54 protein-coding genes (2 of these 54 cut by a window edge) are annotated in these 57,671 nt (G+C 54.0%); 35 read left to right on the top strand and 19 right to left on the bottom strand.

Translation table 11 applies throughout. From position 1 onward, the window contains the following. From CPA50_RS17170 to CPA50_RS17145, 6 genes are all read left to right on the top strand, one after another. Positions 1-35: the final stretch of an HlyD family secretion protein gene (locus tag CPA50_RS17170; protein ID WP_096783749.1), read on the top strand. The gene continues 1,078 nt to the left of window position 1, outside the view; only the last 35 of its 1,113 coding nucleotides appear in the window; its start codon lies beyond the left edge, outside the window; it ends in the stop codon at positions 33-35. After that, on the top strand, positions 22-1,563 hold the full coding sequence (locus tag CPA50_RS17165) for a DHA2 family efflux MFS transporter permease subunit (RefSeq protein ID WP_202971782.1): 1,542 nt from the start codon (positions 22-24) through the stop codon (positions 1,561-1,563). Before CPA50_RS17170 ends, CPA50_RS17165 begins: the two co-directional genes overlap by 14 nt. A 150-nt stretch (positions 1,564-1,713) precedes the next feature. Continuing rightward, positions 1,714-2,862: an acyl-CoA dehydrogenase family protein gene (locus CPA50_RS17160; RefSeq protein WP_096783748.1), complete on the top strand. Its 1,149-nt coding sequence runs from the start codon at positions 1,714-1,716 to the stop codon at positions 2,860-2,862. A gap of 48 nt (positions 2,863-2,910) precedes the next feature. Further along, entirely contained in the window at positions 2,911-4,587 is a 1,677-nt protein-coding gene (locus tag CPA50_RS17155) for a long-chain fatty acid--CoA ligase (protein WP_096783747.1), read from the top strand. After that, on the top strand, positions 4,580-5,629 hold the full coding sequence (locus CPA50_RS17150; protein ID WP_179397258.1) for an MBL fold metallo-hydrolase: 1,050 nt from the start codon (positions 4,580-4,582) through the stop codon (positions 5,627-5,629). The genes CPA50_RS17155 and CPA50_RS17150 overlap by 8 nt, the downstream gene beginning before the upstream one ends. Positions 5,630-5,747: 118 nt before the next feature. Beyond that, complete coding sequence (locus tag CPA50_RS17145) at positions 5,748-6,794, top strand: AraC family transcriptional regulator (protein WP_096783745.1); 1,047 nt, start codon at positions 5,748-5,750, stop codon at positions 6,792-6,794. Between the two features lie 10 nt (positions 6,795-6,804). Here the strand turns inward: CPA50_RS17145 and CPA50_RS17140 are convergent, their stop codons facing one another. From CPA50_RS17140 to CPA50_RS17100, 9 genes are all read right to left on the bottom strand, one after another. Continuing rightward, on the bottom strand, positions 6,805-8,361 hold the full coding sequence (locus CPA50_RS17140; RefSeq protein WP_096783744.1) for a long-chain-fatty-acid--CoA ligase: 1,557 nt from the start codon (positions 8,359-8,361) through the stop codon (positions 6,805-6,807). 50 nt (positions 8,362-8,411) lie between these two features. After that, on the bottom strand, positions 8,412-9,746 hold the full coding sequence (locus CPA50_RS17135) for a TRAP transporter large permease (RefSeq protein ID WP_096783743.1): 1,335 nt from the start codon (positions 9,744-9,746) through the stop codon (positions 8,412-8,414). A 42-nt stretch (positions 9,747-9,788) separates the two neighbouring features. Next, entirely contained in the window at positions 9,789-10,334 is a 546-nt protein-coding gene (locus CPA50_RS17130; protein ID WP_096783742.1) for a TRAP transporter small permease, read from the bottom strand. 73 nt (positions 10,335-10,407) lie between these two features. Continuing rightward, a complete protein-coding gene (locus tag CPA50_RS17125) occupies positions 10,408-11,505 on the bottom strand; it encodes a TRAP transporter substrate-binding protein (protein ID WP_096783741.1) in 1,098 nt (365 codons plus the stop codon). Between the two features lie 317 nt (positions 11,506-11,822). Beyond that, positions 11,823-13,016: a lipid-transfer protein gene (locus tag CPA50_RS17120; protein WP_096783740.1), complete on the bottom strand. Its 1,194-nt coding sequence runs from the start codon at positions 13,014-13,016 to the stop codon at positions 11,823-11,825. Between the two features lie 93 nt (positions 13,017-13,109). Then, positions 13,110-14,390: an acyl-CoA dehydrogenase family protein gene (locus CPA50_RS17115; protein WP_096783739.1), complete on the bottom strand. Its 1,281-nt coding sequence runs from the start codon at positions 14,388-14,390 to the stop codon at positions 13,110-13,112. Then, positions 14,387-14,776 carry a DUF6285 domain-containing protein gene (locus tag CPA50_RS17110; protein ID WP_202971781.1) on the bottom strand — a complete coding sequence of 130 codons (390 nt, stop codon included), beginning with the start codon at positions 14,774-14,776 and terminating at the stop codon, positions 14,387-14,389. Before CPA50_RS17110 ends, CPA50_RS17115 begins: the two co-directional genes overlap by 4 nt. Continuing rightward, on the bottom strand, positions 14,773-15,810 hold the full coding sequence (locus CPA50_RS17105; protein ID WP_096783737.1) for a phosphotransferase family protein: 1,038 nt from the start codon (positions 15,808-15,810) through the stop codon (positions 14,773-14,775). The genes CPA50_RS17110 and CPA50_RS17105 overlap by 4 nt, the downstream gene beginning before the upstream one ends. Positions 15,811-15,977: 167 nt before the next feature. After that, positions 15,978-16,892 carry a LysR family transcriptional regulator gene (locus tag CPA50_RS17100; RefSeq protein WP_096783736.1) on the bottom strand — a complete coding sequence of 305 codons (915 nt, stop codon included), beginning with the start codon at positions 16,890-16,892 and terminating at the stop codon, positions 15,978-15,980. A gap of 176 nt (positions 16,893-17,068) precedes the next feature. Here CPA50_RS17100 and CPA50_RS17095 point away from each other — a divergent pair, with 176 nt between their 5' ends. The 18 genes from CPA50_RS17095 (at position 17,069) to CPA50_RS17010 (ending at position 35,615) form a co-directional block, all read left to right on the top strand. Then, positions 17,069-18,067, top strand: a complete 999-nt coding sequence (locus CPA50_RS17095) for an ABC transporter substrate-binding protein (protein WP_096783735.1) — start codon at positions 17,069-17,071, stop codon at positions 18,065-18,067. Further along, entirely contained in the window at positions 18,067-18,900 is an 834-nt protein-coding gene (locus CPA50_RS17090) for an ABC transporter ATP-binding protein (RefSeq protein WP_096783734.1), read from the top strand. Before CPA50_RS17095 ends, CPA50_RS17090 begins: the two co-directional genes overlap by 1 nt. Further along, on the top strand, positions 18,893-19,678 hold the full coding sequence (locus CPA50_RS17085; protein WP_096783733.1) for an ABC transporter permease: 786 nt from the start codon (positions 18,893-18,895) through the stop codon (positions 19,676-19,678). Before CPA50_RS17090 ends, CPA50_RS17085 begins: the two co-directional genes overlap by 8 nt. Beyond that, a complete protein-coding gene (locus CPA50_RS17080) occupies positions 19,678-20,769 on the top strand; it encodes a ring-opening amidohydrolase (protein ID WP_096783732.1) in 1,092 nt (363 codons plus the stop codon). Before CPA50_RS17085 ends, CPA50_RS17080 begins: the two co-directional genes overlap by 1 nt. A 300-nt stretch (positions 20,770-21,069) precedes the next feature. After that, complete coding sequence (locus CPA50_RS17075) at positions 21,070-22,215, top strand: amine dehydrogenase large subunit (protein ID WP_179397257.1); 1,146 nt, start codon at positions 21,070-21,072, stop codon at positions 22,213-22,215. A gap of 2 nt (positions 22,216-22,217) precedes the next feature. Further along, a complete protein-coding gene (locus CPA50_RS17070) occupies positions 22,218-22,754 on the top strand; it encodes a MauE/DoxX family redox-associated membrane protein (RefSeq protein ID WP_096783730.1) in 537 nt (178 codons plus the stop codon). Positions 22,755-22,772: 18 nt separating this feature from the next. Beyond that, entirely contained in the window at positions 22,773-23,366 is a 594-nt protein-coding gene (gene mauD, locus CPA50_RS17065) for a methylamine dehydrogenase accessory protein MauD (protein WP_202971780.1), read from the top strand. Between the two features lie 17 nt (positions 23,367-23,383). Next, entirely contained in the window at positions 23,384-23,920 is a 537-nt protein-coding gene (locus CPA50_RS17060) for a methylamine dehydrogenase light chain (protein WP_096783729.1), read from the top strand. A gap of 47 nt (positions 23,921-23,967) precedes the next feature. Then, a complete protein-coding gene (locus tag CPA50_RS17055) occupies positions 23,968-24,423 on the top strand; it encodes a c-type cytochrome (RefSeq protein WP_096783728.1) in 456 nt (151 codons plus the stop codon). Between the two features lie 124 nt (positions 24,424-24,547). Continuing rightward, the gene (locus CPA50_RS17050; protein WP_096783727.1) at positions 24,548-26,368 is read left to right on the top strand and encodes a diguanylate cyclase; all 1,821 of its coding nucleotides are present in this window, start codon (positions 24,548-24,550) and stop codon (positions 26,366-26,368) included. Between the two features lie 167 nt (positions 26,369-26,535). Continuing rightward, positions 26,536-27,264 (top strand): UTRA domain-containing protein, encoded by a 729-nt coding sequence (locus tag CPA50_RS17045; RefSeq protein ID WP_096783726.1) that lies wholly within the window; start codon positions 26,536-26,538, stop codon positions 27,262-27,264. 97 nt (positions 27,265-27,361) lie between these two features. Beyond that, positions 27,362-28,594: an NAD(P)/FAD-dependent oxidoreductase gene (locus CPA50_RS17040; RefSeq protein WP_096783725.1), complete on the top strand. Its 1,233-nt coding sequence runs from the start codon at positions 27,362-27,364 to the stop codon at positions 28,592-28,594. A gap of 17 nt (positions 28,595-28,611) precedes the next feature. Next, on the top strand, positions 28,612-29,763 hold the full coding sequence (locus tag CPA50_RS17035; protein ID WP_096783724.1) for a 2-aminoethylphosphonate--pyruvate transaminase: 1,152 nt from the start codon (positions 28,612-28,614) through the stop codon (positions 29,761-29,763). A gap of 19 nt (positions 29,764-29,782) precedes the next feature. Continuing rightward, positions 29,783-30,610 carry a phosphonoacetaldehyde hydrolase gene (phnX, locus tag CPA50_RS17030; RefSeq protein ID WP_096783723.1) on the top strand — a complete coding sequence of 276 codons (828 nt, stop codon included), beginning with the start codon at positions 29,783-29,785 and terminating at the stop codon, positions 30,608-30,610. A 140-nt stretch (positions 30,611-30,750) separates the two neighbouring features. Next, on the top strand, positions 30,751-31,755 hold the full coding sequence (locus tag CPA50_RS17025) for a putative 2-aminoethylphosphonate ABC transporter substrate-binding protein (protein WP_413772177.1): 1,005 nt from the start codon (positions 30,751-30,753) through the stop codon (positions 31,753-31,755). 86 nt (positions 31,756-31,841) lie between these two features. Then, positions 31,842-32,912, top strand: coding sequence for a putative 2-aminoethylphosphonate ABC transporter ATP-binding protein (locus CPA50_RS17020; protein ID WP_096783721.1), 1,071 nt, complete (start codon positions 31,842-31,844; stop codon positions 32,910-32,912). A gap of 17 nt (positions 32,913-32,929) precedes the next feature. Continuing rightward, positions 32,930-34,690, top strand: coding sequence for a putative 2-aminoethylphosphonate ABC transporter permease subunit (locus CPA50_RS17015; protein ID WP_227519705.1), 1,761 nt, complete (start codon positions 32,930-32,932; stop codon positions 34,688-34,690). 19 nt (positions 34,691-34,709) lie between these two features. Next, positions 34,710-35,615, top strand: coding sequence for an EamA family transporter (locus tag CPA50_RS17010; protein WP_096783720.1), 906 nt, complete (start codon positions 34,710-34,712; stop codon positions 35,613-35,615). A 66-nt stretch (positions 35,616-35,681) separates the two neighbouring features. Here CPA50_RS17010 and CPA50_RS17005 read toward each other — a convergent pair whose 3' ends face one another. From CPA50_RS17005 to prpR, 6 genes are all read right to left on the bottom strand, one after another. Beyond that, positions 35,682-36,344, bottom strand: coding sequence for an HAD family hydrolase (locus CPA50_RS17005; protein ID WP_096783719.1), 663 nt, complete (start codon positions 36,342-36,344; stop codon positions 35,682-35,684). Between the two features lie 345 nt (positions 36,345-36,689). Next, the gene (gene dctP, locus CPA50_RS16995; RefSeq protein WP_096783717.1) at positions 36,690-37,754 is read right to left on the bottom strand and encodes a TRAP transporter substrate-binding protein DctP; all 1,065 of its coding nucleotides are present in this window, start codon (positions 37,752-37,754) and stop codon (positions 36,690-36,692) included. A 29-nt stretch (positions 37,755-37,783) separates the two neighbouring features. Further along, positions 37,784-39,148, bottom strand: a complete 1,365-nt coding sequence (locus CPA50_RS16990; protein ID WP_202971779.1) for a TRAP transporter large permease — start codon at positions 39,146-39,148, stop codon at positions 37,784-37,786. Further along, the gene (locus CPA50_RS16985) at positions 39,096-39,602 is read right to left on the bottom strand and encodes a TRAP transporter small permease subunit (protein WP_096783715.1); all 507 of its coding nucleotides are present in this window, start codon (positions 39,600-39,602) and stop codon (positions 39,096-39,098) included. Before CPA50_RS16985 ends, CPA50_RS16990 begins: the two co-directional genes overlap by 53 nt. A 51-nt stretch (positions 39,603-39,653) precedes the next feature. Beyond that, positions 39,654-41,264, bottom strand: coding sequence for a long-chain fatty acid--CoA ligase (locus tag CPA50_RS16980; protein WP_227519704.1), 1,611 nt, complete (start codon positions 41,262-41,264; stop codon positions 39,654-39,656). Between the two features lie 216 nt (positions 41,265-41,480). Further along, positions 41,481-43,445, bottom strand: coding sequence for a propionate catabolism operon regulatory protein PrpR (gene prpR / locus CPA50_RS16975; protein ID WP_096783714.1), 1,965 nt, complete (start codon positions 43,443-43,445; stop codon positions 41,481-41,483). A gap of 234 nt (positions 43,446-43,679) precedes the next feature. On the opposite strand from prpR, the gene CPA50_RS16970 reads away from it, so the two are divergent. The 5 genes from CPA50_RS16970 to CPA50_RS16950 are packed head-to-tail and all read left to right on the top strand — an operon-like array spanning position 43,680 to position 47,865. Continuing rightward, positions 43,680-44,744, top strand: coding sequence for a phosphotransferase family protein (locus CPA50_RS16970; protein ID WP_096783713.1), 1,065 nt, complete (start codon positions 43,680-43,682; stop codon positions 44,742-44,744). Beyond that, positions 44,741-45,130 (top strand): DUF6285 domain-containing protein, encoded by a 390-nt coding sequence (locus tag CPA50_RS16965; protein ID WP_096783712.1) that lies wholly within the window; start codon positions 44,741-44,743, stop codon positions 45,128-45,130. Before CPA50_RS16970 ends, CPA50_RS16965 begins: the two co-directional genes overlap by 4 nt. After that, complete coding sequence (locus CPA50_RS16960; RefSeq protein WP_096783711.1) at positions 45,130-45,852, top strand: histidine phosphatase family protein; 723 nt, start codon at positions 45,130-45,132, stop codon at positions 45,850-45,852. Before CPA50_RS16965 ends, CPA50_RS16960 begins: the two co-directional genes overlap by 1 nt. Positions 45,853-45,910: 58 nt before the next feature. Next, the gene (locus CPA50_RS16955; RefSeq protein WP_096783710.1) at positions 45,911-47,089 is read left to right on the top strand and encodes an acyl-CoA dehydrogenase family protein; all 1,179 of its coding nucleotides are present in this window, start codon (positions 45,911-45,913) and stop codon (positions 47,087-47,089) included. Next, a complete protein-coding gene (locus CPA50_RS16950; protein WP_413772176.1) occupies positions 47,089-47,865 on the top strand; it encodes an SDR family NAD(P)-dependent oxidoreductase in 777 nt (258 codons plus the stop codon). Before CPA50_RS16955 ends, CPA50_RS16950 begins: the two co-directional genes overlap by 1 nt. Positions 47,866-48,907: 1,042 nt before the next feature. Here the strand turns inward: CPA50_RS16950 and CPA50_RS16935 are convergent. Together CPA50_RS16935 and CPA50_RS19730 are read right to left on the bottom strand one after the other, a co-directional pair. Next, positions 48,908-49,567 (bottom strand): hypothetical protein, encoded by a 660-nt coding sequence (locus tag CPA50_RS16935; RefSeq protein ID WP_096783706.1) that lies wholly within the window; start codon positions 49,565-49,567, stop codon positions 48,908-48,910. Between the two features lie 230 nt (positions 49,568-49,797). Then, a complete protein-coding gene (locus tag CPA50_RS19730) occupies positions 49,798-50,790 on the bottom strand; it encodes a restriction endonuclease subunit S (protein ID WP_413772171.1) in 993 nt (330 codons plus the stop codon). Between the two features lie 570 nt (positions 50,791-51,360). Between CPA50_RS19730 and CPA50_RS16920 the strand changes: the two genes are divergently transcribed. Next, a complete protein-coding gene (locus CPA50_RS16920; protein ID WP_096783704.1) occupies positions 51,361-52,116 on the top strand; it encodes a HipA domain-containing protein in 756 nt (251 codons plus the stop codon). After that, positions 52,109-52,396 carry a helix-turn-helix domain-containing protein gene (locus CPA50_RS16915; protein WP_179397256.1) on the top strand — a complete coding sequence of 96 codons (288 nt, stop codon included), beginning with the start codon at positions 52,109-52,111 and terminating at the stop codon, positions 52,394-52,396. The genes CPA50_RS16920 and CPA50_RS16915 overlap by 8 nt, the downstream gene beginning before the upstream one ends. A 127-nt stretch (positions 52,397-52,523) precedes the next feature. Here CPA50_RS16915 and CPA50_RS19975 read toward each other — a convergent pair whose 3' ends face one another. Further along, a complete protein-coding gene (locus tag CPA50_RS19975; protein ID WP_413772170.1) occupies positions 52,524-52,991 on the bottom strand; it encodes a tyrosine-type recombinase/integrase in 468 nt (155 codons plus the stop codon). A gap of 3 nt (positions 52,992-52,994) precedes the next feature. Further along, positions 52,995-53,456, bottom strand: a complete 462-nt coding sequence (locus tag CPA50_RS19970; RefSeq protein ID WP_413772169.1) for a phage integrase N-terminal SAM-like domain-containing protein — start codon at positions 53,454-53,456, stop codon at positions 52,995-52,997. 363 nt (positions 53,457-53,819) lie between these two features. Here CPA50_RS19970 and CPA50_RS16905 point away from each other — a divergent pair, with 363 nt between their 5' ends. From CPA50_RS16905 to CPA50_RS16890, 4 genes are all read left to right on the top strand, one after another. Further along, complete coding sequence (locus tag CPA50_RS16905; protein WP_096783702.1) at positions 53,820-54,341, top strand: hypothetical protein; 522 nt, start codon at positions 53,820-53,822, stop codon at positions 54,339-54,341. Between the two features lie 370 nt (positions 54,342-54,711). Next, complete coding sequence (locus CPA50_RS16900; RefSeq protein WP_227519703.1) at positions 54,712-55,296, top strand: hypothetical protein; 585 nt, start codon at positions 54,712-54,714, stop codon at positions 55,294-55,296. A 113-nt stretch (positions 55,297-55,409) separates the two neighbouring features. Then, on the top strand, positions 55,410-55,880 hold the full coding sequence (locus tag CPA50_RS16895; protein ID WP_143750761.1) for a hypothetical protein: 471 nt from the start codon (positions 55,410-55,412) through the stop codon (positions 55,878-55,880). 275 nt (positions 55,881-56,155) lie between these two features. Continuing rightward, positions 56,156-57,671, top strand: the 5' portion of a protein-coding gene (locus tag CPA50_RS16890; protein ID WP_096783700.1) for a transposase. The gene runs 56 nt beyond the window's last position; the window shows 1,516 of its 1,572 coding nt (coding positions 1-1,516); its start codon is at positions 56,156-56,158; its stop codon lies off the right edge, out of view.

Here is a 57,671-nt window from a genome sequence, read left to right as displayed (position 1 = left end):
TGATGGTAGAGGCGGGCATCCGTGTCGGAAACTGAAGCCCTGTTTGCGCGTTATGGGCCGCGATACAAGTGGTTCATTACCGTAACAGTGATGCTCGGTACCCTGTCCATGACGATGGCCGCAACCATTGTCAACGTGGCCATTCCGGACATCATGGGCAATTTCGGAATCGCCCAGACCAAGGCCCAGTGGCTGTCAACGGGCTTTCTGGCAGCAATGGCAGCGTTTATGTTGCTGAGCTCCTGGGTGTTGCAGACCTTCGGTATGAAAGGTGCGTACATCGGGGCCATGGTGCTGTTCATGATCGCAGCAGTGCTGGGTGGCGTCAGCCTTCATGAAGACATGGTTATCCTGTCCAGAGTTCTGCAGGGAGCCATGGCGGGGATCATCCAGCCTCTGGCTATGACAGTGATCTTCCGGGTGTTTCCACCGGAGCAGCGTGGTTTGGGTATGGGGGTTTATGGGCTGGGGGTTGTTCTCGGTCCTGCAGTAGGGCCGGCACTGGGTGGCTTCATGGTCGACTGGATGAGCTGGCGGGCGGTGTTTTTCCTGCCGCTACCGGCATGTCTGGCGGGTATTGTCTTTGCCCTGTTCTTCGCACCTGCCCGGGAGGCAGAGGATCGGGTTCAGCCATTCGACTGGACCGGCTTCACCTTGCTTTGTGCCGCTCTTGGCCTGTTGTTGTGGACTCTGTCCAATGGTCAGAGGCTGGGCTGGGGGGCAGCAGAGATTCTGTCCAGCGGCATTGGGGCGCTGGTGACATCAGTGGTGTTTGTGGTCTGGGAATGGCACAGCCCAAGGGCCTTGCTGGCAGTCAGGATATTTGCCCATCCTGGTTTTGCCGCCAGTTGTCTGGTGGCCTTTTGCTATGGAGCGGGATTGTTTGGGTCAACCTATCTGGTGCCGCTTTTTGTGCAGGAAATCCAGGGATTTTCGGCCAGTGCTTCCGGATTACTGCTCGTTCCGGCTGGACTGGCAATGGGATTGATGTTCCCGGTCGCCGGGAGGCTCAGTGACCTTTACCCCGCACCATTGCTGATCGGTCTGGGCGCTACGTTGTTTGCCTGGTCGTGCTGGTCGTTGGCGGTCATTGACGTTTATACCTTGCCTTGGGTAATCGTGGGCTGGGTTGCGTTGGGCCGGATTGGGTTGGGCTTGGGCATGCCGGCCCTGAGTACGGGGTCGCTTAAAATTCTACCGTCCCACTTGCTCAGCCAGGGAGCAGGTGCCAACAATTTCTCGCGCCAGCTGGGTGGTGCCATGGGTGTGAATGCTCTGGCAGTGATACTGGAGTGGCGCAGTGCAGGACATGCTGCGGTGATTGCTGAGACCCAGACCGCAGGTAATGAGCTTACCCGGGGCTGGCTGTCGACTATGTACGACAGCTACGCGGCGGCCGGCACGAGTACAGATCAGGTCCACGGCCTTGCATTGCGTCAGCTCGGTGAGATGGTTTGGTTTCAGGGGTACAGTCGCGGATTTCAGGACAGCTTTCTGGTACTCGCACTAGCGTTTGCCTTCGCTCTGATACCGGCCTGGCTGATGAGGCGAGCGGGAGCTTGAGGCAAAAAATTACCAATAAAAGCATCCGGTTTTGCCATTGGTATGCCCTGGTCGGGTGAGTACTCTGATGGAAGGCCTTTGCCGAGGGCTTCCGGATCGAGCCCTGAAGGGGTGTCCGGGCTACCATCAGGCATAATTGGGAGAATAATAATGGAGCATTACAAAACACCCTGGATGACTGAAGACCTGGAGATTTTTCGGGACTCGGTACGTAAGTTTGTGGATAAAGAGTTCGTGCCTCATCAGGAGCGCTGGGGCAAACAAGGCTATGTGGACCGCGAAGCCTGGCTGCGGGCTGGAGAAATGGGACTGCTGTGCGCCAGTATTCCGGAACAGTACCATGGTGGTGGTGGCAGCTTTGCTCATGAGGCCGTCATCAATATTGAGCTGACCCGCGCTTTGGTGAACTTTGGCATCGGCGTTCACAACGGTATTCTCGCCCATTACATTCTGGCTTACGGGAGTGAAGAGCAGAAACAGCGTTGGTTGCCACGTATGGCTACCGGTGAGCTTGTCGGCGCAATTGCGATGTCCGAGCCAGGGGTTGGCTCCGACCTTAAGAGTGTGAAAACCCGCGCTGTTCATGATGGTGATGATTATCTTATCAGTGGCTCCAAGACCTTCATTACCAACGGCTTTCATGCCAATTTGATTTGTGTGGTTACAAAGACCAATCCGGAGCTTGGTGCCAAGGGAATATCTCTGATCATGGTGGAAACCGAGGGTCAGACTGGCTTCCGTCGAGGCAAGCTGCTGGAGAAAATTGGCCAGAAGGCCCAGGACACTTCCGAGCTTTTTTTCGACGACGTGCGAGTAGACCGCAACAATCTTCTGGGTGCTGAGGAGGGTCGGGGGTTTGGCCAACTGATGCAACAGTTGCCCCAAGAGCGCATGATTATCGCCCTTTCGGCCCAGGCCAGCATGCACAGGGCCATAGAGTTTACCGCTGAATACGTTCGACAGCGGGAAGTGTTTGGCCAGCAATTGAGTGAGCTGCAGAACACCCGTTTCAAACTGGCCGAATGCAAAACCGTCGCCACCATTGCTACCACCTTCGTTGATCAGTGCATGATGCAGTTGCTTGCCGGTGAACTGGATAGCACAACAGCGGCCATGGCCAAGTGGTGGACCACTCAAAAGAATTGTGAAGTGATCGATGAGTGTTTGCAGCTTCATGGCGGCTACGGCTATATCCTCGAATACCCTATCGCGCGTATGTATGCCAATGCCCGGGTCAGCAAGATATACGGGGGGTCTAACGAAATCATGAAAGAACTGATCGCTCGCAAGATCGCCTGATCACAATATTCCAATAACACCTCAGGCGTGGAGCCAGGAGAACAAAAAATGAAAACGGAACAAGGTAGGTATTGGGCCAAGGGGTTGCCACGGACGCTGGAATTGCCGAAAACCAGCCTTTATTACAACCTGGAAGTGGCAGCAACCCGCTATCCGGACAAGCCGGCGCTTGTCTTCTATGATTCGGTGCTCAGTTACTCCGAGCTATGTCAGAAGGTTCAGGCTCTGGCCGGATACCTGCAACAAGAATGTGGCGTGCGTCCCGGCGACCGGGTTGCCCTGTATTCCCAGAACAGCCCGCAGTATGTAATTGGCTATTACGCTATCCTCCGAGCGCAGGGGGTCGTGGTTCCCGTTAACCCGATGAATTTGGCTGATGAATTGCAGTATTGTGTGTCTGATAGCGGAGCGCGTACCGCCCTGGTCGCTCAGGAGTTATATGTCCACGCGCAGGCTTTGGTGGGATCGGGAGATGTTGATCACCTGATCGTCCATGCCTATTCTGATTACCTGACCAAGCCGACGGATCTTGCAGTGCCGGCAGCGGTCACCGAACCAAGGCATGAGTTCAGTGGTGCTGGCGTCGCACTATGGCAGGATGTGCTCGATTGCAACTTTGTGCCGGCAGCCTTTTCCGGAAAGCATGACGACTTGTGTGTGATTGGCTACACCTCCGGCACTACAGGTCATCCCAAGGGCTGCGTGCATTCCCACAGCACCGTCATTGCATCAGTCGCCGCGTCGACTGTCTGGCGTGGTGGTTCGCCGGCGTTTACGGCACTAGCCATTGCGCCTTTGTTCCATTTTCTGGGTATGCAGGGCGGGATGAATGGTCCCATTTTTAATGGAGCAACCTCGGTACTGATGCAGCGCTGGGATCGTGATGTAGCGCTGAAGCTGATCGAACGTCATGGTGTCAGCCTGTGGAGTGCACCTCCTTCGATGATCGTCGATTTCTTTTCCAATCCGGCACTGAAAAACCACGACATTTCCTGTCTGAGCAAGTTAATGGGCGGTGGTGCTGCAATGCCAGAAGCCATCTCCCGAAAGCTGGCAGAGGAATTCAATATTGTCTACAACGAAGCCTATGGCCTGACCGAGACCGCGGCCTTCATTCTTGGCAACCCCATTGAGCGGGGCAAGCGACAGTGTTTGGGTATCGCTACATTCGGAGTTGATGCCCGTATTATTGACCCGGCTACCCTGAAAGAGTTGCCTCAGGGGGGAACCGGCGAGATTATCCTGAAAGGCCCGCAGGTGATGCTGGAGTACTGGAAAGATCCGGCGGCCACGGCTAAAAGCTTCATTGAACTTGATGGAGGGCGCTTTCTTCGCACCGGCGATCTGGGTTACGTGGACGAAGAAGGCTACTTCTTTATGGTTGACCGGCTGAAGAGGATGATCAATGCCTCCGGTTTCAAGGTCTGGCCGGCGGAAGTGGAAAGTATCATGTACGGCCACCCGGATATTCATGAAGCCTGCATTATTGCAGCGCCTGATGCTAAGCGGGGCGAAACCGCTAAAGCACTGGTCGTGTTGAAGCCGACTGCGCCAGAAAACCTCAGTGAAGACGATATTATTGCCTGGTGCAAGCAGCATATGGCCGCCTATAAAGTACCCACTGCGGTGGCTATTCTCGATGAACTGCCGAAGTCAGGCACCGGCAAAATTATGTGGCGCCAGCTCCAGGAAGATGCTCGCAAAGAAGGTATTAACTGTGCTTGATATTGAAACGAAACCGCCAGGCGTGCCCCGGGCGCCGGAAGCGGCCGAGTTGGTCGAGGTGGCGCAGGATGTATTCTGGACCCGTATCCCGTTGCCCGGGAAATTGAACCACATCAATATCTGGCTGCTCCGTGAAGAAGATGGCTTTTCGGTGGTCGATACCGGGATGCACACTCCCGAGGCCAAAGCTGCCTGGGAATTGTTGTTCTCGTCACTTCCAGAGGATATGCCCGTGCGGCGGGTGTTCGTGACCCATTTGCACCCAGATCACGTCGGCATGGCCGGCTGGCTGATGGAGCGGGGAGCGGAGGAGTTCTGGATGACCCGATTGGAGTACCTGACCTCTCGGGTTTTGGTGGCACAGTCACATGACAGCACCGTGCCGGGCGATATTACGGCGTTTTTTCGTGCAGCGGGCTGGCCCGAGACTGTGCTCGAGAGTTATCACGACCATTACCATAATTATGGACGACTGGTTTCCCCTTTGCCTCGCAGCTTCTCGCGCCTGCAGGAAGGACAGCGCCATATTATCGGTGGTCGGAGTTGGCGCGTGGTTATCGGAAATGGCCACTCGCCTGAGCACGCATGCCTGTACTGCGAAGACGACAAACTGTTGATCTCCGGTGACCAGGTGTTGCCGGGCATTTCATCCAATGTTTCGGTAACACCGTTGGAGCCGGCAGCCAACCCGATGGCGGATTGGCTGGCATCACTGCGTAAGCTTAAGTCTGAAATCCCGGATGATGTTCTGGTCCTGCCAGCTCATCAACGCTGTTTTACCGGCTTGCATGAGCGTATCGACAGTTTGCTGGCGGACCAGGAAAAGGCACTGAATGAGTTGCGAAGAGCGTTGGAAAGCGGGCCGAAGCGGGTGGTTGATGTGTTCGCTGTTCTCTTCGGGCGTGTCATAACCGAGGAGAGCTTCATGATTTACAGCCTTGCCACAGGCGAAGCCCTGGCTTGTCTGAATTATTTGGCTGAACTGGGTGAAGTGGGCTCTTCAATCGACACCCAACGTGTGCGGTGGTATCACCTGAGATAAAAAGGAGAGGGGGCTTCAGGGATTGTAAAGATGGCTTTCAGGATTGTTTGATGGTGCCAGAGATGAGAACTGTGGATTATATGGATTTCCGGACATCAAATAATTAAAAAGTTCGCTTATGAAAACGATATTGCCCAGACACACCATACCGATTTCCCAGGTTCATAGTGTTCTTGGGGGGTGCCACAGACAGGGACTGGATGTCGACGCGCTGTTGGGGCAGGCGGGTATTTCCCCTTCACTGCTCAGTTCGCCCTTATCCAGAGTCTCACAGTTGCATTTTGCCAAGCTGTTGCGGGTTGTTCAGCGCAGAACGGGCGATGAATACTGGGGGCTCTGCTCTCACCCCGTCAGGCCAGGTACCTTTGCTCAATGCTGTGAGCTGATGGTACATGCGCCGACGTTGGGTGATGCTCTTCGTGCGGGCAGCCACTTCTACCATCTGGTGTTGCAGGACTTCACGGTGCGAATTCAACAAAAAGATGGGGTGGCGTGGGTTCGTCTGCAAAGTCATGTACCGGTCGGCGAATGCTCGGACTTTGCTGAGCGGGTATTCATGCTTTTCAGTTACGGGGTGATGTGCTGGATGGTTGAGGAGCGGATACCGATAAGTCAGGTGTTGATGCGTGGTAAAGCGCTTTCTGATCAGGCAACCACCAGTTTACTGTTCAACGGACCTGTCCTTTACGAGCAGTCTTGCAGTGGGTTCAGCTTTGATGTGAGTTGGCTGGACTGCGCTTTGCGTCAGGATCGCAGCAGTTTGCACGGTTTCCTTCGTCGATCCCTGGGCAATCTTCTGGTGCGTTATCGCGACCGCTCTCACATTGTTGAACGGGTGCGTTGCTACCTGCGACAAAATCTGACCCACGGCTCCGTTCCCCTTGAGCAGGTTGCCGATGCGCTTGCCATGCCTGCTTATACATTGCGTCGACGACTGCGTATGGAGCAGGAACGCTTTCAGGATCTCAAGGATGATTTGAGAAGAGATGCCGCTATTGATTACCTGGCTTGTCCAAACTTGTCCCTGACCGAGGTGGCGGAACGGCTGGGTTTCTCCGAGCCCAGCACATTTCACCGTGCCTTCAAGAAGTGGACAGGTTTGCCTCCGGGGGAATACCGCGAGGCAGTACTCGCGGATGATCCTCCCTTGGTCGTTGGCCAATAGGGGACTGATGTCAGCCAACACGACGGTCCTGATTTTTCCAGTAAGGATCGCGCATTTTGAATTTGAGCAGTTTTCCGGCACTGGAGATAGGCATCTCGTCGACGAATTCAATACTGCGAGGGCATTTATAGCCCGCTATATGGTCTTTGCAATGATCTGTTAGCTGTTGCTCATTCAGGTCGCTGCCCGGGCGCAGTTTGATGACCGCATGAACCCGCTCTCCCCAGCGATCATCCGGCACTCCGAACACGGCGCACAGTTCGACTTGTGGTAGTTTCAGGATGGTATTTTCGACCTCTGCAGAGTAAACGTTCTCGCCGCCAGACACGATCATGTCCTTGATGCGGTCTACCACATACAGAAAGCCATCCTCATCCATATAGCCTGCATCCCCGGTATGCATCCATCCACCCCGAAGAGCCTCTGCGGTTTGCTCGGGTTTGTTCCAGTAGCCCTGCATAACCATAGGACCGCGAACAACAATTTCCCCCACCGTGTTGTTGGGTACTTCGTTGTCCGTGGGGTCAACAATCTGGATTTCGGCAAGCGGGGTTGGAATGCCTGCAGAGCGCAGCTTGCCGGCCTTGCGCCCTTCTTCCGTATGGTAATGGGGGGGCAGGACCGCAACGGTCGGTGCCAGCTCCGTCATGCCATAGGCCTGGGAGAAGTCCACGCCAGGTAACTCTTTCATGGCACGCTCCAGCAAGGTAACGTCCATAGGTGATGCACCATAACGAACGGATCCCAGGCTGCTCAAGTTGCGTATCCGGAAATCCGGGTGGTCCAGAAGCATCCGTAGCATGGTTGGCACGAGGAAAATTTCCGCAACGCGATACTGCTCTATGGCGTGCAGTACCAGAGCGGGTTCGAAGCCGGTGAGGACCACATGAGTGCCAAGACGGATGGAGAGACCAAACATCGATTGCATACCTGCGACATGAAAAAATGGGGCTGCATGCAGGGCTACCTGTCTGGGGGGGCGCGGCGCACCAAGAGAGGCTCCAATAGCACCCAGGTAACAGTTGTTGTGGCTGAGCATGACCCCTTTGGGCTGCCCGGTGGTGCCACCCGTATAGAGAATGGCGGCCAGGTCATCGCTATGGCGCTTGGCATCCGGCACTTCGGCTGATGTATTGATCAAACGCTCCAAACCGATCGTGCCTTCCGGGGCTGTATCTTCGCCGACAAAGATGATGGTTTTAAGCGCGGAGGAATGTTCGCGGATGGCTGGAAGGAGCGCTATAAAGGTGTCGTCAATCAGCAGAATGCGAGTGTCGCTGTCGTCCAGGGAGTAGGCTATTTCCCGGGCACTCCAGCGAATGTTGACTGGATTGACTACGCCTCCGCCCCATAGTACCCCATAGAGATACTCCACGTAGTGATCGGAGTTGCGCGCCAGCATGCCAACGCGATCACCATGTCGCATGCCCAAACTTTGCAGGCCCCCGGCCAGGCCGGCAATTCGGCTGACCAGCTGACGCCAGGTCTGGCGCCGCTCACCATCAACAATGGCGAGCGCGCCGGGGCATTCCCTGAGCGCTTTGTGAAGGGGTTGCGTGATATTCATGGCTGGCCTCTGTTGGTTCTATGAGTCATAGATATTTGTATTGCCCAGCACTACATCAGGCTGGGCAGGAACGTGACGATTTCCGGGAATGCTACCAGTAGCGCAATTGTGACGATGTCCATGGCGATGAACCAGGAGACCCCTTTGAAGATATCCCCCAGGCGCACACTGTCATCGACGACGGTTTTGAGGATGAAGCAGTTTATGCCTACCGGTGGCGATACCAGACCTATCTCCAGGTATTTGATCATGATGATGCCGAACCAGATCAGGTCGTATTCCAGGCCCTGGACGATCGGGATGACAATGGGCAGCGTCAGTAACATGATCTCGATAGAGCCCATGAAAGTGCCAAGGAAAATGTACAGGACAGAGAGCGAGGCGATCACTACAACCGGATGTACGTCAAAGCCGCCGGCCCAGCTGGTCAGGTCGGCAGCGATGCCGGTCAGGGCGGTGAACGATGTGACCATATAGGCACCGATCACCGCAGCGAATAACATGGAGGTGCTTTTCAGGGTTTCCAGCAATGCCGTGGAGGTTTTCTTGCGATCCAGGCGACGGGCTACCAGGCTGATGATAAACGCGATGGAGGCACCGATAGCCCCGGCTTCAGATGGCGTAAACAGCCCGGAATAGAGTCCGGATACCACAACGACAATAAGAAGCAGCATGCCCCAGGTGCTTTTCAGAGACCCGAATTTTTCCTGCCAGCTGACTTTTGGCGTGGGAGGTGCCAGGTCCGGATTGAGCTTGGCGCGGATCATCACCATGGCGACATAAATCAGCAGTGAAAGCAGGCCCGGGATGACACCGGCCACAAACATTGCGGCGATGGACTGGTCGGTAAAAACCGCATAGAGAATCATCAGGATACTGGGGGGGATCAGCGAGCCCAGCGTGCCCGATGCCGCTACCACCCCTGTCGCCAGCCCTTTGTCATAACCTCGGGCAAGCATCTCCGGGACCGCCATGCGCCCCATTGCCGCTGCAGTGGCGAGGCTGCTTCCGCTGATGGCTGCAAACAGGGCACAGCCAACGGACGAGGCAACCGCCAGGCCGCCAGGCATGCGACCGAGCCACATCCGTGCGGTGTGGTAAATGTCTTTGGTGAACCCAGCCTCAGTTGCAACGTAGCCCATCAGCAGAAACATCGGGATGGTGGTAAAGGTATATTCCGCGGTGGAAGAATAGGGTAACTCCCCCAGGAAACTGTTCGCCGTTATAAAGCCCTGTTCAAGATCAAAGCTGTCACCCCGGCTGGCCATGACAAGGATCAGACCGGTATATCCAGTGGCAATCAATACAACAGCGATCGGAATACGCAGTAGTAGCATGGTCACCATGCCGGCCGTCGCCCAGATTCCAATGGTAGTTGGATCCATTGTTCACACACCTGTTCTGTTTGTTATAAAAAAGGGGTTGGATCAGTAGCCGTCGGTCTCATCTAGAGCTTGAGTGAGCTCCGACTCATGGTCGGGCCGGCTGGATGGAAAAATCAGTTGGACACACATGCGGACGCACCACCAGGACAAGCCCAGGGGGATCAGAGCACGGATTGGCCACTCGGGCAGATCCAGTGCGCTGCCGAAGGCGATTACGCCGAACTCCCATGACTCCCAGGCCGCGCGAGCACTGAGCCAGGTCATCAAGCCAAAGAAGATGACGCCGAGTATCAAGCCCAAGGTAACCAGTACTGACTGGATCTTCCGGGATAAATGGTCGGTTACAACCGTGACTTCCAGGTGGGCCCCGACGGATTGCACGTAACCCATGGGCAAAAACACGATAGCAACCATGAGCATTTCGGAAATCAACAGGTCGTCAGGCACGGACTGGGAGAAGAACGTTCTTCCGACCACAGACACAAACGTCACGATGACCATCAGCGCCAGCAATAGCTGACTGAAGCGGACAATTTGGCGGTCCACCGAGCTTATCGCCCGGGGAATCGACTGGCTGAGTCTGGTCATAGACATACCCTCCGGTTATTCAGTGCTCTGTTGAAGTACCAGGGCAGCGGTGTTGCCGCCCCGGTGACTGTCATCAGTTGCTCTGCCAGGGGTAGCCCTGTTCGCGTACTTCTTCCTCAACCTTGTACAGCTCTGAGAGAAAGCGCTCGTGCAGTTCCGTTGCTGCGGAGTTGCGTTTGGTAAGGTCCGCGATGTATTCATCGACGGCAGGACGCATTTGTTCCTCCCATACCTTGCGCTGCTCATCCGTAAGACTGTAGTACTCAACAGGGTAATCAGGGTTGTTTTTGAGAGTGTCTATAGCGTTTTCGGCCTCCTGAAGTCCTGCTTGGGCCATTTTCTCACTGAAAATTGGTGCAAGCTCTTCAAACACCTGTTTTTCCGTATCTGACAAACTGTCCCAGGCTCGGTTGTTCATCACAACCACGACCATGGATTGTCCGCTGTTGGGCACTACAACGTATTTGGCTACTTCGTTCTGTTTGTAGGGTGGCATCAGGTAAAGATAACCCTGGGCGCCATCGATAGTGCCCCGCTCCATGGCGGAATAGAAGTCGGCGAATGTGATGTTGACTGGGGTGACTTTCCAGTCATTTGCTTGCGCCGCATTAATCGAGCGTGGGGTGAGGCGTACTTTGTCGCCTTTAAAATCGTCTGGTGTGATGTAAGGGCGGGTTGTGCTCATATTCACGCGAACGCCACTGGAATAGTAGCCTATGGGGCGAATACCGATACGGGCTGACTCTTTGTCGAAGGCTTCGAAACCGTTGACAGCTCTAAGCCAGGCCTGGACTGCTATATAGTTATCCCCGGGGCCGAGATCTGTTTGAGATACTGCCATCAGCGGGTTCATCGCCAAAGTATATTCCGGGGATATTGGCCCCATGTCTGCGATGCCGGACTGGATGCCGCGTGCGGAATCCTTGTACTTCAGCAAGCTTTGCGCCCAATGAACTTTGATTTCAACAGAGCCGTTGGTGCGTTTTGCGACTTCATCGGCCCACCAGAGGATAGCCTGATTGGTCGGGCGGTCGGCGTTAGGAGCGGCCGGTGTAGCGTAGTTCAGAGTGCGGGCGCTGGCTAAGGCGGCGCCCAGTCCCATCGAGACTGAAAAAATAAGGGCGAAGGCATAGGTTGCCTTTCGTAGGTAGGGATGCTTGAGCTGTTTCATTTGAAGACCTCTTGTTTTGTTTTTGTCTTTGTCTTGCAGCTATTTGGTTTGTATGACTCGGGCTGTTGCAATCAGTGTATGGGTTGGATTAAAGCCGACCAATGGCGGATGCGCGGAAGACGATTGGCAAATTTGTGCAGCGGCGGGAATTGGTAAACTTGGAACTATTAAGGCGTTGATACTGGCATTCCCAAGGGTCGTCGGCCCCGGGAATGCAACTTAATACAGACTATGGCCAGCCTGTTGCCGTCAGGGTTTGCCGCCGCAGCCCAGTGGGATGTTTGTTCGATGAACTTTCGATCAATCGTGGTGAGCCGTCAGATTCCCTGGTAGAGGGTTACGACGCAGGCTCCGCCCAGGCCAAGATTGTGTTGTAGCGCAAACCGTGCGCCTTCAACTTGCCGTTGATCGGCTGTACCTCTTAGCTGGGATACCAGCTCATAACACTGGGCAAGGCCGGTTGCTCCAAGCGGGTGACCTTTAGAGAGCAAGCCGCCTGAAGGATTAGTGACGACGCGACCGCCGTAGGTATTGTCTCCGTCAAGGATGAATTTCTCTGCGGTGCCTTCTGGTGTCAGTCCCAGCCCTTCGTAAGTGATGAGCTCATTAGCAGTGAAGCAATCATGCAGTTCCACCACGCTGACGTCTTCGGGGCCGATGCCTGCTTTCTCGTAGACCTGGCTGGCTGCGGATGCAGTCATGTCGTAGCCAACGACTTTGCGCATATCATCGCTTTCAAAGGTAGCGGCGGTATCTGTCGTCATGGCTTGCGCGGCAATGACAACGCTGGCGTCAAGGTTGTGCTTGCGGGCGAATTCACTGGAGCAGATGATGGCCGCCGCAGCGCCGCAGGTAGGTGGGCAGCACTGGTACCGGGTGAGCGGGCCAAAGATAGTCGGCGACGCCATGACCTCTTCTAACGTAAGGGGCTGACGGAATACTGCAAGCGGGTTACGCGCAGCATGCTGACGAGCCTTTACGGAGATTCGCCCTAATGTGTCCGGGCTGATGCCATACTGGTTGATATAATCCAAACCGGCGCCGCCAAAAAATTGGGCAGCCCGGGGTTTATTGGGGTCAATTCCCTGGTGGGCTTTCATTGCTTCGACAAAACGGTCCATTGGAGAGGGACGATCGTCGTACGCACCTTTGAGAGCACCTGGTACCATTTGCTCGAAGCCGACGGCGATTGCGCACTCTACAGAGCCGCTTTCAACTGCCTGGCGAGCCAGAAACAGCGCGCTGGAGCCTGTTGAGCAGTTGTTGTTGACATTGATTACCGGGATGCCGCTCAGGCCTACGCCATAAATGGCGGCCTGGCCGGAAGTGGAGTCGCCATAAACGTAACCTACGTAAGCCTGTTGCACGAGGTTGTAATCAACACCGGCGTCTTCAAGAGCCTGTTTGGCAGCGCGAGCTCCCATAATATGGTAAGGGTCGCTGGCACCAGGCTTGGTGAATGGAATCATACCCACGCCGACTACGTGGACAGCCCGTTGATTACTGGACATGGCATTATCTCCTTGGATTATTGAGTGCTCGATTAGTATCCGGTGGCCAGCAGTCCGCTCCAATGGCCATTTCATGGAAACTGACTGTCAAATTCAGACAGCGGGGCTGCGTTTGATGTAACCGAACAAGTAGGCGCCAATCTTGCGTTTCTGGATCTCATCTGACCCTTCAGTGATGCGGTAGCGGCGGTGATGTCGGTAGATGTGTTCGAAAGGTTTGTGGCGCGAGTAGCCCATTCCGCCATGCACCTGCATGGCCGTGTCGGCTGCTTCACAGCACAGCTGATTTGCTGTGTAGTTGCACATTGAGACTTTGTCGGAGAGCTGCTTTTCCACCTCTTTTTTGGTCATCCGATCCATTTGCCAAGCGGTCTGCCGAATAAAGGCGCGTAACATTTCAGCCCGAGTGGCCAACTCCACCAGCGGGAACTGAATCCCTTGGTTGCGAGCCAGCTCCTGCCCGAATGGCTTCCTTTCTCGCGCGTACTTGACGCTTTCACGAATACAAAAGTCTGCGGCTCCGAGGCTCGATGCGGCTTGGCGAATCCGGTTCTGGTGTACAAAGTGCTGGGCGATCGCCAGTCCGCCGCCCACGTCGCCGAGCACGGTGCTGCTGGGTACCCACACATCGGTGAAGCTGACGCGAGGATGATCTGTCGGCATGTTGAACGTCCACAGGTACTCTTCCACGCAAATGCCGTCAGTAGCGGAAGGCACCAGAAAGGCGGTGATGCCTTTGGCGTCACCGTCCTCTCCACTGGTACGCGCGAAAACTACGATGTGGGTAGCTGTATGAAGACCCGTTGTCCACATTTTACCCCCGTCGATACGCCAACCTTCTTGTCCGTCGCGCGGTTCCTGACGAGCTGTTGTGTCCATGTGGGTAGCATCAGAGCCATGGTCGGCCTCAGTCAGGCCGAACGACAGCTTGATGGTTTCATCCAGCATGCCCTTGATAAAGGTTTCTTGCTGCTCGGGGGTTCCAAAATCACGAATAACCAGTACGAAGGGTTTGTTCCCGACAATGGAATGTTCGTTCTGCAGGTCGTTGTGCAGTCCCAGACCCTTTGCGGCCAGGTGTTCGCGGATAACGGCCATCCATAAGTTACTGCCACTTTTACCGCTAAACTCGACCGGCAGCGCGAATCGCAGATGGCCCGCCCTGTCCGCGCGTCGACGGACTTCGGCCAGCAGGGCTTCCCATTCGGGGCGGGGAAGCCCCTGATTATCAAAGTCGGTTCGTGCCCACTCACGACGATGGTCGAAGAAGCGCTCGTTGTCATTTTCGGCCTGCAAAGGTTTGATTTCCGCCTCTATAAACTGGTCAAGCTCTGCAAGATAGCCTATGAGTTCGTCAGGAAGGTCGAAGTTCATGGTTGGCTCCTGTTATGAATGGCAGCGTGGTAACTGCTGTAACCGGGCTGGTCTATGGAAAGCCGGTTCAGGGTGATCATCCAGAGGTGATCAATCAGACCTGGCGTATCGAAACCGTATTGGCCTGAGGCCAGCTTCTCGCAAAGTTGCCTGTTCATGACTTCAAAGGTGTCTTCTCGGATTCCCGGCAACCGGGTAAGGCTGTCTCGCTCTGCAGCATCGGTCTTCGGCGCGAGCCGCAGTTCGCGCTCGACAATATCCAGAACGTTGGCTGCGACCCTGGCGTCGAACGCCTCCCGGCCTGAAAGCTTTGGTATGGCATCATTGCGCAGGAACGCTGTGACGGATTCAAGCAGCTCGATGGCACTGGGTGAACTCTGCATCATTTATCTCCTTCACATGGGGCCAGTAGATTCAGCAGGTCGATTTCCGTTTCGGAGCTGCGACGACCTATAGCTGCACGTTCGACGCGACGAGGTTTGCCGTCAGGCGGTGCGCTTGCCATGCCCTGGCACATAATTCCCCATTTGAGACAGCCCAGAACCTCCCAGAAACGTACGCGAGCAATGTCTACGGATCCGCCGCCGGCTTCATAACCAGCAATGAGGTCCTTGCGATGACCGAACCCGCCTACAGGAAGGTCCGTGCGCCCAAAGCGCCAGGAGTTGACGCACAGCCAGCCGAGATCTTCCATCGGATCGCCCAGGTGCGCGAGCTCCCAATCCAGCACGGCACGAAGGCCTTTTCCTCCGACAATCAGGTTGCCGTTGCGGAAATCGCCATGCACCAGTACGTTTTGTTCCGGCGGGGAGGGGAGGTTGTTGCCAAGCCATTGAAATGCCAATTCAAATACCGGGCGCAGGGTGCCACTGGCCCGATGTTGTGCCAGATAACCATCAATGGTTTCTATGGCCGTCAGTACAGGAAGGTCCGGGAGGGGCGCGACGGGAATCTGATGGATGGCCGCCAGAGCCTGTCCACACTGGTAAGCCAGTACCTTGCGGGCTCCGGTAAAAGCAGTATCTCGCACAATTCGACCACCGAGTGTTTCACCTGCTACAAAATTCATAAGGAAGCCATCCCCGATGCCGTCGTCGGGTTCCAGCACTGTCTGCACCTGAGGTACAGCTACCCCTGCGCTGGCGGCGTGCCCGAGCAGGCAGGCTTCGAGTGCCATTGTGGACATCGCGGCTGGCTCAGGGCTTGTGGCCGGCTTACCTGATGCCATGGTGCGCCGCAGGATCATAGGTGTTTCGCCTGCCGGGCTTTGTGCGGTAAAGGACCAGGTTTCCTGATTTGCACCGCCGGAAAGACGACACAAACCTGTGAGGGCCGTAACGTTCGGATCTACCCGTCGGGTAACCTGAAACAGCCTCTCACAAAGCTGCGATTCCGCCTCGGAGGGGGTTATTGTTTTCATTGTCTTGCTCTTTTCGGAATGGGCTACTGTAAAAAGGCAGAGCACGCATTAGCGGCATGACCTCATTCAGTATCCTGCGCAAGACTTAGCGATCCAATGGCAAATCAGAGGAAAGTGGCTGTCAAAACCTGACAAGGAATGCTTACACGAATCAAGCTGCCGATTTGCTAAAAGGCCGAAAGAGCCAGTTCCATTTCCTGAGCAAATTTTGCGGCGGCGACAGGCAGGGCCCGGTCGTGATGCATTCCCATCACCAGCTTTCCCACCGGTAGCCGACTGTCGGTGAGCGGCAATGCCACGAGGTCATTCGACAGCCGGGCGTCATCGGACCCGCTGCGGGATGAAATGCCGATGTCTACCTGGAAACACACGCCGCCCGCCAGTCTGGCGAAGTTCCGCATCATTTCATACGAATTCGACTCAAGAGCGGGTTCGATACTGATCGATGAATTGGCCAGAAAGGTGTTCAGCAGCACCCGGCCTCCCAACGACGACGCGGGCAGGGCCACGGGGTAGTCCAGACAGTCCAGAACCCTCACTGATTTCTGGAGGGTGAGGGGGTGATCGGCTGCCACCAGGGCTTTGACCCGCTGCTCTACTACGATTAAGGGTCGGAATTTGGCTTCTGCTGGCGGGTTCAATGCCAGTCCGAGATCGGCTTCAAAGTTCAACACCCGTTGCATAACCTCTTCCCTGCCGCAGACCGTTGTTCTAAAGGCGACTTTTGGGTATCTGCGTTGAAAATCTGCGATCAGGCGCGGGAGAAAATCTGCGCTCGCGGCTTCAATCACCGCCAGCCTGACTTCCCCTCGCCTGAGGCCGTTCAGGGCCTCGACTTCCGAGCGCATCCGTTCAGCTTCCGCCATTTGGCTGCGAGCATAGACGATAAAAATTTCACCTGCCGACGTCAGCCTGACGCCTCGTGGCAAGCGCTCAAAAAGCTGCGCGCCTACCTCACGTTCAATGTCGAGAATTCGACGGTTGACCGCCGAGGAGACTATGTTCAGGCGCTCCGCAGCTTTGCGAATTGAGCCGGCTCTGGCCACTTCGTCAACGTAGTGAAGATAACGGGTGTGCTGCACGCTGAACGTCTCCCTTTGCGGCTGGCACCTGTGTCTGGTGCGCTCGGATCGAGGTATTTGAAATGCGATGCCTTTTGGGCATCACTATGAGCTTAAATGGTCGCTTGTCAAGCTCACTCCTGAATCACTATCGTTGCATTGATTGAATCGATTCCCGTCGCACATGAGAGGCAAATATGAAAAACGACCGAATGACCGCAGGTGCAGTAAGGCCGATCTTTATGATGTGGCTGACATTGATGTTCGCAGTGGTTTCCCAGGCTGCAGCCGCAAGCGACCTGAAAGACGTGACACTCAGGCTTAAATGGGTGCATCAAGCTCAGTTCGCAGGATTCTATGCTGCAAAAGAGAAAGGTTTTTATGAAGAGGCGGGGTTGAATGTTGAGATCCGCCCAGGCGGTGTCGACTTCCCGGCAGTGCAAATGGTTGCATCCGGCAGTGAAGACTTCGGCATTACCGGTGCTGATCAGATCCTGCTTGCCAGCGGAAAAGGTGTACCGATCACAGCGGTAGGGGCGGTCTACCGGAAAACACCGTTTGCTCTGTTCGCGATGGCGGATTCGGGCATTGAGACGCTTGCGGATCTTGAAGGACAGCTGGTGGGTGTAAAGCTGGGTGGAAATGAGGAGTTGACCTACCGCGCAATGGTTCAGGCAGCGGGTCTGGACAAGTCCGCGATAAGGGAAATGCCAATAAAATACGACCTTAGCCCCTTCCTGAATGGTCAGGTTCAGGCCTGGCCTGGTTATGTGATTAACGAAGTGATCTCAGTGCAGGAAAAGGGGCACGACGTTAATGTGATTTCACCTGCGGACTACGGCATCAACTTCTACGCCGATACGCTCTTTGCCCGCAATGACCTTATCGAGTCTGATCCTGCAATGGTGGAAGCATTTGTCCGTGCAAGTTTCCGGGGCTGGGCCTACGCCCTGGAGAATCCGGAAGAAGTTGCCCGTTTCGGTCTCAAATACAGCGACAAGCTGAGCTTTGAGCACGAGCTGGCGATGATGAATGCCAGTATTCCTCTGCTTGCCCCTGAGCAGCCTCCACTGGGCAGTATGACCCGGATGGCTTGGCAGAATCTTCAGGAGCAGTTGCTATCCCTTGAGTTCCTGGACGAGAAACAGGAAATCGAAAACGTCTACACAAATGAATTCCTGGAACAGAGCAAATAATGCAATCGTCAGCCATACAGGCCTCGGCGGATTCCCCGGGTGGAAACGCCTTGGCGGGGGATCCGCTCCTGACCCTGCAAAACTGCAGCCTCACCCTGAACGATACGCACATATTGCGCAATATCGATCTGGATATCAGGAAGGGCGAGTTCGTATCCATTATCGGCCCCAGCGGTTGCGGGAAATCCACTACGCTCAGGCTGATGCTTGAACTGCTGAAGCCGGATGCTGATGACAGATCCGGTGCTGGCAAGGTGATATTTCCGGAGGTCCGGCCGCGCCGTGGCATGGCCTTCCAGAAACCGGTTCTTATGCCCTGGCTTACCATTCGTGGAAATGTGGAACTGAGCCTCTCCCTGGGACCACAAAAGACGCCGCAGAGCCTTCGCAGGGGTAAGGCCGAGGCCGCACTCGAACTAGTCGGGCTGCTCTCTTATGCCAACTATTATCCAAAACAACTATCCGGAGGCATGCAGCAGCGTGTGGCACTTGCCCGCACACTGGCGGCTGAACCGGAACTGCTCCTGATGGATGAGCCTTTCGGGGCGCTCGACGAAATGACCCGGAACACGCTGAATCTGGAGCTGCTCAGGCTCTGGGAAAACCGGGCAAACGGACTCAAGAGCATTGTCATGGTTACTCATTCGCTGCACGAAGCGGTCAGCTTGTCTGACCGGGTGGTAGTGCTGAGCAGTCGCCCTGCGGGGATAAGTACGATTATTGACGTGCCGCTACCCAAGCCCCGAAGTGCCGGTTTTGTCAGCGTTGAAGAGACCGAGGCTTATCAACAGACAATTGCCAGGCTGCGAAGGGAGCTGCAACGTGATGACTGATGTATCCAAACGACCGCGCCCCGGGATTCTCAGGCGTTATGACGCACTGCTGTACCCGCTGGTGTTTATCAGCCTGCTACTTGTGGCCTGGGAAGTATCTGTCGATATCTTCAAAATCCCGGCCTATATGCTACCGGCACCGTCGGATGTGCTTGATGCCATGGATTCGGACCTGATTAACCATACATGGGTAACTCTTCAGGAGACCTTGTGGGGTTTTCTGATTGCAAACATTGCCGGCTTTTTTGTCGCTGTAATGTTTGTGCATTTCCGGCCTGTCGAGTTGAGCCTTTTCCCCGTGGCTATTGCCCTTAAAACAACACCCTTGGTGGCGCTGGCGCCATTGCTGGTGGTGTGGCTGGGCACAGGTATGGCTTCCAAGATTGCTGCATCAGCTCTGATCTGTTTCTTTCCTGTGTTGATCAACAGTGTGAAGGGCTTGCGATCCATCGACGCCGAGAGTGATGAGCTTTTCCGGACCTATCAGGCCAGCCGGCGGGAAATATTCTGGAAGTTACGGCTGCCTGCCAGCCTCCCGTATGTCATGTCTGCACTGAAAATTTCCAGTTCACTGGCGGTTGTAGGTGCGATTGTTGGTGAGTTTGTTGGTGCAAACGCCGGGCTGGGATATGTGGTTCTGGTGTCGTCGTACCATCTGGATACCGACGTTATGTTCTCCGCCATTTTCGCTGCCGCTTTCATCGGGCTGACATTTTTCTGGATTCTTGAGGCGATTGATCGCCATTTTATTTTCTGGCAGCAGGAAGGAGCTGACTGATGCACTGTCATGTCCATACTATCCCGATTGATCATCCAGGCGACGTGAGCAGGCTCCGCCTGGCTATCGAAAACAGCGACATACGAGCCAGCGAGGTTATTGCCATACTTGGAAAGACCGAAGGTAATGGCTGCGTGAACGATTTCACCCGTGCGTACATGGCCAGTGAGCTGAAGGCGCTGTTCCGGGAATATCTTGGCGCAGAGAAGGCATCGGCCATTTCCATGGTCATGTCCGGGGGAACTGAAGGTGTTTTGAGCCCTCATCTGACGGTTATCAGCCGTTCGGGAAGGGCGTCGGTGGATAACCTCCGCACCGACGGGGAAAAGGCCTTTGCTGCCGGTGTCGCAAAAACACCGGTGATCACCCCCGCAGCTCTGGGACGGGAAGAACAGATCCGCCTGGTATCCGAGGCTACCCTGGCGGCTATGAGCGACGCCGGCATTACCGACCCTGCAGACGTTCATTTTGTGCAGGTAAAGTGCCCGCTGCTGGTGTCCTCCGATTTCGCAGATAATGACGGGGCGACTATCACTACCGAAACCTATAAATCCATGGGCTACTCCAGGGGCGCTTCTGCACTTGGTATTGCGATAGGGCTCGGCGAAAGCGGATTTACAGATGCGGCTGCTGCGGCCGGGCTCAACTGCACGGATTTCCAGAGATACTCGGCTGTTGCCTCCGCGTCGGCAGGCGCAGAGCTGGACTACTGTGAGGTGGTTGTATTGGGCAATTCCCCCGCGTCTGAAGGTGATCTGTTTATATGCCACGACGTTATGACGGATGCGCTGGATTCAGGTGTGCTTGAGCGAGCGTCCGCGAGTGCCCGGGCACTTGCACCGGAAGGTTTCGAAATTGTCCAGATACTTGCAAAAGCTGAAGCCGATCCCGGTGGCCGCGTGCGCGGGTATCGCAACACCATGCTGGACGATTCAGACATCAATCATACCCGTCACGCCCGCTCTGTTGTTGGTGCAGTGCTGGCTGCTGCCGCTTGCAACCCGATGATCTATGTATCCGGTGGTGCTGAGCATCAGGGGCCACCGGGTGGCGGCCCATTTGCATTGATTGCCCGCCGCTCCGCCCGCTAGGTTTTTCCGGCTGCCCGTATCACGTCTGGACGGGCAGCTACTGCCTTGTTTTGGATAGCTAGCTCAATATTGTCTTGCACTCTTTTGGCTCCTGTGTGGCTGTTTTGGTGCAGAGTCCCGGGAATACAGAGCTGCACTTCAGGGCGTATTTGCCCGCTTCTGTTCGCAAATTGACCATGATGGCTGTTTCATGGCCAATAAAACGGGGGCTCCGTAAAAATCCCCGAAATGGCATACCTTATGCAAATCTCCGTATCAGGAGCGTATCAACGCCCCCTTAAATACATTCGGAGGTTTAATATGCACAGCTCAAGGTTGGCCCTCGCTGCGCTGGCAAGCGTTCTGCTTTCAGGAACGGTGCAGGCTGCGGATACATTTGAGCCAGAAATGCTGACGGTTGAAGAGCAGATTCAGCCTGGCCCAAATCTGTTTGTTCTGGATCAGAGTTGGGATGGCGCAAGCCAGACTGTGGTTCTGTCCAGAGACGATCTCAGTGTGAAAGGAAATCTGAGTTTCGGCATCGTCGGCCAGATGGCCGCGAATAGCGATTTTACCCGCCTTTACAGCTTGTCTCATTACGCAAAACGAATCACCTATGGGCCAACAGAGTCTGTGGTTCAGGAATTTGATGTTCCTACTCTGACCCTTCTCCAGGAAGTAGTGGTGCCCGATAAAGCCGCTCAGGTGGCACCGTCTAATGCAATTCTGGCGATTTCCTACGACGATCATTACGCCTTTGTGCAAAACGCTACACCTGCGACGTCTGTAACGGTAGTGGACTTGAAGGATGGCAGTGTGCTGCAGGAAGTTCCTATACCTGGTTGCTATGGCGTCTTCCCCGCAGCGGATTCCGTGAAGTTCACGACTGCCTGTGGTGACGGGCGCTTCCAGAGCTTCTCTTTAGGTTCCGATGGTCAGTTCGGCTCGCCGGAGAGTAGTGAAAAAATCTTTGATCCCGACCAGGATCCGGTTTACATCGTGGGTAAGCGGGCTGGCGATGACCTTCTGTTTGTCTCCTTTTTCGGGAATGTCTACCAGATATCCGATAGTGACAAGGCGCCCAGTTTAATCAGCAAGCGTTCCTTCACCAAGGACGTGAAAGAGCCATGGGCACCCGGTGGTGTGGATGTGGTTGCATACAACGAAGCTCATGATGTGATGTTTATCACCATGCATTCCGAGCCATACAACGGCAGCCATAAAAACGGCGCAGAGGAAGTCTGGGCTGTAAGTCTGGAGAGCGGCAAGGTGCTGGGTCGCACAGAAGTCAAACATCTGGTGTCGCTGTCTGTGACTGATGGTGAGCAGCCGGTTCTGTTTGGTCTTGATGAAGACGGCATGCTTTACCGTTATGAAGTAAAGGCAGACGCGGGCTTTACCCTGGAAGAAACCCATTCCGTTGAAGGCGTAGGTGGTTGGGCCATTTTCTCATTGACGGAGTCTTGATCATGGCCCAGGAACTTTTGGATATGACCGTACTGACAACCACGGTGCTGCTGGCTCTGCTGTTTGCTCATGCTGCCTGGCATAAGGTTTCGGATTACGGCCGGTTTCTGGGATATGTCATCAATTACCGGTTGCTTCCGGAGTGGGTTGCCGGAACCGCGGCTAACACACTGATTCTGGCCGAGGGGCTGTTCGTGCTGTTGCTGCTCTATCCTGCTACGTCATCTCTGGGCGCGACGGGACTGGCGGCCTTGCTGTTGCTTTACGCTGCAGCCATGGCAGTCAGTCTGTTCCGGGGCCGGGCCGAGATCGAATGTGGTTGTGGTGGTTCGTCCCACCCGGTGTCCTGGTTGCTGGTACTGCGCAATCTGGCGCTGGCCAGTCTGGCGGTGATGGTAGCTCTGCAGGGTGTGCAGGGAGTCGCAGTAACAGCGCTCTTTGTGGCACTGCTCGCTGGCATCGGGCTTTGGCTGATCTACAACCTGTTTGGAAAACTGGCCGAAAACCACCGCATGCTAGTGGCTCAAAGCAAATCATGAATTTCAGAGGGTAATTCTGTGGCAATTCTATCTTTTACCGTTGCGTTGCTGGTTGTGATGGTGGCAGGGCTGATTCTCGGCTTTTTTGTGCTGGCCCGTCAGATCGGCATTCTCCACGAGCGGGTTGCTCCTGTAGGAGCCATGATCAACGACAGTGGTCCCAAAATCGGGGAAACCTCCCCTGTTTTTGATCTGGACAGCCTTACCGGAGGCAAAGTGAGCATTGGCAATCCGTCCAAAACGCACACTCTGGTTTTCTTCCTCTCTCCGACCTGCCCCATCTGTAAAAAGCTGGTGCCGGCACTCAAGTCGATTCAGAAATCGGAGTCCAGCTGGCTGTCTGTGGTTTTAGCAAGTGACGGGGATCAGCCACGGCACGAGCAACTGATTGCGGCCCAGGGTCTGGAAGGTTTTCCTTATGTGCTGTCTGAACATCTTGGAGTGACTTACCGGGTCTCCCGTTTGCCTTTCGCCGTGTTGCTGGACGAGCAGGGTACGGTGCGGGCCAAAGGTCTGGTGAATTCGAGAGAGCAGTTGGAAAGCTTGTTTAATGCGTTGGAAACCGGCTATGCATCCGTTCAGGATCTGGTCAGCAAAACAGCTAATTATTGAAAATTCGGGAGGACATTATGTCCAGCATGATGAATCGTTTATTTAACCTGATTGACAAGGCGTCCGAGAAAAGCACCCGGCAAGCCGCTCAGCATTATGGTCGCCGGTCGTTTCTTGCCAGGGCAGGCACAGTTTTTGCCGGCGCGATGCTGGTGCCGGTTCTGCCATTTGACCGGTCGCTTGGTGGGGCTGCCTTCGCCGCAACCACGGAGGATGAGAACGATTGCAGCTATTGGAAGCACTGCGCTCTCGATGGCAACCTCTGCTCTACGTCTGGAGGGTCTTTGACGTCCTGCCCGGCGGGCACGGAGGCTTCCAAGGTTTCCTGGATCGGCACCTGCCGGAACCCTGACGACGAAAAAGATTATCTGGTTTCGTACAACGACTGTTGTGGTCGTGCAACGGTACCCAGTTCAACCTTTTGCTTCACCAGTGAAGGCGAGCGCCCGGGATATCGTATGGGACTGCACAACGACATCAACTGGTGTATGGCCAACACTAACAAAGGTTATCACTGTACTGTTTCCGTGGTGCTTGGGGTGGCTAATACTTGAGTTGGCTATCAGGGTTAAGTGTATTCCGGAATCCGGGAGCTAAGGTAATGAACCATAAGGGCGCGGGCGGCCTGTTGATCGTTCTGCTTCTTGCCGTGCAACTGTTGTCACAGGCCGCCGCCGCTGAACGATCAGCGGCGGCAAACTACATACTGCGTTGCGCCGGCTGCCACGGTACGGAGGGCAGGGGTGTCGCATCTGCAGGTATCCCTACGTTTCCGGGGTATGTCGACGAGTTTTTTAATGACGAGGAAGGCAGGCTGTATCTGATGCATGTACCCGGTGTTGTGGGGGCGGGCCTTCGCAACGATGAGATCTCGGAGGTGATGAACTACGTAGTTGACCGTTGGGGTAAACCCAACGTAGAGGTCGAGCATTTCACGACAGAGGAGGTCGGCCGGTTACGGCAGCAGCCAGTAAAGGATGTTGTTCTTCTGCGGTACAGCATCACGGATCGGCTGGCAAAGGAAGGAGTGGAGTTACCGGAGTATACCTGGCCCTGAATGTGGACTGTTCGGGCTGCCATTCCTTTGCGCAGTTTCAATACTGCCTGTTTGTATAACCTGATAGCCGCTATAATTTCCTGGCCTTGATCGTTTGATCCGGCAAGTTACGTTTGAGGAGGGGATGCGTTTGCTGCCGGGTGGTTGTCGTTTGGCGAGTCGGTGTTTTGCCTTTATATGGCTTTTGCTGGCGGCGCTCCCGGGTTGGGGCGCGGACCGCCTTCTGGTGCTGGACGAACGCATGGCCCAGCCGCTGGATGGTTTTGTCTCGCTGTTGCGGGATCCGGGTGGTGAACTGACATTTGAGCAGGTGCGCAGTGGCACCAAACCCTTCGAACCATCAGGGCCAGGTGACCTCCATCAGGGTTACACCCCCGACGCGTTCTGGATGCGGATCGACGTGGCGTCCCGCTCAAGCGAGCGCCTGGACCGGATACTTGAGTTTACCTACTCCTATCTTGATGACATCAGCCTCTATCGGGTGAATGCCGATGGCACGGTTGAGCGGATGCGGTCAGGGCGCACCCTGGCACCGGCAGATCGCGTGGTGGCCCATCGCAAACCGGTTTTCCCTCTTTCTTTTGAGCCAGGTGAGCGGGCAACGCTGTACCTGCGGATAAGCACCCACGCCAGCATGACCCTCAACGCCCGGCTGGCGCCTACCTTTGAATTCTATGAAGACAGTGATCAGGAATATGTCTGGCTGGCCCTGTACTTCGGAATGCTGGTGGCCCTGGGGGCATATAATTTCCTGCTGTTTCTTGGTACCCGTCAGCGCTCATTCCTGTTGTATTCGCTGTTTGTGTTCAGCTTTGGTATTGCCGCCTCCAGCATGAACGGCCTTGGGCCCTTGCTACTCTGGCCCGGGATGGTCGGGGAGTGGGGTAACCGTATTCTGCCAACCGGGTATACCTTGTCCGCCACCCTTGCAGTGATGTTTGCTCGCAGCTTTCTGAATATGCGCCGGATTGCTCCGCGCTGGGACAAGGTGCTATCGGTCATGGCGGTTTGCTGGTGGTGCGCGACTCTGGTGACATTGCTGGTGCCAGTGCAGGATGCCCTCAAAATCATGTCAGTTATGGGCGTGTTGACCACCGCGTTTCTGATAACCAGCGGGATTGCTGGTATACGCTACCGCATACCTGCGGCCAGGATATACCTGCTGGCCTGGTTGCTCCTGCTGGTGGGCGCGGCGCTACTGTCGGTGCGCAACTTTGGCTGGATACCGTCCAATTTTTTCACCGTTTACGGCCTGCAGGTCGGCTCCGCAATTGAGATGGTCCTGCTGTCCTTTGGCCTGGCAGCCCGGTTTAACGAACTCAAGCGACAAAAAGAGCAGGCTCAGCGTGAGCTGGTGCTGTCGCTGCAGCGACAGGAGCGTGAGCTGGAGCACCGGGTTGCCCAGCGCACCTCAGAGCTGGAGGTCGCCAAGGCCGAACTGGAACGCCGGGTAGTGAAAGACCCGCTCACCGGGCTCTATAACCGCTATGGGCTGATGATTCATCTGGAAAAAGTCGTGCAGCGGGCGCGGCGACGGGATGAGCGTCTGGCGGTGATTCTGATCGACCTGGACGGCTTCAAGTCGGTGAACGATCAGTATGGCCATGAAGCGGGTGATGTATTGCTTCAGGCCGTTGCCCACCGCCTGCAGCTGGAAGCCCGGGAAAGTGACTGTGTGGCGCGGATGGGAGGTGATGAGTTTGTGGTTGTCACCGAGAATGTGGTCTCGGAAGCCAGTGTGCTGGAAATAGGCCAGCGGTTACGTGAAGCCATCACTCAACCGGTGACCATGCCTTCAGGAGATTCAGTATGGATTGGGGCGAGCGTGGGTATCTGTGCCGGTCTGCGCGATGGAGAGGCCGGCTGTGACCTGATCCGGAGGGCGGATGAAGCCATGTATCGGGTTAAACGGGCACGTAAGAATGACGTTTGTCTGTTGGTTTAGGGGGGTGGCCGCCGGTAACTATAGCCATAAACGTCGTGAATGAGCCAGGTTAGTGAACCTCGTGGAACAGCAAAAACGCCCAGCGAGATACAACTTGGTGCTTTGTCATACTGGCGTCACTTTGCGGTCCTATTGTAACTGGTTTTGTTCAGCTGAGGAGCGAGAGAATGCAAGAGCGGTTGGTCGGGGAAGGCAACTCGCCTCTCTACATGAGAGTGCGGGATCAGCTGGCGGTCCGGATAGAGGAAGGATCGTTAACGCCAAATACCCGTTTGCCCTCTGAGCGGATCCTCGCTGATGAGCACGGTACCACACGTGTAACGGCCCGGCTCGCGCTGGCCCAGCTTGAGGCGGAAGGACGGATATTCCGTTCTAATCGGCGAGGCTGGTTTGTTTCGCCACCACGACTGATATACAAGCCTACCCAGGATTACAGTTTCTCCGAAAACGTTATCTCACAGGGGCGTATTCCTGCTACGGAAACCCTGGATGTCACACCTACCGAAATCAATGCCTGGCTTGCGACCAAAACCGGCCTGGCAGTCGGCGATCCAATTGTATGGCTCCGCAGGCGACGGCAGATTGACGGTCGCCCTGTATTGGTCGAGAACATTTACCTGAACCCGAAACGCCTGCCCGCCATTGAAACCTATGATTTCAATCGCTCACTTTGGAAACTGCTGCGAGAACAATACGAAGTAGAGTTGCAGGGGAAGCATATTGAAATGTACCCGACAGCACTTGTTGGCCCGCAGGCGAACGCGCTTGGCGTGACTATCGGCACTGCGGGGCTCTACGTCACCCGTTGCAGTCGCGACGCTGAAGGTGGCTTTGTGGAATTTGACGAGGAGTTCTGGCTACACGATGCATTGAGTATTCAGGTCGAGGTTTACTGAGCACTCAACACGACGATTCCAGACTGTCATCAGCCTTTCATAAAACAGTCACAGTTTCTTGCCAAACTGGTATATACCAGTAAAGCAAGGAACAATCATGTCCACAATCAATCATCCGGATGTTGTGATTATCGGTGGCGGCATCCTTGGATGTGCCATAGCCCGGTATCTGAGCCAGACCCCCAACCTTGGCATTGTCGTTGTCGAACGCCACGGGCTTGGCGAACAAACCACCAGCCACGCAGCGGCGTTGCTGACCCGGGTTCGCCCCCACCGGGTGCTGACGGATATGGTGATGGAAACCTTCCGGGCGATTGACGAGCTGGGAAGCTACCTTGGCGAGCAGTTACCCCTGAAAAGAGTGGGTAGTTTGCAAGTGTCTGCTAAACCGGAAGGTCGGAGACAGATCGAGCAAACATCGCAAAGGGCAGAGGATGCCGGTGTCTTGGCGGAACGGATCAGCGCGGATGAAGCCATGCGGCTGGCTCCCTGGCTTGAGCTGACGCCTGATGCTTCAGCTTTATGGCTGCCGGATGATGGCTACATTGACCCCTACACCCTCTGCCAGGCCTATGCTGCCGAGGCCAGGCGCAAAGGCACCCGTTTTCTCCTGAAGCGAGAGGTCAGCGAACTCCTGCAACAAAGTTCGACGGTTACGGGAGTGCGCCTCGCCGATGGTGAGACGATTTCTGCCGGAACAGTGATTGACGCAGCTGGCCCCTGGAGTACTGCGCTGGCGATGCAGGCGGGGATCCACCTTGGCATGGCGCCCGTTCGCAGCCATTACTGGATATCGTCGCCGCACCCGAAAATTTCCACACATGGCCCGATGACTATTCTGCCTGACAGTGGCGCCTACGCTCGTCCGGAAGTGGGTGGGTTGCTCTTCGGGTTGCGCGACCAGCAATCGGTCGTGGCACACCCTGCAACCTTGCCGGACAACCTCCAAGGCTTTCGTTTCGATACCGACCCGACTGGCGAGCTTGCGCTTGAAAGCGGCTATGAAGCGCTTCGATGTCAGCTTTCTGTGTTGGACGAGCTACGGCTGGCCCATTACGTCAGCAATGTGTCCAGCTACACACCCGATGGTTTTGCACTTCTGGGCCCCATGCCGGGTATTGACGGTTTCATCGCCGCTACCGGCTGTTCCGGAGGGGGAGTCGGCATGTCCGGAGGTATCGGCCGGCTTATTGCTGAACTGGCCACCAACCAGAGCCCATTTGTGCCCCCCGAGCCGTTCCGCCTGGATCGCTTCGGCGATATCGATTCCTACAGCCCTGATTTCATCCGCCGCTGTGCCGAGGCTCGCGCCCGGAAACGCACAGGTTAATCTCAAAGGAGAGCCGCATGACCCCAAAAGAGCCCTATCTACTCACTCCTGGTCCATTGACCACCAGTCTCACCGTTAAACAGGCCATGTTGCATGATTGGGGGTCCTGGGATGGCGACTTCAATAGTGTAACAGCCGAAATTTGTGAGCGGCTGCTTGAGGTATCTGGTGGCAGCGCCAGCCATGTCTGCGTGCCCATGCAGGGCAGCGGAACCTTTGCAGTGGAGGCCACACTCGGAACGGTGATTCCTCCAGCCAGTACAACCCTGGTGCTGATGAACGGTGCCTACGGGAAACGGATCGGTAAAATTCTCGACATGCTGGGGCGCCCATACATAGCGATTGATAAGGGTGATTACCATCCGCCTCGCGGTGACGAGGTTGCTGTTGCGTTGAAAGAGAACCCTGAAGTTGAGCAGGTGGTGGTCGTTCACTGTGAAACCAGCTCCGGCATCCTCAATCCGATCCAGGAAATCGCCGGGGTATGTCGCCAGGCAGGAAAACGGCTGATCATCGACAGCATGAGTGCCTTTGGGGCGCTTCCAGTGAATGTCGCTGAACTGCCCTGTGCCGCTTTGGTGTCCTCTGCCAACAAATGCTTTGAGGGTGTGCCGGGTTTTGGTTTCGCGATTGTCGAACGGGAACTCTTGTCGGCTTCAGGCGGCCAGTGCCATAGCTTGTCTCTCGATCTGCATGATCAGTGGCGATACATGGAGAAAACCGGTCAGTGGCGTTACACCCCGCCTACCCATGTGGTCGCCGCCTTTCTCCAGGCCATGCGTGAACACGAAGCTGAGGGCGGCGTGACTGGTCGCCTGGATCGTTATAGCCGCAATCGGGATCGCCTGGTTGCCGGCCTTCGTGAACTCGGTTTTGAGACTTTGCTCGCGGATGAGTGGTTGTCTCCCATCATAACCACCTTTCTGGCTCCGAACAGTCCGGCATTTGAATTCCATCGCTTTTACGATGCGATCAAGGCCCGGGGCTTTCTCATCTACCCCGGCAAACTCACCGTTGCTGACAGCTTTCGGGTGGGCTGTATTGGCCAGCTCCATGATGAACAGATGGATGCGGTCGTGACTGCCATCGCTGAGGCCTGCCGTGAACTTGGCCTTCAGGTGCCTGTTCCGGCACCTGTCGCAGCTCCTGACAACCTCGAAACCGTCTGAATCCCAAAAGGAGAGTTTTATGTATACCTACACCCGTCGTTATACCGGGCCGCTTCAGGCGGTAATTATGGATCTGGCTGGCACCTGCGTGGACTTTGGATCACTGGCGCCTATCCAGGCGTTTCTGAAACTGTTTGAAGCTGAGGGTATCGACCTGTCTGAAGCGGAAGCCCGTGAGCCTATGGGCACAGAAAAGCGTGAACATATTCGTCGCCTTCTGGCGATGCCCCGAATAGGTAAACAGTGGAGCAGCCTTTTCGGAAAGGCGCCGGACACGGCTGATATCGATCGACTTTACGGCGCCTTCCTGCCGCTCCAGACGGCAGCCATTGCCGAACGCTCCAGGTTGATTCCAGGGGCTATTGAACTTCAGGACTGGCTGCGGGATGAGGGTATAAAGCTTGGTGTGAATACGGGTTATAGCCGCGAAATGGTGGATGTAATGCTGCCAGAGCTGGTTGCCCAGGGATTCGAGCCGGAGAGTGTTGTTGTCGCTACAGAAGTGCCCCAGGGCAGGCCTGCCCCTCATATGAGCATGAAAAATGCGATTGAACTCGGTGTTAGTGCCGTGCAGGGCTGCGTAAAGGTTGACGATACCACTACGGGAATCGAGGAAGGCTTGAACGCAGGCATGTGGACGGTGGCGGTGGTGGCGTCAGGGAATGCGGTGGGCCTCAGCGAAGAGCAGCTTTCTGCTCTTAGCGACACTGATAGAGCAGAAACCCTGGCTCGTGGACATAGTGTTATGGCGACGTCTGCGGCTCACTATGTGATCGATTCCATAGCGGATTTGCCGAAAGTGCTCGCCGAGATTGGTTGTCGTCTGCAAGCGGGTGAGTGTCCGTAAGCAATGTCCATGGATACGTCACATTGCTGTCACGTTTTTGCAATCAAATAGACCTAAGGTGGTTGGGGATACAGAAACTGGTATAGACCAGTAAAGTGCGCTTTAACCTGAGCCTGCAAAAGGAGAGTTACGTGAAACACCTGAAGAAAGCCCTTGCCTTGACCACGTTGGCCATAGCCGTCAACGCTAATGCACAGACTGAACTGACCGTATATACCGCGGTTGAAGCAGAGGATCTTGCGAAGTACGCCGAGCGCTTCAATGAGGACCATCCGGACATCAAGATTAACTGGATTCGCGACTCTACAGGTGTTGTTACTGCTCGTTTGCTGGCGGAAAAGCAGAATTCGCGGGCAGATGTGGTCTGGGGGTTGGCAGGCACAAGCCTGTTGCTGCTGAAGAATGAGGGAATGCTGGTCCCATACGCACCGAAAGGGCTTGAGGAATTGTCTCCGAAGTTCCGTGACAGCGATGAGACACCGTCCTGGGTCGGCATGGATGCGTGGATGGCTGCGATCTGTGTGAACACCATTGAAGCAGAGAAAAATAACCTGCCAATGCCTGCCAGTTGGCAGGATCTGGCTAAGCCGGTGTATCAGGGGCACGTGGTTATGCCGAACCCCAATTCATCTGGTACCGGCTTTCTGGATGTCTCTGCCTGGCTCCAGTTGATGGGAGAAGATAAAGGCTGGACGTTCATGGATGGGCTTCACAAGAACATCAACCGCTATACGCACTCAGGTTCCAAGCCTTGCAAGATGGCGGCTTCTGGTGAAACCACTATTGGGGTTTCATTTGCCTTCCGTGGTGCCCGCCTTAAGGAGCAAGGTGCTCCCCTGGAACTGGTTTTCCCGAAAGAAGGACTGGGTTGGGAAGTAGAAGCGACTGCAATTGTGGATGGCACGGACAAAATGGAAGCGGCGCAAACGCTGGTAGATTGGTCCATCACCCGTCAGGCCATGGAAATGTATAACGAGGGCTATGCCATTGTGGGCATGCCAGGTGTGGCGCAGCCGGTCGAGCATTTTCCGGAAAATGCAGGCGAGCTGATCATCGATAACGACTTTGGTTGGGCGGCCAGTAACCGCGAAGCCATTCTGTCCGAGTGGGCGCGTCGTTACGACGGTAAATCCGAAGCAAAGTGAGTTGACGGACCGGCATTGGGCCGGACAAGTCGAGGCGGTGCCCGGTTTCGGGCACCTGGCCGGATGATTCAAAAGCAGGGGGTAACATGAGCCAGAAAACCCAGGGGAGCCGTCTCGAAATTCAGGGAGTCGACAAGTTCTTCGGTGATTTTTGTGCACTGAAAAACATTGATCTCATCATCGAGCCAGGCGAACTGGTGTGTTTTCTTGGGCCATCAGGGTGTGGGAAGACCACCCTGCTTCGCATCATTGCGGGGCTTGAGTGCCAGAGTGGGGGGATACTCCATCAAGGTGACACGGACATTTCCCTGAAACCGCCCAGAGATCGTGATTTCGGCATTGTGTTTCAGTCTTACGCGTTGTTCCCGAATATGACGGTCGCCGACAACATAGCCTATGGCCTGCGCAGCATCGGCATGCCAAAAGCCAGGGTTCGGAGTCGGGTGGACGAACTGTTGAACCTGGTTGGGCTTGAAGATCATGCCCGGAAGTATCCCGCTCAGTTGTCCGGTGGCCAGCAGCAACGTGTTGCATTGGCGCGGGCACTGGCGCCTTCGCCTGGGTTGTTGCTGCTTGATGAGCCCTTGTCGGCACTGGACGCCAAAGTGCGCCATCATCTGCGCAGCGAGATTCGCAACCTACAAAAACAGCTGGGTGTCACCACTATCATGGTGACCCACGATCAGGAAGAGGCGCTGGCGATGGCTGATCGTGTTGTGGTCATGAACAACGGCGTTATCGAGCAGGTAGGAACTCCGGTGGAGATCTATCAGCAACCCGCATCAGCGTTCGTTGCATCCTTCATCGGAGCAATGAATTTCATCGACAGCGCGCCATTAAATGGACAGCGGGTGAAGGTCGGGAATCGTGAGCTGGACTTGGTGCGGCCCTTGCCTTCCGCTGAAGGCGCGGTGCGGTTGGCTATCCGGCCGGAGGATGTTCACCTGTTACCCTGTGGCGCCGGAGAGTGGGAAGGAGAGGTCCGGGCACTGGATTATCTGGGGGCTTTCATCCGTACTCATATTCGCCTGAATGACGTTGATTTGGATCTGGTTGTGGATGTGGACCCACGATCCGCGCGACGTCTTGGCTTGTGCGTTGGCGGCGCTATCTGCCTCAACCTGCCTTCTGACGCCCTGCATTGTTTCGCAGCCTGAGAGCTGCGGAGTTCCGAATGCCTGAGTATGACCCTGGTAAGCGTTCCATGATTGATTCTCACGTACTTCCGACGCCGGCGACACGCAACTGGCCAGTCCTGGTTGAATTACGCCGGAAGTTTGCCGGCCGCTGGGTGTTTTCTATGCTGTTGGTAGCCGGTTGCGCCATTCTGACGCTGCTTGTGCTTGCTCCCCTGTACACCCTGCTTTCAAAGAGTGTCGAGAACAAAGCCGGTGAGTTTGTCGGGCTGGAAAACTTTACCCACTACCTGAGTTCCGGTGGTATCGAATCCGCGTTCTTCAATTCCCTGTGGGTGGCTGGGCTCAGTACCCTGGTTGTGGTCTTCCTGGCGTTTATGGCGGCCTGGGCGTTAACCCGTACACGTCTGCCATTCACCGGGTGGATTCGGGGTGTGCTGGTGTTACCGATTCTGGCGCCATCGCTGTTGCCCGCAATCAGCCTGATATACCTGTTTGGTAATCAGGGAGTGTTAAAAGACTGGCTCTTTGGGGCTGAGATCTATGGCCCTGTTGGCATAATTATGGGCTCCTGTTTCTGGACATTCCCCCACGCCCTGATGATTCTGCTGACGGCGATGGGCAATGCCGATGGTCGTCATTACGAAGCCGCTACTGCATTGAAGGCCGGCCCCTGGCGAACTTTCTGGACAGTAACGGTGCCCGGAGCCCGCTATGGGCTGGTGAGCGCTGCATTCGTTGTTTTTACGCTGGTGATTACGGATTTCGGCGTGCCCAAGGTTATCGGCGGGCAGTTTGATGTACTTGCCACGGATATCTACAAACAGGTGATCGGGCAGCAGAAATTCGAGATGGGCGCGGTGGTCAGTGTGTTGTTACTGCTGCCGGCCATGCTGGCCTTCATTGCCGATCGCTATGTACAGCGCAAACAGTCAGCAACCTTCACCGCGAGATCAGTGCCTTACAAGCCCAGCCAGGATCGTAAGCGCGACGCTGTCGGGGCGCTGATGCTGACACCGACGCTGGTGTTCATTTTTGCCATCATAGGCATGGCCATCTACGCGTCATTCGTTACCTTCTGGCCATACAATCTGGACTTGAGTCTGAACAACTACCAGTTCGGCCGCATGGACGGAGGTGGGTGGGGAGCCTACGGCAACAGCCTGCAGATGGCCCTGGGCACTATGGTGATTGGAACCATACTGGTCTTTTTCAACGCCTGGCTGATGGAGCGGACACAGCAACCCCGCTTTCTGACCGGACTATTCCAGTTCCTGTCGCTCCTGCCTTTGGCCGTTCCCGGCCTGGTGCTGGGGCTATCCTACATCTTCTTCTTCAATCATCCGGACAATCCGATCAACGGGATCTATGGCACCCTGTTCATCCTGATGCTGTGTACCATCACGCACTTCTATGCGGTCTCCCATCTCACTGCGGTAACGGCGTTGAAGCAACTGGACCAGGAATTCGAGGCGGTAGGGGAGTCTCTCAATGCGTCCCGGTGGAGAGTGCTGTTCACAGTTACCTTGCCCCTGTGCCTGCCCGCGATCCTGGATGTCGCGCTGTATCTGTTCGTGAATGCGATGACCACGGTCTCGGCGGTTGTGTTCCTTTACGGCCATGACTCCCAGTTGGCGTCGGTAGCGGTGCTGAACATGGACGAGGCCGGAGACATCGCCCCGGCCGCAGCAATGGCCATCCTGATTACGGCCACCTGCGCCGTGGCAAAGTTCATCCAGGGGTTACTGCGTTTCTGGGTAGACCGTTCAACGCGGTCATGGCGACAGGGCACGGAATGAACGAGCAGCCTGAAAATTAATGACTTCCACAGCCATAGTCATCGTTCTTGTGTCCGCTCTGGCACATGCCGGCTGGAACCTGTTTGGCAAGAAAGTCAGCCCCAGTGGAGCGTTTTTCTGGTATAGCACCCTCTGGGGCGCGCTCCTGACCCTGCCGCTTTTGGTGTATTACTTTCCTCTGGTGCAGAAGCTGGACTCGGGTATCTGGTGGCTGGTCATCGCGACTGGTTTTTTTCAGGCTACCTACCTCAGCGCACTGGCGGCGGCCTATCGCCATGGCGAGCTGTCGGTGGTTTACCCTCTGGCACGGTCTTCGCCTCTGCTAATCATGCTGGTCGGGACCCTTTTCCTGGGAACAGCCGATACCATCACCAGCGCGGCTGTTGTCGGTATCCTACTGATTGTGGCTGGGTGCATCGTCCTGCCAATGCAACGGCTCCGGGATTTCCGTCTGGCCAACTATCGAAACCTTGCCACACTCTATGCCCTTCTGGCTGCAGCCAGCACTGCCGGATATTCAATTATCGACGATGCCGCGACGGAGAGAATGCGGAATTTGCTCGACAGAATTGCCCTGGATGCTGAGGTGGCCCTGGTGTTTGTGATCCTCCAGGCGTGGTCAGCACTGGTTTGGCTCAGCATCGGCCTGAGCTTTCAGAAAACCGAACGCCGCCTGCTTCGACAACTGGCAGCGAACTGGCGCAGTACCTTAGCGGCGGGAGTGCTTATCCTTGGCACTTACGTATTGGTTGTCTGGGCCATGGCCTATGCAGATGATGTCAGTTACGTGGTGGCGTTCAGGCAGGTCAGCATTCCTATCGGAGTTGTGCTGGGCTGGTATTTTCTTGAGGAACCCTTGCACCCGCCCAAAATTGCAGGTGTGTTGACCATTCTTGCAGGCCTGTTGCTGGTGGTGCTGGGATAATGGTTTGACCTGCCTCTTTGCAGGAAACGAGAAGTTCTGCTCTTGCGAGGTTGAGGTGGCGAAGGGTCATGCCAGCGCCACTTCATCGATAAAAATAAGCCAACCCTGTTGCTGGGCGTAGTCCTCCAGAATCGGGTCAGGGTTCACTGCTACGGGATAGTCCACAGCGTTTAAAAGAGGAAGGTCGTTGTGGGAATCTGAGTAGAACCAGACTTTCTCGGGGCTGGCCTGCCGGGCTGCAATCCACTCCTCCAGGGCAGACACTTTACCGCCTCTGAAAGGGCGTCGGGATCCTATGGTGCCTTTGAGACTGTTGTTGTGCCACTCCACCTGAACACCTATACCGTCATCAATGCCGAGGTGTCGGGCGATGGGTGATACCAGGTGTTCTCCCGTTGCGGAGATGACCAACACATCATGCCCCTGTGCCTTGTGCCAGGCCACCCGTTCCTGGGCTGTTGGTAATATGCGTGGCGGAATCACCTTGGTGACGAACCGGTCAATAAGCTCCTGCACCTGATCGCGCTGCCAACCCCGTATCGGGGCCAGGCTGAATTCCATGTAATCCTGCAGATCCATGTGGCCATTGTTATAAGCCCTCATGAAGACTCTGCCCCTGGCTTCGGAATCGGGGCTGGTGTCAATATTTTCTGCGCGGAGAAACTCAGTGAACAGTTGTGAACTGTCCCCCCGAATCAGGGTTTCATCGAGATCGAAAACTGCAAGCATGAAGCACTCCTTTGGTATACACCAGATTGTGCTACAAGCATGTTACGAGCTTATTACGTGGCATGTTCAGAGTTTGTTGGATGCAGGTCAGTGGCTATTGGGTGGACTACTACAACCGGCAGCGACCTCATGCATTCAAGGGGGGGGGGAATTGCGCTTGTTGCTTCTGAGTGAAATCTTGAAATACTGTCCGGGATTGGTTGGCCACTACAGTTTTCAGGAAAGTGTGGTTTTGAGCATGAGTAAGGTGCCAAAAGCAGACATTCTTTTTTATAACTGTACCGGCTGAGCGCCCTCGGTGATTTTCCGAGGGCAGAGTGCTGCTCAGCCACTAGCCAGAGTTTTTTATACCTTGCCGGTGAGCTGCATAAACTCTCGCAAAAGGGCACCAATTTTTCCTGAGTATTCCGGGTCGCGGTTGGATAATTCGTCGACCACCTCGAGAGATTTCGTGCGGAGCATTGCTACGGCTTCGCTGTTCATTTGAACAATTTCCCCGTTGTATTCGGTCTTGAATTCCTGCATTCGCTGCAGATCTTTCATCATGAACATTCCGGCGGCTTCGAGGTGTGTTGCCAGAACAGCATCTTCAATGACTTTTTTGAAGTCTGCTCCCAGTTTGTTCCACGATTTCAGGGAGACAAATACTTCACTGTTTTGATGAGATGCGAGGTTCGGCTGAATAATATATTTGTTTACCTCCTGCAGGTTCATCCCCCATCCGGCAGAGACTCCACCCCAGTGTGCACCATCGACCACGCCAGTCTGAAGGGCCTGATAGAGTTCGCCTCCGCTGATAGAAACGGGGGCTGCACCCATTTTTTCAAATACTTGCGCGGAACTGCCGTTTGAGCGAACTTTGAAACCTTCAAAATCCTTTGGTGTTTCAATGCGCTTGTTGCTGTAGATGGCAGTGCCACCGTTCGAAATCGGGCCTACCTGATAAATTCCCCGAGTGGCATAGGCTTCACGGATAATGTTGAGTGCGCCCATGTCATGCATGAAAAATTGCATTTCCTCAATGGAATCCCAAGTTCCGAAATTACCGTTGAGGTGGCCTGCTGCTGGAATGTCTCCAACCCAGTACGCGGGATAAATAAGTGCGCCGTCCAGTGTTCCGCGACGGACCCCTCGCAGAACATCTCCAGTAGATACTATGGAGTTGGGTTGATGCGTTTCGATCTCAAGCTCACCGTTAGTAGCTTCTTCGATGCGGCGGGCCAATCCATTGAAGATGGGATCGTAATACCAGTTGCCGGTAGGCCAGTGAGTCTGCATCTTCCATTTGATTTTCTGTTTGGGAGAGGCGATTACTGCTGGCGCAGCGAAGCCGGCTGCCGCGACGGTAGCTGCAGCAGCGGTGCCTGTGGACAAAAATTTACGGCGGTTTATTGTCTTTGTATCTTTCATGTCAGTTTCTCTCGTTGTTGTAATAGGTATCAGGCTTTAGTAAGTAAGTTCACGCCTTCCGTCAGGATGGAAGGAAACATGAGGAGAAAGATTCCGAAAAGAATCATTAGTACAACGTAGGGCAACACACTTTTATAAAGGTCCAGAATAGGGGTTTGTGGGCTTAGGGTTTTGAGATAAAAAATGTTATATCCGAAGGGCGGTGATATATAACCCACACATAGATTCAGCTGAAAGATAACTGCGAACCAGATGGGGTCGAAGCCAAGCTGGACTACCACTGGCATGAAAATAGGCATCACCAGCAGGATAATTCCGATGGGATCCAGGAACATTCCAAGAATGAATCCGGCGCCCTGCATGACCAAAATAAGAAGCCAGGGAGAGATCTCCAGAGATAACAGAAATGACTGCACAAAGTTGATGCCGTTGGCAGCTGAATAAACGGAGACAAACGCGCTGGCGCCAAAAATGATCCATATAACCATGCCGCTCATTGTGGCTGTTGAATAACTGACATCTTTTATAAAACCCCAGTTAAGCTCGCCCCGCATGGCGATTGCGGCTAAAACTGCAACGGCGCCTACGGCTGCAGCTTCCGTTGGCGTTGCCATGCCCAGGAATATTGACAGCAGCACCACTGAAATAATGGCAATTGGAAGGATAATGGAGCGCAGCGAGCGAATTTTCTCCTTCATGGGGACGCTTTCAGCTGAAGCAGGCGCTTTTTCGGGCTGCAGGTTCGCCGTCACAATGACATATCCAAGAATGACAACCAGCATTCCCAGTCCTGCAATTAACCCGCCCATGAACAGCTTGCCGATCGAAAGCCCGGTACTCATACCGATAACTATCAATGTAATGGAGGGAGGGATCAGAATGCCGAGGGTGCCTGCAGCCCCGATCGTGCCAAGCACGAGTTTTTTATCATAGCCGTGCTTTTCCATGGCAGGCATTCCCACCATGCCTGTAGTGAGTGTTGAAGCCGCGCAGCTGCCGGTCATGGCAGAAAGAAGGGAAGCGAAACCAGTGGTGCCCACCAGCAGCCCGCCGTTAACTTTTCCGGACCAGAGATAAAATGCCCGGTACAGATCTGTCGCTATTTTCGACTTTCCGAGCGATATCCCCATCATGACGAACAAAGGGATGGCGGCAAGTGAGATCGACCACATACTGGCAAAAGTGGCAGACAGAATAGGAAACAGGCCGCCTGTACCGTTCATGATCAATATAAAAATAGTAGCGACTGCACCCAGAGCGAAAGCGAGCGACACGCCAGCTATGATAAAGGCGAGCAGAAGACCAAACATACCAGCGGTTAAAAGTTCTGGTGACATGGACTTACCCTTTGTTTTGTTGTTTTGGATTGATGAACTGAATTGTGGATGCCACAAGGCCACTCAGGCCCTGGATCAGAATGAGAGCTGTCCCGATGAGGAGAGCCAGATTCACCGGCCACATAGGGTGGCGTAAAGCACTGGCGTCTAATTCGTTAAACTCCCAGGCATCCAAAAAGTAAAACCAGGCCTCGTAGGTCAGGGCCGTAGTCCATATAGCCAGAGCCACATAATTGATCATGTCCGCAAAGGCATTCCACCGGGGTGACCGGGTATTCAGCAGAACATCGACTCGTACATGCCCGCCTTTTATCAGGGTGTAGGCGCCGATCAGGATGAAGTAGGCTGCAAATACACGCTGTGTGTAACCCGGAGCCCACACCGACGGCGCGTTGAAGACGTATCTTGCGATGACCTCGTAAACTACGATAGCCATACCTATGAATACGAAAAAGCTGAATAGCTTTCCGACGATCAGATTGAACGTTTCAATGATTCTTAGAGGATTCATAGCGTTCTCTATTATTTTAATGGGGTCGTTCTGCAATCTGGTCGTGAGGCGTCAGGCCCACTGATAGCGGTTAAAGTTTTCGCGCAGCATTTTCTTGCTCACTTTGCCGGTGGCGGTATGGGGCAGGGTGTCAACAAACTCGCAGGCGTTCGGTATCCACCACTTGGGGATCTTCCCTTCAAGGAAGCTCAATAGCTGCTCAGGAGTTAGTAAGGGATAAGACTCTTCAGGTACAACAACGAGGAGAGGTCGCTCACTCCAGTGCTGATGAGCAACGCCGATGACGACAGCCTCGCGAACCCCGGGGTGTGCCATGATTGCATTTTCAATTTCGATGGAGCTGATCCATTCCCCTCCGGATTTGATGACGTCTTTCACCCGGTCTGTGATGCGCATATAACCCAAGGGATCAATAGTCGCTACGTCGCCGGTATTGAACCAGTCATGCTCTCGGGGTTTTCCGTAATAGGCGCTGCATGCCCACGGACCACGGATTTCCAGAACGCCGGTGGTTTCTCCGTCATGAGGCAGGGTGTTCCCGTCTTCATCAACGATTCGCATCTGTATGCCGAATAATGGACGGCCGGATTTCAGGCGCTGGTCTGCCCGGGCATCGTCGGGGAGTTGATCGTGTTGAGGTAAGTAGCGGTTGTAGCTTCCGATGGGGCTGAGTTCTGTCATACCCCAGCCGTTTTCCAGTCTGACACCATGGCGATCCATTTCTTCATACAGCTTTAATGCGCCTGCAGCTCCCCCGATAACGCCTCTGTTGAGGCTTGGGATGCGAGTGCCGGTGGCATTCAGGAACTGGTTAATGCCACTCCAGAGTGTCGGAACGGCGAGTGAGAAAGTAACCTGTTCCTGGTTGATAAGGTCAGTCATCGCCTGTGCGTCCGATACCTGTGGACCAGGCAGGACCAGCGCCGCTCCAGCCATGGGGGCGCTGTATGGCATGCACCAGGCATTAACGTGGAACATAGGGACCAGAGGCATTACAACGTCTTCGGATGTAAGGCCCAGTTGGCTCGCCATGTTCTGTGACATGCACTGCAAAACAATGCTTCGGTGACTCCCCAGTACGCCTTTTGGGTCGCCCGTGGTGCCTGATGTATAACACAGGTTGCTGGCGCGGTTTTCATCCAGAACAGGCCAGTCATAGCTTTCCTGTTCCCGGTTCAGCAGGCTTTCATAGGCTTGTAGATTCGGTAATGTGCTCTGAGGCAGGTTATTGGCCGTACATAGCGCTATCCAGTGTTTTACTGACGGAAGATGATCTCGCATGGCTTCGATCATCGGGATGAATTCCGGGTCAATAAACAGCGCTTCGTTCTGTGCATCGTTAATAATAAATCTGACCTGTTCCGGGAACAGTTTCGGGTTGATGGTGTGACAGATGCGGCCAGTGCAGGGAATAGCGTAGTGCAGTTCGAAATGCCTGTGGTCGTTCCAGGCAAGAGTGCCTACTCTTGCTTCGGGGTCCAGTTCCAGGCGATCCAGAGCGTTTGCCAGTTTAGCTACCCGAACGAAGGCGTGTCTGTATGTCAGTCTGGATATGTCGCCATCTGCACTGCGGGAAATGAGCTTGGTATCTGCGGCGATCATTTCCGCATGGGACATTATTGTTTTGATGCTCAGAGGGGCATCCATCATTAAACCTTTCAAGACAGGACTCCGGTTTTTGTTTTAATCAGGGCGGCTTCACGTGCCACGGGACGATGAATAGATACTTGAGATCGAATACAGCAAAATGTATGCCCGTTTGCTGTTGCGCTTTGAAACCCGTGATTGGTGGGGCAGGAGCCCATAAGGGAGGAGGTTTGTCAGAGTTTGCTTTGTTTCAAAATTGAAATGCGCGTTTCATTTTTTTGGTCATGCGTTTCATTTTTGGTTCTTGGCATGAGGCTGACGAAGCCTGCGCCAGAGGGTGGAGCGGCTAATGCCAAGTGCTTTTGCTGTTTTCGTCATATCGCCATTGTGAGCGTCCAGAGTTTCCTGGATGAGCGTTATCTCGGCGGCTTTGCCGAAATCCTGCAGGCTTTCCTTCGGGACGCTCAAGGTTGAACGGAGCTCCGTTGGCATAGAGAACAGCTCTGGAAACAGGGCTTCAAGTGGTTGCGATTCCTCAGGGAACTGACTCATCAGGAAAGCTCGCTCTATCAGGTTTTCGAGCTCGCGAATGTTGCCGCTCCACTTATGCTTCATCAGCTGGGGCATAAGCGTATTTAATATCTCATTGGTCGCCTGTTCGCGGTCTATGTTGCCTCCGGCGAGGTTTTTGACCAGCAGCCTGGTGAGAGATGGAATGTCGGAGGCTCGCTGGCGCAAGGGAGGGACAGATATTCTGAGGATGTTCAGTCGGTAGAACAGGTCTTCACGAAACCGGTTGTTGGCGATCTCCTGCTGTAGGTCCCTGTGAGTGGCTGCAATAACCCGGATATTGATTGGAGTGGGCTCTGAGCCACCCAGGCGGAGAACCTGGCGTTCTTGTAAAACCCGAAGCAGGCGCGTCTGAAGATGAATCGGCATGTCGCCAATTTCATCGAGAAAAATAGTGCCGTTATGTGCGGCCTCAAACAACCCTGGCTTCCCGCCTTTGCGAGTGCCGGTAAAGGCACCTTCGTCATAACCAAACAATTCGCTCTCAAGCAGAGTTTCAGGGAAGGCTGCGCAGTTGATCGCGACGAACGGCATTTGTTGCCTGTTGCTGGCGTTGTGAATGCTTTGTGCGAACAGCTCTTTCCCGGTACCACTTTCTCCGGTAATCAGCACTGTCGAGTTGGAGTGGGCGTACAGTTTTGCCAGGTGTACCGCTTGCTGAAACGAGCGTTCCTCTCCTGCCAGTTGTTCGAAGTGATATCTGGCAATGAGGTGGCTGGGGCGGCTTTGGGAGCGCAAACGGCGCTCGGCGCGCTGGATTTCCCGTATTTCCTGACAGGTCAGTATGGCTCCGTCAATTTGTCCTTCTTCCATAATAGGGACGACGCTGATTGCCAGGCGCTGACTCCCGCGAGAGCTCAGACGGCTTTCTATCGAGGTCCCTGTCGTTAATACCCCTTTTATATCGATGTCGGGAAAATGCTCGGTGGCGCGATCGCCGATGGAGATTGGCTGGTCAGGCTGCAGCAAGGTGTTCATGCTGGTGTTTACTGAAAAGACCGTGCCTGTTGCGTCTAGCGCAATGACTCCCTCGTTCAGATTTTTCAGGACCGCATGAATACGCCGGTGTTTTTGCTCCTCCGCTGTGCGGCTGTGGCAAATGGCAAGGGCATCGTCGAGTGTCAGGCGAACAGCATCAGCATTAATAGCGAAGACCCCCTCCGCACCAGCGGCCTCGGCCAGTTCGACGACGGTTGGAGAGCCGATGATTACCCGATAACCTTCATCAACGAAGGTCTGAATTTTCTCGCGCGCATCCTGTAGCGAGGTATAGACCGCCTGAGATACTTCCACAGTGAACAGTGAGGACATTTCCTCAAGTTCTTTCAAGGTGCGCTGGTGCGTGAGAATGCCGGCTTTAGTGCCGCGTTCCCTGGCAAGGTTAATGGCGCGGATCAGGTCGTACTCACCCATTCTGAACGAGAGGATTGTGATGGCAATTTTCTTTCGCAAAAACTCTGCAGATGCCCCGGAGCAGATCAGGATGTCAGCGCGCTGTTCCTGTTCTATGGACTTGGCCGTTGCAAGCAGTTTGTCGACTGACGTCTCTACAATCTGTATGTCTGCCTGTTGTTCGTAGCGAGGCAGGATTTCATTCAATGTCAGCGTTAACTTGCTCGGATGTCCGTCGAAAGTGAGATGGCTGATCAGTGCGATGATGCGGGGTTTGCGGGATTCTGCAGGCATGGATCGTCTTTCGTTGTGTGGGGTTATGGGTTCATGGTAGCTGGAGCAAAATCATTTCAAAAGTGAAATTATATGTTTCACGATTGCTTCAGAGCTGAAGTGTCTATTGCCTGCCTACTTCTCCGGTTTTTTTATTTTATTGATTTCCCTATGTTTATTTCCTCATCTCTTTGTTGGCCCAGAGTTTGCTGAAGAGCAGTTCATGGAAACGTATCTGCGAAAAGAGATTATCTGATGGATGTTGCACAGAGTGGCTCAAGTTCACAACTTCGTATTGCGGGGGACCGCTGGGGGTGGCAGGAAAGCCTGGAGCGCTATTTGTCCGGTGTTTTGCCGGAGGGTGATGTGCTTATCACCAATATGGAGTTGCTTTCTGGAGGTGCCATTCAGGAAAACTGGCTGCTGGATGTTCACGTAAGTGGTGGCTCCAAGGCTGGAAAGCACAGGTGGGTTTTACGGACCGATGCTCTTTCTGCCGTGGATGTAAGTATGTCCAGAGCGAACGAGTATGCCGTACTTAAAACCGTCCACGAAGCTGGCGTCGATGTACCTACGCCTTTCTGGCTCTGCACAGATCCGGGTGTTATTGGTCGCGAGTTTTTTGTGATGCAAGCGGTTGGTGGCACCGCAGCAGGCCACCGTTTGGTCAAGGATGATTCCCTTGTGCCAGACCGGGCGGCTCTTTGCCGTGAGCTCGGGCGTAATCTGGCGAAGCTGCACTCCATTAAGCCGCCGCAGCAGACCCTTGGCTTTCTGCCTGCACCGGTTGCGGATCCGGCTCAGGCAACTATTGAGCAATACCTGGGTTTTCTGGATGAGCTGCCTTGGGCATTTCCGGTTATCGAGTGGGGTTTGCGCTGGCTGCACCTGAACAAGCCTGAGCCGGTCGAATCCTGCCTTATTCACAGGGATTTTCGCACCGGTAATTTCATGGTGGATCAAGGTGCAGTGTCGGGCATCCTCGACTGGGAATTCACCGCTTGGGGCGATTGGCGTGAGGATATGGGTTGGCTAACCGCAAAATGCTGGCGGTTCGGTAAGAATGAGAACGTTGCCGGTGGTGTTGGTGCTCTGAGCGATGTTATGGCCGGGTACTCGGAAGTGTGTCCCCGAGAGATATCGCCGGAAGAACTACGTTACTGGCAGGTTATGGCGCACGTTCGTTGGGCCATAGTTGCAGTTCAGCAGGCAGAGCGACATCTTTCCGGGAAACAGCATTCCCTGGAGCTTGCTCTCACCGGACGGCTGGTGCCCGAGGTTGAATACAATATTTTAACATTGACAGGAGGCCACCCATGAATCGCCCGGATGCACGAGAGTTGCTTGAAGCGGCCCGGGAAACTCTGATGAACGACGTCTTTCCGTCGGTGCCGGAAAATTTGCGTTACGAGGTGCGCATGATCGCCAGCGCTATGGGAATCGCGGCACGCGAGGCGAAGATGGGGGCAGGTGTAAGTCAGGACGAAGTCGCAGCGTATAAAGAGGTGTTGCCAGAGGCTGTAGCCATTGATTCAGCATCGCTGGAGAGTGCCCGGAAGGCTATGAAAGACGCGATCCGGGCGGGTTCTTTCGATGCCCCCGGGCAAAAACAGGAGCAGCTGCAGGCGGTTTTGCAGAAGGCTGTGTTGAACGCGCTGACGATCAGCAACCCTAAAGTTGTACCTCCATCCGAGGGGACACGCTGATGCCCTCAACCCCGAACCGTTATCAGGGGTCAGGGCGTCGTCGCCTTTACCTTGTCCGGCACGGACACGTTAACTATTTCGATGCGGCAGGTCATCCGTTGGACCCCCGGTCGGTGCCTCTGTCTGCTGATGGTGAAGCTCAGGTGCAGGCGCTGAACAGCATACTGCAAGGGGTGACATTCGACAGAGCCATCAGCTCAGACTACCCCAGAGCAATTCAGACCCTTGAGATGGTTCTGTCAGGCCGGTCAGATTCTTGTGCCACTGAATCAACTGCTGCTTTGCGAGAGATTCGGGCGGGGCGGCTCAGCCAGATGCCGCCGGAATCATACGATGCAGAAGTGGCCGAAGCTTACCACTGGTCGCAAAAACCTGGGGCGGGATTTCTGAGAGGCGAGCGTTGGGATGATTTCGGCGCTCGGGTTCTCGAATGGTTCGGCACTCTACTTGAGGATCCGAACTGGCAGAGCGCTGTGATTGCCAGCCATGATGCTGTCAACCGGGTTCTGATTTCGTGGCTGATGAGCGGGGATCTGTCATCTCTGCCGTTTCTTGAGCAGGACCATGCCTGCCTCAATATTGTAGATGTAGACCGCCCAAATGCTGATGGTTCAGCCAAAGCGTATCTGCGCCTCCTTAACCACACGCCTTACAACCCTGTTAAATCCGGTGAGCGCTCGACAGTGATGGAGCGAATAGCTCAATCCATGTTGTCGATGTGACAAGGATGCATGTTCACGGTGCTCAGTTTTTAATTAATAAAATAATCGGGAAATGACTATGAATTTTGAACTAAGTGATGAGCTCAAGGCGCTGCAGGCGAAAGTGCGCAGCTTTATCCGGGATGAAGTTATGCCGCTGGAGTCTGATCCGCGCCAGACACCCCACGGCCCCACCGAAGAGCTTCGAAATGAGTTGGTAGCCCTTGCCCGAAAAAAGGGACTGCTTACTCTGCATGCTTCGCGTGAAATGGGTGGTGCTGAGCTGTCTCATGTTGCGAAAGCTGTGATCTTTGAGGAAGCCGGGTATTCACCGTTAGGGCCCACAGCGCTGAACATTCATGCGCCGGATGAGGGAAATGTCCACCTGATGGATGTGGTGGCTTCAGAAGCCCAGAAAGAACGCTGGCTAAGACCTCTGGTAGAAGGGAAAACGCGCTCCTGTTTCGCGATGACAGAACCTTCTCCTGGTGCTGGGTCGGACCCATCAATGCTAAGCACAACGGCTGTTCGTGACGGCGATGATTATATTATCAATGGTAAAAAATGGTTTATAACCGGTGCAGAAGGTGCCGCTTTTGCGATCATCATGGCGCGAACTGATGATGGAAACGCCACCATGTTTCTGACAGATACTGACAGGCCCGGTTTTATCGTTGACCGTATGATGGATGTTATGGACTCGTGCTTCACCGGCGGCCATGGCGTTGTACGCTTTGAAAATCTCAGAGTGCCTGCCACCGATATACTTGGCGAAATTGGCAAAGGGTTTCGGTACGCGCAAGTTCGTCTGGCACCGGCAAGGCTGACCCATTGCATGCGTTGGCTGGGAGCAGCTCAGCGGGCCCATGACGAGGCCTGTCGATATGCAAGTACACGGGAATCTTTCGGAAAACGCCTGGGAGAACATCAGGGTGTAGGCTTCATGCTGGCCGATAACGAGATGGATATGTTGACTACGCGGCTGGCAATCATGCACTGCGCATGGGTGCTGGACAAAGGTGAGCGCGGAAATACCGAGTCCAGTATGGCCAAAGTAATCAGTTCCGAGAGTATCTGGAGAGTGATTGACCGGAGTGTGCAGGTTCTGGGTGGGCAGGGTGTTTCAGGAGAAAATGTTGTAGAGAAAATTTTCAAGGACGCCCGGGGCTTCCGTATTTATGACGGCCCGAACGAGGTTCACCGGATGAGTCTTGCAAGGAAAATTCTCGCTCGCAATACCGACAAATCGAAAGGTTAATCATGGCGGATAGTCATCATCTTTTCAGTCTGGCCGGTAAGCGTGCACTGGTTACAGGGGCATCAAGCGGGCTTGGGCGCCACTTTGCCAAAACACTGGCCAAAGCAGGTGCTCAGGTGGTTGTGGGCGCACGTCGGGTTGACCGCCTTCAGGAGTTGGTCGCGGATATCCAGAATGAGGGCGGTGCTGCCTTGGCATTGCCTCTTGATGTCGTCTCACGAGCGTCAGTTGTTGCCTGCCTTGACGAGATCTGCAGTCAGTATGGTGGCATTGATGTTGTTGTGAACAACGCCGGCGTCAGTGATACCAAGGCAGCACTGGATTACACAGACGATGATTGGGACGCCATTGTGCAGACCAACCTCAAGGGTGCCTGGATCGTAGCTCAGGAAAGCGCCCGCAGAATGACACAGAATGGCGGTGGTAGTGTTGTTAATGTTACCTCCATTCTCGCCACCCGCCTGGCGGGTGGTGTCGGGCCCTACTGTGCGGCCAAGGCAGGCCTGGCTCACCTGACTCGTTCTATGGCGCTGGAGCTGGCGCGGCATAATGTTCGAGTCAACTCATTGGCGCCAGGCTATGTAATGACTGAAATCAATCAGGATTTTCTGGAAAGTGACGCGGGGGAAAGGCTTAAAAAGCGTATTCCTGCGCGCAAGTTCTGTCAGGTCCAGGATCTCGATGGTGCGCTCCTGCTTCTTGCTTCTGATGCAGGAAGAGCGATGACGGGTTCTGAAATCGTTGTTGATAACGGTCACGCTTGCTCTGGATTATAAAAACAATCAGAGCCCGCGCCTTATAGTGGGTTCTGATTATTTTCCTGCCGCCAGATGTAGCGAATGCCTTCGAGTAAAAACTTGCCTCAAAATGTTCAGCAAGTCTTGCCGATCTTTTGTAGATTAAATACTTCCGTAAGTTATGACGCCCCCGGGTGCAATGCATGCGAGTTCGCGGAGATCTTGTGCAGCCGTTCGATAGGGTCGAGCCTCTTCTTCCTGGGCGGATATAACTTCTGGCGGCTATCTGCTGCACGCTTTTTGGGGACTTATTCAGAGTCTCCTTAACACTCCCTAGCTCTGTTATTCTATGGGGATGGAACACCGCGCTCCCGATAAACCCTGACATTCTGTAGTTCCTGCTCACACCGTTCACCAGAGAAGTTCCGGAGATAAAAACTTTCTGGGCTATCGCCCTCCCTAAGGACTAGGTCTGATCGACTCTCTTGAAGTTTAGTCACAGTTGCCGCAATGACATTCGAACTCCACCCGGCTTCATCTGTCAGATCCTGGACCTCAAATGCAGCCATCCGGTAACGTTCTGCATCGCCATCGTTGTTGCGATATCTTTGTGCAGTGTTCGCGCAGAGCAGGAGATCCAAGTATGCAGTGACAGGTGGCAGTAATCGCTCTTCGAATAGAAGTTCCTCGCCGACTGCATGGGCCGTCGTTACCAATGATACCGTTAGCCATGTGAGATGACGGATAAGTCGTATTGGTGTGAGCCTCTTCTCAATCAATTTCATCTTCGACTTCTTTGGTTTCTGTTTGTTGCACTAGCGCATCAAGCACGATTTTGTAACCGCCGTGTAGTGCAAGAGCAATCACGGGCCATATCGCAGCGCTGAGCCAAAGAGTCGGCTCAGCGCCAAAATAAGAAGCTATCAGAGTTATAGATAGAGATAGAAACAACGCTGGTACGCCTACCAATCTAGGCCAAATTCGGTCTTTTCTGCTAACCCTCTTGTTCACTAATGCGCTAAGCGAGACATAGTAAGTAAACGCCCCAAGTAGGCTCGTGATAATGAGCACTACAGCCATGCTAAAGGTCGCTGTACGCGAGCAGCCCGCGAGCGGCAAGTTCTCGTTTTGCCATTCTCGACTCTTTCGTAGCCATGATGTTTAGGCCTGAAATAATAATAATGGCAGGTATACTCATCAGCCCGATACCAGATACCATTCGATTCTGAAAGCCTAGACGGCGAGCGACCTCTTTGGCCAGTCCGCTCTCCTTGAAGGGGGCAAGAATCTGCATTGCTTGAGCTCTTAATCCATTTTTTGATGTGTAATAAAGAGCCCCAGCCAACGCCCCAACAGTAATATTTGGTGTCGAAACCGGGTTCATTTGATCTGTGATAGCGGCTTTTGATTTTGAGAACTGAAAAAACTCCTGAAGTTCTTCATCAGATAGAGACCACATATACCAGTACGGCTGAACACTTTGATCTGTTACGAGTGTCAGTAGGTGTTGGGTTATATGGCCTCTTGGCACTTCATCTCTGATTAACCTGTTCACTTCAGCACGAGCTGAGACTGGAAGGTGTCTGAATACTGCAATTCCATTCAATATAGGAGCATACAGGTCGGGGGAGGCGGATATCTGGGATTGGTAGTTTCTTAAGCCCATCAGATCGGCAAGAGCAAGTAGAGGGGAATTTTTAAAATCAGAAGTAACGTAACGATCAGTAGCTATGGCGCTCATAAACTGTTCCTTGTCGTATGAGTTTGACGATCCTGTCAATTAACTATGGTGCATAATTGCCGAGGCCGGATTTACTGTCAATAGCTTCGAGTATGAATACAGGAGTATGATTCCTGTAGGGGCGCGCTGCCCAATTAATCAGAGACGGTAACCACTCGTAAGCATCCCGTAAACCCATCTTGAGCCTGACATCGAAGCCAAATGATATCGCTGCTGTAGAACAATAGTCGTCACGAAATCAAGACGTTAGTAATGATCGCAGTAACGGGGTAGAACCCGATGACATATTGATTTCGGAGACGTCGAAACGTGGTGTCATTGCCCTTCGAAATTTCCTGGATTATGCCGAGAAGGGCAACATGGATGGAACTCCGGTTCACACGGGCAAAGCGCCGGATAGTGATTTTGAGGTCGCCGTCATTGAAGCGCTTCATCAGGCCGGCTTTGAGTGTGAAGCACAAGTAGGTGTTGCCGGCTTCATCGTCGCCCGCTCCACCCTGATCCTCTCCAGCAACGCCTCCGCGCTGTTCTCGCCGCTGATCAGCTCCGGGTTGTCCTTGCGCCACTGCTCGATCAGTTCCCCCCGACAAAATCGCCGGGAGCGATTTTGGACAGCCGCAGGCTGGCCCGAAGGGCAACGCACAGGGATGTGCTTTGCAGTAGTCTTTTGCTTTCGGACTATTCAACTGATAGTTCAGAAACTCGGGGTTCAGGCTGGACAAGCATTTAATCTTGATTAGATATCCGGCATAAATGGCGTTCCTCTCGCCTCTGAAAATCGAGGTTTTGCCAACCAACTCAGGGCTATTTGTGCGGTTGAATAAAACATCCCCGGGTTCGAGTCGGTATTTTTCGATTTCCTCTGGATCGCAGGTGTACACAAGATCTGCCCAATCGAGTCTTCCATCTTGGAGGTTGCCCACTCTCAGGACGGGAACGTCACCGGACTTTTGAGATTTGGAGGAAGAGCCGTAGCGTGGCTTTTCGATAAAACGACCTAACTCGTCTGATTCCCAGTTAGCCAAATCAGCAGATCCCCGCCATTCCTCCGTCAACCGCCCACTCACTGCCGCAGACAGCACGGACTGGCGGAAGCGTTTGAGGATTTTCGGGATGCGTTCGAGGCGGGCTTTGGAGTTTTCCACTTGGGCCAGCAGGGTGTCGAGTTTGTCGGCGATGACTTTTTGTTCGGCGAGGGGTGGGAGCGGCAGCCGCAGCCGCACCTCCGATAAGCCCTTGCCTGTAATCTGAGGTTGAGCAGAACCAGATATGGTGTCTTCCCTGGTAAGTGAGCTCCTGGCTGTCGGCTTCCCAGCCGGCTTCAACAAGTTGCTGGTCGATCAGAATACGCGTGAGTTCTTCGTTCAGCAGCGCTGGAAAGCTCAACGAAAAGAGGGTCGTGTTCAGCCAGAAAGGCAAAATTTGCCGATGGGTTAATGCCTTCCTGCACAGTTAACTCCCTATACCCTGAATCACTACCCGGCGCTTTTAAAACTATGAACCGCTCAGGTACAAACGAAAAGACTGAATTGTTGTAGGTGGTTACCTTACTAACTTTTACGACTTTATCAGCGATCTTTGGATAGGCCAATCTATCAATTGGAAGGCGCCATTACTACTCGATAGAAAGTAAGCAAAGTTGAGTTGCGTTTACTCCGCGAGCTATCTCAGGCTTGGGTCTATATATCAGCATAATAGACTTTAGATGCCGGCTTTACGGTATTATATATCACTATGCTGGTATTTAAGTCAGTTAATGGCTAGGGTAAAGTCCACTGTAATGGTATTTAGGCATGACGATGCAGAGCGAACAAAAGATCCTGACCGTACAGGTCTACTGGGGCCATGAGTGGCACGACGCCGGTACTGTCCGGTTCCCGAACCCCAAGGCAGGCCTGACTGGTGACATGGCGTTCACCTACAACGGTCAGTATGTGAATGCGGTCACCACTGCGCAGGAGGGCTTGTCATTCAAGGACGAGCGGGCCATCGGTCACAATGCCCCCGGGCACCTGATGAAAGGATACCCACAGGAGGCGGTTGCTCCGGTGCTCCGGGATATTATTCCTCAGAGTGCCGGGCGACGGTATCTGCTCCGTCATTGGGACGTTACCGGGGATCCGGGCCCGTCCGTTGACTTCAAATTGCTCAACGAGGGGTGCATCGCACCGATCGGCAACAGTGATAATCACGGGCGAAACACTGCTCTGATCAAGCGTGACGGCCGAATCAGCCTGTCCCCAACCTACGACTTGGCACCCATGGTGCTGGACAAGGAGGGCATTGCCCGAGCGACGGTCTGGCCGAAGGATTATCAGCATTCGATCTATGAGCCTGACTACCACAGGGTCATACAGGACTTTGCCGAGGATCCGGATACCACCCGGGCCCGGTTTATCGCTGAGCTGGAAAAGCTGGCGGACCTGAGACAGAAAGTTGTGGAGATGGGTGTGCCCGAGCGGGTTCTGGAACACAGGAATATTGTCTTTGAGCGCCCGGCGCGGTTCCTGAAAACCCTGAAAAATGAGGGGGGAGGCGACTATGCCTAGAATGCCACCAAAGGTTGAAGATCATAAGCGCGAAGTGGCCCAGGCCGAGCTTGAGAAGCGTATGAAGCAGGGCAAGATCTCGGTGGGTGCCGCGGTGCGTGAGATCCGCCAGCGCTTTGTCGGTATCTCGCTGGAAGACTACGCTCAATTGTGTGGTCTGTCGAAGACCACCCTTATGAATATAGAGCGTGACGATTCCCGGGTTCTTCTGGAATCTGTTAAAAAAGCGATAGAGCCATTGGGGTACCAATTGACCTTGGTGCCTGCTGAGTTTCCATAGGGAAACGGGGCTCCAGCCGTGGGGTCTGAGGTCTTCCCGGATGCTTGCTCAATAGCGCGAAAAGTTTCCTGGTGCTGTGCCCTCGCGAACATGGAGAGCAATCAGGACACAGGAAACTAAAAAGGCCCTACGCTCTCACGTAAGGCCTTGAAAATATGGCGCGCCCGACAGGATTCGAACCTGTGACCCCTGCCTTCGGAGGGCACCGTTTTCGGTAGGGGAACGTTGGGAGCAGGTCAGTGGCAAAAGCGTGGCGAAAAGTATGCGCCGTCACCCGTTTGGTAATTCCGCTCCCTTTCACGGCCTGCCGTAATCGCCGCGCGTAGGTTGAATGATGAAGGTGATGTCGGCACACATAGCCTGCAATGGGGTGAACGCATCGTGTTGAAGACGGGAATAGATACTGCCAACCAAAGTCTTTCATGATTGGTCCATACTTTTTATGCAGAGAGGCCGGAACCGATGTGAGCCCGAATCCTTCGGCCAGGTCGGACTCATGGATCTCTCGTGAATGGGCAATTTGCCGCTCCATGTTATCTCTCAAATTGCCGGGAAGAAGGGTATATCGATCTTTCCGTCCCTTACGGTTGAACACCAGCTAGTTCCGGCTTTTCAGGTCGATGTCTTTTATGCGAAGCGAAAGAGCTTCGCTGACCCTCAGGCCACAGCCGTAAAGATGTGCAGTGATTAGCCAATACTCCGCTTCCATATTCCCCAGAATAGAAGCGACTTCCTCTGGATTGAGAACCGTGGGCATGCGCCGAGGTGTTTTCGACATTTTGTAGTGCAGGTTTTCGATCTCCCTTTTCAGCACATTCTTGTAAAGGAAGATTATGGCGCAAAGTGCCTGGTTTTGGGTGGCGGGGCTGACCCCTCGATTTACGGCGAGATGATTCAGGAAACGCTCAATTTCGTGATTGCCCATCACCGCAGGGTGCTTCTTGCCATTGAACAGAATGAACTGACGGACCCAGTACAGATAGGTTTTCTCGGTTCGATAGCTGTATTGCTTCGTCCTAATTTCCGTGCGAACCGATTGCAGAAATGGTGATTTAGACACGTCGCCCCTCCTTGGCAAAGATCTGTATATTTATACAGTTATGATGAAAAGGCCTCGAAAATGTCAAATATTCTGCGGTTTAATTTGCATGGCGCTGCACACTTTCCACAAGGCACTCTAGTAGCCCATTGATTTTGCGCAGGAAGTTTTTTGTCTTTTGGATTTAACTTGCAAAAACGTGCAACAATAACCCGCCTGCAAACTTTTCACAGACCCGGGAGAAGAAAAGCGCCCGAGAGCGGGATAGTAAGGACCTGAAAAGTCGATATTATTCAGGCGGTGACTCAGTTTTGGACGGGGTGATGGCGTTGCGGTTTAATAAAAATTCAAACTAATAAGCTGTTATGTACACAAGGGGAAATAGTGTATTACGGTGATTTCTCAAAAATTAAAAGCTTCGACGATGTCGTATCCTTGATAAAACGATTTTTTTTAGCTTTATCGGTTTTATTCTTTTGCTTTTATGTTTGGGGCTGTTTTATTTCGCCACCGCTCGAATATTCGGAGTTAACAGAACTAGAAGGTGTCATAATAGAAAAGTGGCGTCATAACCCATCAAGAGCACCAGAAGAGTATCGTCTTCGTGTTAAAACCGATGATGGTATAAAGCAATTGCGCGTTGTTAGTAACCTTGTTGCGAATTGCTGTTTTCTTGAAGAAATCCCGTTAAACAGAAAGGTCTCACTTTTAACAAACTGGAGTATTGAAGGTATTGACTTTTACCAGCTAACCTACGGCAAAAAAGTGCTCCTAGATGCCCATGATGTGCTGGCCGGAGAAGAAGAGATTATTGTTAATTATCTCCCGTTCTCATTAGTGTTGTTTTTAATCGGTGGGTTTGCTTACTGTGTTGAGTCAGTGCGTAAAGCAAAAAAAAATACATAACAAGTGCATTAAATTCGTTCCCGGCCTGACGGCCGTCCACCGGACGCCCTAGTCGGGCGCCGTTTATGCAGGCGTTAGCGGCAACAGTTTCGGCGCTTTTTGCGGGGGGGGGCTTGGCAGCATAACCTGCGCAATTGGGTGAGCACCAAGGTCGTCAAAGTTCGCCGTCTTGCTGGCAACCCAGCAGCGCCTGCTGGTTCCCACTTGCCAGGCCGCTGTCATCATGAAACTAACGGGCCCGCAGCGCAAGCACCAGCACTATACCTTAGATACAGAGTGTATCAGGTTCGAAGGACGGCCTTGGGCACGCTTCGATTGACCGGCTGGAAGTTTTCCGTTCTAATTCTCGACTCAAAGGACAGTTACTTTTATGGATGAAAAGTTATGGAACGCTCTCTTCAAATATCCCCCAAAGAAGACATTGCTCTCGCTCAAAAGGATCTTGAAACATTCTGGTATAGCCGCCTTCAGAAAAAAGATCCTGTTGTACGAATTGGCTACGCTATTTGGGGTTTCTGATCCCGAAAAATTAAGAACTGCGATAATTACCGGGGATCCCGAGTACTGGAGCTATAGGCCTTTTGCATACTGGGACGTTATGGCCATATCAACAGTTGTAAATCTTGCTGTTGGGCTCGAGAAAGGTGGCCACATAGGTACGTTCGCGGAAATACGAGCGAAGATTAAAGAGATTGGACTTGCAGTCGCCCAATTTCATGCTCTTTATACGAGAAATGACTATGAGAAAAAAGTTGGTCAGGTCCCAGGGTTGCTTAGCCTCAAGCAGATGGCAGACTACCACCATGTAGCATTTGAGCAGTTCAATATTCCTCCAAGTTTCTACGGAGGCACCTGGTTCGGCGCCATTCCGGAACAACTCCAGTTTGACACTTATGGACATCTCTATTGCCATGATTGTGATTCGACTGAGGTGTATACCGGTAAAGCACAATGAACAAACTTTCCCCAGCAATCCTATCAGCAGTGGTCCTGCTACCAGCCTGCGCCCCCTCGCACGCTCCAAACGCGCAAAACAGTGCTGGCTTCTGTACGCCAGAAGAATTTCGAGTGGCGGATACTTCTAGTAAGGGCACGCCTGTAGACGGGAATTTCGATACCGACGACAATCCATTTGATGTGCGGTTGATGATTCCGGCAGAATATGTAGCGAAAGTGGTTTCTGGGTATCAACCAACAGTCAAGGTCCGAACTAGCGAACTCCGGCAGTCCTTGTACCTGACTTTTGATGTGGTAAGGAGCTACAAGCTGGCAACAGAGAACGTACTGGAAGTCCCGGAACATGCCAGTCTTCGAAAAGTTGAGACAGATAGCCCCTACTATTGGCATTTTTTGGAAGACTTCGACGGTGAAACGAAAAGTTGGGGCAGCTGTTATGACAACCATGGCGGAAGCTATGACTGCACAAGAGTGCTGAAAAGGGATGGCTTTCAGGTTTCCTACATGATTAATCAGGAGAATATTCCCGTCTACCAGAAAGTCGACAAACTGGTTCTGGATACCATAACGGCCTGTCAGTAAATACCAGGAATACCCGTTTAAAAACTTAAGACCCAGATCATCAGTTCTGAAGGCTGCCGAATCCGAGGGCCTTTGCCCATACGCCGCTGCTGCAGGTCATACGCTGAAGGAATTGCGAGCTTTGTCAATGGGCTCCAAAGTGCTAACAATCGGCTGCATAGCGACCAATTTCTAGCTGCTTCTCAGCTCTAAATCGGCGCGTGAGCCGGGCGTTGAAAACCCCAAACTGACCCGGTTTTGATAGGATTGAGAAAACAAGACAAGGAGCTGTCGGTATGCCCCGCTTCAAACACTACAACTACGACCAAGATTCGATGGTCGTCATCAACTACCAGGAACAGCTTCAGCCCGGCACCTTCGAACACGCCGTTCATTACCTGATTGAACACAAGCTGGATCTGTCGGTGTTTCACCCGAAGTATCGCAACGACGACACAGGCCGCACGGCTTACGATCCGGCCATTCTCCTGAAGATCATTCTGTTTGCTTACTCCAAGGGCATCACCTCCAGCCGCGAGATCCAGTGGTGCTGCGAGACCAACATCATTTTTAAAGCGCTGTCCTGCGATACCGTCCCGCACTTCACCACATTGGCCAAGTTCGTCAGTCAGCACGCCGAGGAAATTGAAGAACTGTTCGAACAAGTGCTGCTGGTGTGTCATGAGCAAGGCCTTTTGGGCAACGAACTGTTCGCAATCGACGGCTGCAAAATGTCCTCGAACGCCGCCAAAGAATGGTCGGGCACCTTTAAAGAGTTGGAAGAAAAGCGCAAGAAGCTGAAACGACTCATCCGCCACCATTTGAGAGAACACCACGCCCGGGATGAGGCGGAAACCGAAGCCGAGCTGGATCGAGACATTCGCCGCGCCAACACCATTCTCTCGCTCGACGAAGCGATGACTAAAGTTGACCGCTTCCTAAAGACGAGCAGCCCAAGGATGGGCCAAGGGAAACGGCGCAAGGAAGTGAAGAGCAACATCACCGATAACGAAAGCGGCAAGATGACCACCAGCAAAGGCACCATTCAGGGCTATAACGGCGTGGCCACGGTGGACAAGAAACACCAGATTATCATCGATGCCCAAGCCTTCGGCGAAGGTCAGGAACACCATACCTTAAAGCCGGTGTTGGAAAGTGTGGAAGCTCGATCCCGGAAACTGGGCATCGCGGATGACATTTACCAAACCGGCGCGGTTGTGACGGCTGATACCGGCTTCGCCAACGAAGCCAACATGCAGTACCTGCATGAACAACGGATCAATGGTTACATCCCGGACAACCGCTTTCGCAGTCGCGACCCGAAGTTCGCGGAGCAGAAAGATAAATACGGTAAGCGGCACCAGAACCTCCCGGACAAGGGCTGGAAGGGCACCTTGGCAGCCAGCGAATTCCAGTTCGATCCAGTGAAGCTAAGCTGTGTCTGCCCGTCCGGCGAAACCCTTACTTATCGCGGTCAACGGGAAGCGTTAAACGGGAAAATCCGGGTGCACTTCGAGGGTCGGCTGCTTCAGTGCCGCCACTGCCCGAAGAAGCACCAGTGCATGCAGAATCCAGCATCAGCGGATCACCGAAATGGGTCTGGCAGGCAGGTGTCATTCACCATCGAAAACAAACGGCTCCCCAATTACACGGACTGGATGAAGCATCGGGTGGATAGCCCGCTGGGCAAGGAAGTCTATGGTCACCGCATGTCCGTGGTGGAGCCAGTGTTCGGTAACATCGGCACGAACAAACGCCTGAGTCGCTTCAGTCTGCGAGGTAAAAAGAAGGTGCAAGGCCAGTGGCAACTGT

Origin of the sequence: Marinobacter sp. ANT_B65 (genome assembly GCF_002407605.1) — a bacterium.
In the GTDB taxonomy this organism is placed as follows: Bacteria; Pseudomonadota; Gammaproteobacteria; order Pseudomonadales; family Oleiphilaceae; genus Marinobacter.
The sequence above is the reverse complement of the archived record's forward strand: the minus strand, read 5'-3'. Positions and strand labels throughout refer to the sequence as shown.

Coding starts and splice junctions, on each gene's coding strand:
- CPA50_RS17105 (WP_096783737.1), bottom strand. CDS start 15,810: ATGAAAACAATAACCCCCTCCGAGGCGGAATCGCAGCTTTGTGAGAGG.
- CPA50_RS16955 (WP_096783710.1), top strand. CDS start 45,911: ATGAATTTTGAACTAAGTGATGAGCTCAAGGCGCTGCAGGCGAAAGTG.
- CPA50_RS17040 (WP_096783725.1), top strand. CDS start 27,362: ATGTCCACAATCAATCATCCGGATGTTGTGATTATCGGTGGCGGCATC.
- prpR (WP_096783714.1), bottom strand. CDS start 43,445: ATGCCTGCAGAATCCCGCAAACCCCGCATCATCGCACTGATCAGCCAT.
- CPA50_RS17125 (WP_096783741.1), bottom strand. CDS start 11,505: ATGAAACAGCTCAAGCATCCCTACCTACGAAAGGCAACCTATGCCTTC.
- CPA50_RS17085 (WP_096783733.1), top strand. CDS start 18,893: ATGACTGATGTATCCAAACGACCGCGCCCCGGGATTCTCAGGCGTTAT.
- CPA50_RS16970 (WP_096783713.1), top strand. CDS start 43,680: ATGGATGTTGCACAGAGTGGCTCAAGTTCACAACTTCGTATTGCGGGG.
- CPA50_RS17020 (WP_096783721.1), top strand. CDS start 31,842: ATGAGCCAGAAAACCCAGGGGAGCCGTCTCGAAATTCAGGGAGTCGAC.
- CPA50_RS17050 (WP_096783727.1), top strand. CDS start 24,548: ATGCGTTTGCTGCCGGGTGGTTGTCGTTTGGCGAGTCGGTGTTTTGCC.
- CPA50_RS17055 (WP_096783728.1), top strand. CDS start 23,968: ATGAACCATAAGGGCGCGGGCGGCCTGTTGATCGTTCTGCTTCTTGCC.
- CPA50_RS17010 (WP_096783720.1), top strand. CDS start 34,710: ATGACTTCCACAGCCATAGTCATCGTTCTTGTGTCCGCTCTGGCACAT.
- CPA50_RS17120 (WP_096783740.1), bottom strand. CDS start 13,016: ATGTCCAGTAATCAACGGGCTGTCCACGTAGTCGGCGTGGGTATGATT.
- CPA50_RS17090 (WP_096783734.1), top strand. CDS start 18,067: ATGCAATCGTCAGCCATACAGGCCTCGGCGGATTCCCCGGGTGGAAAC.
- CPA50_RS17145 (WP_096783745.1), top strand. CDS start 5,748: ATGAAAACGATATTGCCCAGACACACCATACCGATTTCCCAGGTTCAT.
- CPA50_RS17135 (WP_096783743.1), bottom strand. CDS start 9,746: ATGGATCCAACTACCATTGGAATCTGGGCGACGGCCGGCATGGTGACC.
- CPA50_RS16960 (WP_096783711.1), top strand. CDS start 45,130: ATGCCCTCAACCCCGAACCGTTATCAGGGGTCAGGGCGTCGTCGCCTT.
- CPA50_RS17070 (WP_096783730.1), top strand. CDS start 22,218: ATGGCCCAGGAACTTTTGGATATGACCGTACTGACAACCACGGTGCTG.
- CPA50_RS17155 (WP_096783747.1), top strand. CDS start 2,911: ATGAAAACGGAACAAGGTAGGTATTGGGCCAAGGGGTTGCCACGGACG.
- CPA50_RS16915 (WP_179397256.1), top strand. CDS start 52,109: ATGCCTAGAATGCCACCAAAGGTTGAAGATCATAAGCGCGAAGTGGCC.
- CPA50_RS17160 (WP_096783748.1), top strand. CDS start 1,714: ATGGAGCATTACAAAACACCCTGGATGACTGAAGACCTGGAGATTTTT.
- CPA50_RS16935 (WP_096783706.1), bottom strand. CDS start 49,567: ATGAGCGCCATAGCTACTGATCGTTACGTTACTTCTGATTTTAAAAAT.
- CPA50_RS17045 (WP_096783726.1), top strand. CDS start 26,536: ATGCAAGAGCGGTTGGTCGGGGAAGGCAACTCGCCTCTCTACATGAGA.
- CPA50_RS17035 (WP_096783724.1), top strand. CDS start 28,612: ATGACCCCAAAAGAGCCCTATCTACTCACTCCTGGTCCATTGACCACC.
- phnX (WP_096783723.1), top strand. CDS start 29,783: ATGTATACCTACACCCGTCGTTATACCGGGCCGCTTCAGGCGGTAATT.
- CPA50_RS16900 (WP_227519703.1), top strand. CDS start 54,712: ATGGATGAAAAGTTATGGAACGCTCTCTTCAAATATCCCCCAAAGAAG.
- dctP (WP_096783717.1), bottom strand. CDS start 37,754: ATGAAAGATACAAAGACAATAAACCGCCGTAAATTTTTGTCCACAGGC.
- CPA50_RS17110 (WP_202971781.1), bottom strand. CDS start 14,776: ATGATGCAGAGTTCACCCAGTGCCATCGAGCTGCTTGAATCCGTCACA.
- CPA50_RS17140 (WP_096783744.1), bottom strand. CDS start 8,361: ATGAATATCACGCAACCCCTTCACAAAGCGCTCAGGGAATGCCCCGGC.
- CPA50_RS17015 (WP_227519705.1), top strand. CDS start 32,930: ATGCCTGAGTATGACCCTGGTAAGCGTTCCATGATTGATTCTCACGTA.
- CPA50_RS17060 (WP_096783729.1), top strand. CDS start 23,384: ATGTCCAGCATGATGAATCGTTTATTTAACCTGATTGACAAGGCGTCC.
- CPA50_RS16920 (WP_096783704.1), top strand. CDS start 51,361: ATGACGATGCAGAGCGAACAAAAGATCCTGACCGTACAGGTCTACTGG.
- CPA50_RS16965 (WP_096783712.1), top strand. CDS start 44,741: ATGAATCGCCCGGATGCACGAGAGTTGCTTGAAGCGGCCCGGGAAACT.
- CPA50_RS17075 (WP_179397257.1), top strand. CDS start 21,070: ATGCACAGCTCAAGGTTGGCCCTCGCTGCGCTGGCAAGCGTTCTGCTT.
- CPA50_RS16985 (WP_096783715.1), bottom strand. CDS start 39,602: ATGAATCCTCTAAGAATCATTGAAACGTTCAATCTGATCGTCGGAAAG.
- CPA50_RS17130 (WP_096783742.1), bottom strand. CDS start 10,334: ATGACCAGACTCAGCCAGTCGATTCCCCGGGCGATAAGCTCGGTGGAC.
- CPA50_RS17080 (WP_096783732.1), top strand. CDS start 19,678: ATGCACTGTCATGTCCATACTATCCCGATTGATCATCCAGGCGACGTG.
- CPA50_RS17005 (WP_096783719.1), bottom strand. CDS start 36,344: ATGCTTGCAGTTTTCGATCTCGATGAAACCCTGATTCGGGGGGACAGT.
- CPA50_RS17115 (WP_096783739.1), bottom strand. CDS start 14,390: ATGAACTTCGACCTTCCTGACGAACTCATAGGCTATCTTGCAGAGCTT.
- CPA50_RS17095 (WP_096783735.1), top strand. CDS start 17,069: ATGAAAAACGACCGAATGACCGCAGGTGCAGTAAGGCCGATCTTTATG.